Here is a 57,671-nt window from a genome sequence, read left to right as displayed (position 1 = left end):
CGTCTGTAAGATATGCACCTTTTGCAGATTTCATAAATACCGGCGTTCCACCTACCGATTTAAACGCACGAACCGGCGAATTGACTCCACCGGGAATATATTGCTGCGCTTCCGTAAAGAGCGCAGAACTTCTTTGATAAATCATAAAAATTAGTTTCTGGGTTTCTTCCCTTGCAGATAAATGAGGGTTCCCGGTTGTGGTTCAGAGCCTTCTGACATTCTGTTTTTCACATAAAGTTTGTCCAGTCTGACGCCAAATTTCTGGGCGATTTCTCTCATGCTTTCCCCGTTTTCAGCCTGATAGGTAGCGATGTTTCCTTCAGCATTTTTGGGTTCAAGAAAGATAATATCGTTTTGTTTTAGTTTTCCATTTTGAAGTTCGTTCCATTTCAAAAGACGGCTTTCGCTGATTCCGTATTTCTGGGCGATAAGCTGAAGTTCCATGTCTTCCGGAACTACGAGATATTTCATTCCTCCATTCGGATGATTTTTCACCAGAATTGACCTCAGCACTTCATATTTGGATTTCGTGCGTTGATCCTGAATTTCTTTTTGCTGTTGAGCGTAAGAGGTTTGTTTGTACGCTACATTCAGCGTGTTCGATTTTTCTTTTTCAGCGGTTCTACCTTTATTATTCTGCCGGGCCATGAATTCTTTATCATCAGCTAATCCCGGATATATTTTTAAAAGTGTAAACAGGACTTCTTTAGAATTGGTATTATCAAATTCATACAATCTGTGTTTTTCAATAAGATTGATGAGAATTCCGGCATACCTTGGATTGGTTGCGTAACCGGCTTTTTTTAATCCGTGAGCCCAACCTTTGTAATCTTTGATATCCAGCGAAAATAATTTTGTGTAATATCTTCTTTGTGTCAGAAAAAGAGAATGATCTTCATAGGATTTTTTGGGATCATCATACACGCGGAAACATTCATTGGGTGCATCATCATTGTGACGCATGGTTTTTCCGGTCCATTCTTCCTTGCATTTTATTCCGAAATGATTGTTGCCTTCTTTGGCTAACCGGCTTTGTCCGCCACCAGTTTCCAATAATCCCTGAGCCAGTTTGATGGAAGCGGGAATGTTGTGTTTTTCCATTTCTTCTACAGCAAACGCCGCAAAATTCTGGATATATTGTTCATCTGTTTTCCAGGTCTGAGCCTGGGTAAAGTTTAAAATTAAAAAACTTGCAACTACCAGTAGTTTTCTCATTATTTTTAATTTCTGAAGTTAATCTCTGTTTTGTTTTGCTGTTTCAGCCGTTCATTAGCTCCTGCAATTCCCTGCAATCCACCGGTATGAAAGACTAAAACGGAACTGTGTTCAGGAAAATATCCTTCCTCTATTTGTTCCATAATCTTTTTCATCATCTTTCCTGTGTACACCGGATCCAGCGGAATTCCAAATTTCTGAAAAAAACTGTTTATAAAACGGATATTTTCTTCAGTTATTTTACCGTAGCCTCTATCGTGTGCTTCCAGAAAAGTAACGTTTCTTTTTCCTGAAAGCTGAAACACTTTTTCCTCTACGGATGCATCCTGAACTACCTGATACCCAATCACCTGTTGATGAGTTTCACAGAATTTTGACAACCCTGCAGCGGTGCCTCCTGTACCCACAGCGGTGCAAAGATAATCAAATTCCTGAGTTTCATTATTCAGCATATGGCAAACGCCTTCCACGGCCTGGTCATTGGTGCCACCTTCAGGAATGATAAGGGCTTCGGGAAATTTTTCTCTTAGTTCTAATGAAATATTTTCCTTATTTCTGTATTCTTCCCTGGTAACAAACAGGTACTCCATTCCGTTTTCGGATGCCTGTTTTAGTGTAGGATTTTCTTGATATTTTAAACTGAGTTCTTCACCGCGGATAATCCCTAAAGTTGAAATGTGCATCATTTTTCCCACGGCAGCTACGGCGGCTATATGATTGGAATAAGCGCCACCAAAAGTGATAAATTTCGGATGATTCGGTTGTTTATTCAGATAATTATTGACGTTATAAAACAGTTTCCAATACTTGTTTCCGGAGATTTCCGGATGAATCAGATCTTCTCTTTTGATGTAAAGCCGAATATTTTTCTCCAAAGGAATCCGTGTAATGGGCAAAGGAACGGTTGGGAATTCAAGCCTACTCATCACTGCTGTTTCTGTATTTTAAAAAATTCCAAAATGCTCTGTTTTTAAGATAACTTAAATCAGTTTCTTTGGCAAAAGCTTCTCTTTCAAAAGAAATGGAACGGTAGGCTTTCATCTTGTTATTGTATTTCAGAAACCAATAATAGTATTCCACGATATACCAAAGATAAAAAAAAATCACCAGCATTTCCAACTGTTGCCGCAGGTGAATTTTCTCATGATTGATGAGAACAGAATTCTCCATGTCCGATTTATTTCTGAGCAAAATAAAAGGGAATAAAGTTATCCCGTGAATTTTTGTATTTTTGAGCAATGAGCTGAACACAATAATCATTCAGCAAAAATAGTTTTTTCATCATCAACATTTTAACTAATGATTCAGAAAAACATCCAAGAAAAAGAAGATTTTTATTATAATGAACAAGGATATAAAGTTTTTACAGAACAATATCACTTGAAGCGAGGCTATTGCTGCAAAAGCGGATGCAAACATTGTCCGTATGGTTACGATAAGAAAACAGATACATTTAGAAAACCACTAAAAATCAATAAAAAATGAAAAAATATCTTTATGCACTGATGGCTTCTGCAGTACTGGGAGTCACTGCATGTTCCCCGTTTCAAGTACGTTCAGATTATGCTGAAACTGCCACGTTCAGTAATTATAAAACCTATAAACTTCGGATCGACGATCTGAAACTGAATGATCTGGATAAAGACAGAGTACTGAATGAAGTATCAAAACAATTGCAAACCAAAGGGCTTTCTGTTGCTGAAAATCCTGATCTGATTGTTAATGTAAAGGCGAATCATAAGAAAATCACTGACGTTCAGAATCGAACTCCGTATGGAATGTATGGTTGGGGCGGCCCTTTCGGATGGGGAGTCGGGATGAGCAGAACTTGGACTTCGCAACATAATGAAGGTGCTTTAATTATTGACCTTATCGATTCCAGAACGCAGAAACTGGTTTGGCAAGGTATCGGAAGCGGAATTTCCGTAGATGCGCCTAAAGCCAAACAAAAACAGATTCCCCAAATTGTGGAAGAAATAATGGCCAATTATCCTCCTAAAAAATAAGGAAGAAAATTAAAAAACAAATCAGGCTGCCCTAAGTGAGCAGCCTGATTTTGTTATAAGTAAGGTCTGTTTATTGTCCGCCAAGTTCTCTGATTCTTTCCTGCATCAGCTCAGGATCTGTGAGTGATTCAATTCCAAACATTGCGAGGAAAATGATCATCATCAGAATATAAAGAATACTCATGATGAGACTGATGAGTGATAGGATTTTTCCTGCTTTTAGGTTTCCGTAGTCGGAATACATTTCCGGGTTCTGCCGGTACAGTTTTTCATCTTTTCCGGCGAGATAAAGACCCACAATGGCCAATATCAAACCTACAACACCATAGGTGCAAAGACAGCCCACAAATGCTGTAATTCCCAAGATGAGTACGGCAGTTGCATTAGGTAGTTTTTGTTGATTCATAATAGTTTATTTTAAAATAGTTTGAAAAAGTTATTTCTAAAAAAATACGACCCTACCATCAGAATAGCGTTGATGAGTCCCAGAACAATCAGGAAAGAAGAATAATTTCTTTTTCTGTCCATCAAGCTCAGCACCACGAATCCTAAAAGAAGAATCAGTGTGTACACCGCAGGAAAAAGCCGAAATGCTTCTCCGAATTTTCCATCCAACACCAGCAGAAAAGCCCGTTGTGTTCCGCATCCGAAACACTCCAGCCCAAACAGCTTTTTGTTCATGCACTGCAGCATATAGTCTTCAGCAGCCATCGGTTTCCTTTTTTTTCAATTCAATAATACGATAATTTCGGGAATCTGAAAACTATTTCTTTGCCCGTTCATACTGTTTTGGGAAGAAGCATTCCTCATGGGTTTCCAAGGCTCCTTTAATAGCGAGATACGGGTTTCTGAGAATTTCCCGCGCCACAAAAATAAGATCGGCATCACCTTTTTGTAAAATTTCTTCAGCCTGTTTTACTTCGGTAATCAAACCAACGGCACCAGTCGCAATACCTGCTTCCTTACGGATTTTCGCAGCAAAGGGAACCTGATATCCGTCAAAAACCGAAATTCGGGCTCCATGAATATTTCCGCCACTGGACACATCCACAAGATCGACTTTTTTTTCTTTCAGCAATTGGGCCAGCTTCACACTATCGTCCAGATCCCAGCCATTTTCGGCATATTCCGTTGCAGAAATTCGGACAAACAAAGGATGATTATCATCCAAAACTTCATTCACAGCCTCTACAACTTCCAGCAAAAAACGGCATCTGTTTTCAAAACTTCCGCCATATTCATCGGTTCGGTTATTGGACAAAGGCGATAAAAACTGATGCAACAAATATCCGTGAGCTGCGTGAATTTCAATCACATCAAATCCTGCGTTTACTGCTCTTTGCGCAGCTTCTTTAAATTTTTGAACCAGACCATTAATTTCTTCGACAGAAAGTTCATGTGGAATCCGTTCGCCTTCCATATATGGTATGGGCGAAGGTGCGACGGTTTGCCAGCCTTCTTCCAGAGAAATCTGTTTTCCATTCCAGGTAGAAGCTTTCCGGCCAGCGTGAGCCAACTGAATTCCGATTTTACTTTTTGAATGCTGGTGTACAAAATCTACAATTCTCCTGAAACTTTCGGCTTGTTCATCATTCCAGATTCCGGTGCATCCGTTGGTAATCCGGCCTTCCGGAACTACGCCCGTTGCTTCTGCAATTAAGAGTCCGGTACCACCCTGAGCGCGGCTTCCATAGTGTACCAAATGAAAATCGTTAGGCATTCCTTCGATGGCAGAATACATGCACATCGGCGACATCACCCATCGGTTTTGGAGTTCGATATTTCTAAATTTTATCGGTGAATACAACATTTTTAATACGTTTAAAGAGAAACAAAGGTACGAAACATGTGTGCATAAAAAAGAGGCTCCTATTCAGAAACCTCTTTCTTCCCACGTTACCGATATTCATTTTTATTCTTAAAAATCGCTTTTTATGAGTTCAATTTTAAAATAAAAGTTATCTTTACTCTCCTACTTTTAAAAATGGAAAAAAACCTCAACATCAGATATCAGGAATTTGAAAATGATACCCAGCTGAATGCGTTGGAAAAAAAACTTTTTGCTGCCGCTTCAGCAGCCAGACTCCAGGCTTATGCACCATACTCTCATTTTTTGGTGGGCTGTGCCATTTTACTGGATAACGGTGAAATCATTTCAGGAAACAACCAGGAAAATGCAGCGTATCCGTCCGGATTATGTGCAGAACGCACCACTATTTTCTGGACTTCTGCCAATTATCCTGATGCGAAAATCAAGACGATCTTTGTTGTAGGCGCTCCTGAAAATGGTGAAACCAAATTTCCAACTCCTCCTTGCGGTGCATGCAGACAATCCATTTTGGAATATGAAAGCCAACAGCAGGAATCCATTGAAATTTATTTCTCTTCCACCTCAGGAATCATCTGCAAAACTTTTTCTGTGAAAGATTTACTGCCATTTTCTTTTGACCGTTCATTTCTTTAGTGTAAAATCCGTATCTTCGCATCAACTTTTTCAGAAAAGGGAATCACGTGCAATTCGTGAACTGTCCCCGCAACTGTAAATCACGGGATGAAAATAAGTTTATCACTTATCATCCGATTTTTCTGCTTATCAAGCCATTGTAACGATACGAGAAGGCGCAGAAAAGTGAAAGTCAGGAAACCTTACTGAAAAGCAATATATCAATACCGCTTTCGGAGGAAAAGCCTGAACTATGAAACATATCTGTTTTTTCGCCTTGCTGTTTTCAGCATTTACAACTGTCCTGCATGCGCAGGAAACTCTTATTGACACGGTGTACATCAGCGATATCCGACTGAAAGATGCCGAAAAATCACAAAAAATAATTCGCATCAGCAAAGATGAACTGCTGAATAACCCGGTCAATCTTTCGGAAGTTCTGCGTTTCCAAACGCCCTTTTACATTCGGGAAAACGGTCGCGGAATGGCAGCCTCGCCCTCGTTCCGGGGAACTACGGCACAACAAACGGCATTCTTATGGAACGGCATTCCCGTGAATTCTCTGTTTTTAGGACAAGCGGATGTCAACAATATTGGTTTGCTGAATTATGATCATATCGCTGTAAAACCCGGCGGCGGCAGCATTTCTTACGGAAGCGGTGCTGTGGGCGGAAGCGTTCATTTGAATAACAGCCTTTCTTTTAAAAAAGGTTTTAACGGAGATCTGTTTGCAGAATATGGATCTTTTGAAACCTTAAATTCCTCTGTAAAATTAAATTACAACACTGATAAAGTATCTTTCCAACTTAATACGGCTTACACGGAAAGTGAAAATGACTATGATGTTCCCGCTTTGCAATACGTAAACCGCAACGGAAAATACCGCCAACAAAGTTTTGGATTGAGCAGCGGCTATCGTTTTAATACGGGAGATGTTCTGTATTTTCATTCACAAATGAGCGATGGACTGCAGTATTTTCCTGTTTTTTTTGAAGAAGATACCAAGACAAAATACATTACGCAGGGATTCCGTTCGCTGTTGCATTGGGATCACCAAAACCAACATTTTTCCAATCATTTAAAATTAGCATTTCTTGAGGAACAGTTTCGTCATTTTGCTGATATTGAAAAAACGGAAAGCACCGGTTCCGGAGGCCAACTTTTCATGGTGAAAAATGATGCATCATGGACTCGCATTAAAAACTTGGTGTTGATTCTTCAGACTGAATTTCAACATCAGAAAGCAGAAGGCTTTCAGTCCGGAAAGAGCAATCCCAAAAGAAATTTAGGAGCTGCAGCACTTGTCGTGAAAAAACAATGGGGAAAGTCGATATACACTGAAGGAGCCATTCGCAAGGATTTTATTGAAAACATAAACAGTCCGCTGTTGTTTTCTTTCGGATCGCAAATCAAAGCGGCACCGTTTTATACGATAAAATTGAATATTTCCAAAAACTTCAGAATTCCCACGTTTAACGATCTGTATTGGGAACCCGGAGGAAATCCCGATCTGAAACCGGAACATTCTGTGCAAATTGAATTGGGGAATGAATTTCAGTATAAAAATTTCACTCTGGAAATCGTTCCGTATTATCTGCGCGTTTCGGATATGATACAATGGATGCCGGGAAATACGATCTGGACGCCTTTCAACACCAATGAAGCAGAAAGCTACGGCGCGGAAATTTATGGTAATTTTTTTGCAAAAATCGGCGATCATCAGCTGAAGCTCAAATCGGCTTACACCTACACCCAATCCAAAGATCTGGAAACCCAAAAATCATTGATGTACGTTCCGCAACATAAATTTTCAGGTACCGCCTCTTTCATGACGAAGTTCGGAAGTATTTTCTTACAGGGAATGTTTACCGGACTAACCTTCACCTCTACCGATGAAAACAGGAGAACTGCGCTGAACCCTTCTACGGTAATCAATGCAGGAGTTCAGATCACGCTGAGTCCGCATTTGCAACTCGGCATCAGAGCCAATAATATTTTCAACGAAGTGTACCAAACCAGCCAACATTACCCGATGCCGTTACGGAATTTCGGGATAAGTCTCAGAAGCCAATTTTAAAACCTTATACAATGAAATTTTCAAAATTAATTACTGTAGGCCTTGCCTTAACTGCCATTTTCATGACTTCCTGCGAACGACATGATCCCGAAGATGAAACACCGATTTCCGGCTATGAAAACGGAATTCTTATTACCAATGAAGGCGGGTTCAGCACACCAACTGCCAGCGTTTCTTTCCTTTCCAATGATTTTTCTGTAAATGAAAGTGATATTTTCGCGAAAAACAATAACAGCGAAAAACTCGGAAATGTACTGCAAAGTATCAGTTTCAAGGGAGATTTGGCTTATTTAGTGGTGAACAAGCCTTCCAAAATTGAAATCGTGAACCGGAATAATTTTCAGAAAACAGGAACCATCACCACGAATTTGGATCAGCCTCGATATATCGCTTTTCACGGAAATCACACGTATGTTACCAACAACAATTTTTATGATGTGAAAAAAGTAAGTGTTTTCGATGCCGGAAATCAGTTTGTAAAAGACATTCACTTTCCGCGTTATGCTGATAAAATTACTTCTTCGGGCGGATATATTTATGTTCAGACGGACGGTGTAGATTACACTCCGAATGAAGTTCCGACCGGACATACCATCAGCAGAATTAACCCGGCCAACAATGAAGTGGATAAGGAGATTATCCTCACTGATAATGCGCCGATCCGGGATATGGTTTCTGATCAGAATTTCGTGTATGTGCTGACTTCTGACGATCAGAATACGTATCTGTACACCATCACAGCAGATTCTGGATTTTTCAATAAAACCCAGTTTTCCGGGATTACTCAGGCCAGAAATCTTGCTTTGGATCAGGGAAAAATCTATTTCTTTACGGGCGACAATACCGTTCATGCGGTTACCGGAAACAGTAGTGCGCCGTTATTTCATACCAACAGTTCTGCGTATGTTTACGGATTTAATGTGATTGGCCAGAATGTTTTTATCTCAGAACCCTCTTTTACTTCCGACAGTACGGTGAAGATTTTTAATCTTTCAGGAGCATTGGTGAAAACCCTGAGCACGGGAATTGGAACGAATGGATTTTATAAGAATTAGAGAGAAAGAAAAAAGAAGATAGAGAATTAGAGAAAAGACTGTAAACAGATTTACGTTTTGAAGCTGTGTTAATTTTCAGGAATTGACGGACATTGCCAAAGTTTTGAACTTTGGCAATGTTGTTAAAATTCAAGAATTACTTCTCACCCGATGCAAAAACGCTGTTCAGCAACCAAGTGATGAAAGACAGGGCAATGCTGAAGATAAAAGCCCACCAAAACCCGTCGATTTGCATGCCGTCAACAAAATACTCGGCCATCAGAATGACGATCGTATTGATGACCAAAGCGAAAAACCCAAGTGTAAGAATAGTAAAAGGAAGTCCGAACAATTGGAGTATCGGTTTCACCACAACGTTCAGAATGCCCAAAACGATGGCAAAAATAATTGCTGTAGAAAAACTATCAAAATGAACGCCTGTTAGAAACTTCGTCAGCCCGAAAGCTACAACAGCCGTGATTAATAATCTCACTATAATTCCCATAAAACAAATTTTTTAGAAATTAAAGATAAGAAGAATCGGAATATCCACAAAATGAAATGAAGCCCTTAAAAAAAACACTTCGGAAAGCATTTTTCAATCAGGGCTTCAGTTAAGTTTTCATGGTTGTGTTTTATGCAAAATTATATTTAATCAGTTCCCCGCACAATAGCTAGATGTAGTCATTTTTCTTATTTTTTTATGAAACCAAGGTACTCAATGATGAGTTCGGTAAGTCTCTCTTTCGTTTTGAAATCCCAACTTTGGTAGCATCGTGAAGTAAAATTCCGTACCTTTGTATGATGGAAGAAATGGTAGTTTTAGTCTCGGAAAACGATGAAGTTTTAGGGCAAATGGAAAAGATGGCGGCTCACGAAAACGGTATTCTTCACCGTGCATTTTCCGTTTTTTTATTTAATGATAATGGCGAAATGCTACTTCAAAAGCGTGCCGCCCGTAAATACCATTCGCCTGGACAATGGACTAATGCCGTCTGTTCACATCCCAGAATTCAGGAAACCTTTCTGGAAGGCGCGAAACGACGCATGATGGAAGAAATGGGAATAGAAGCTGAAATAGAAGAAAAATTTCATTTTATTTACAAGGCTGAAGTAGGAAACGGACTTCTGGAACATGAACTGGACCGCGTGTTTGTAGGCACTTACAACGGCTCTTTCCGGCTGAATCCTGATGAAGTGGAAGCAGTACGCTATATTTCTATGGACGACCTGGAAATGGAAATGAAAGAACATCCGGAACATTTCACCGAGTGGTTCAAAATTATTCTGAAAGAATACCAACATCATTTGTAACCTCTGATAACGAACAAATTTTATAAAAAATGAAAAGAACACCCTTATTCAACAAACATGTCTCTCTGGGAGCGAAAATGGTTCCTTTTGCAGGATTCGAAATGCCGGTACAATATTCCGGACTTACTGAAGAACATTTCGCAGTTCGGGAAAAAGCCGGACTTTTTGATGTTTCGCACATGGGACAGTTTTTTATTGAAGGTCCGGGTGCCAAAGACCTGCTGCAATATGTAGCCACCAATAATGCTGATGCCCTGAAAGACGGCAAAGCGCAATATACTTGTCTTACCAATGAAAATGGTGGAATTGTAGACGACTTAATCGTGTACAAAATAGCCGATGAAAAATATTTTGTCGTGGTGAACGCCTCCAATATTGATAAAGACTGGAATCATATCAACAACCACAATACTTTCGGAGCTATTATGACCAATGCTTCGGACGAGATGTCGCTGCTCGCGATTCAAGGCCCGAAAGCGACGGAAATTCTTCAGAAACTCACCCCGGTTCAGCTTCAGGATCTTCCGTATTATCATTTTACCATCGGTGAAGTTGCTGGTATACAGGATATTATTATCTCCAACACAGGATATACAGGTTCCGGAGGTTTTGAAATTTATTTTAAAAATGAAGACGCGGAAAAACTCTGGGACGAACTGATGTCAGCGGGCGAAGAATTCGGAATGCTACCTTGTGGACTGGGTGCCAGAGATACGCTGAGACTGGAAAAAGGATTTTGCCTGTACGGAAATGACCTGGACGACAACACTACTCCACTGGAAGCCGGTCTGGGCTGGATCACGAAGTTTGACAAGGATTTTGTGGCAAAAGATATTTTAGAAAAACAAAAATCCGAAGGTGTGACGAAAAAATTGACCGGTTTTGAAATGCAGGAAAAAGCCATTCCAAGAAACGGCTATCCTGTAGTAGATGCCGAAGGAAAAACCATCGGGAAAGTAACCTCGGGAACGATGTCGCCGATGAAGAAAACGGGAATCGGACTGGCATATCTGGACACTGATTTCACGAAAGTTGGAACTGAAATTTTCATCCAAATCCGCAACAAGAATATCCCGGCGCAAGTGGTGAAGCCGCCGTTTGTATAGTGTTTTTGCAACCAATATAAAAAGTCAGGCTGAAATGTGGATTCAGCCTGACTTTTTTTTAAGAATATTAAAAATTATTTCACTTCTATTCTTTTAATATCTTGCATTGCAATTTCTTTCTTTGGCACTGAAACGTTCAGAATTCCATTTTCGTAAGATGCTTCTATGTTGTCAATGTCTACAGATTCTGGAAGCGTAAATGAACGGCTGAAAGAACTGAAATTAAATTCGCGCTTGGTAAAAAATCCCTGCTCGTCTTTCTCTTCTGTTTCCGATTTGTTCTCGCTGGAAATCGTAAGTATATTCCGGTCAATACCAATATTAAAATCTTCCTTTTTCATTCCCGGCGCTGCAACCATAATCTGATAGGCACTGTCTTCTTCTTTAACATTCACTGAAGGCATCGTGAATCCAGATTCTAAAAATCGTTTGCCGAAATCAAATACATCTTTTGTGAAAAAATCATCAAAAAAACTGTTTCTTCTGATTAATTGGTTCATAGCAATTGTATTTTAAGGTTAAACATTATTGAATTTTATTCTTACTTCAACAAAGCTAATGCCTTCTGAGTTTTTGTGACAAAATTTCATACGATCCCTGTCAATCAGCACATTATGTCATAATACGAGAAAAACTGATACCCAAATTGAGTGAAATTTTGACTTGCTTTACCCCAATTAGAGTTCAGTTTTTGTTATTAAAGATGATAAATCGAATGTTTAATCCTTTTCTTTTAGTTCAAAAATTTCATTGACAGTTGTGTTAAAGACCATTGCTATTTTAATGGCCAAAACTGTGGACGGAACATACTTTCCGGATTCTATTGAGTTGATCGTTTGCCGGGATACACCGGTTCTGTCAGCCAATTCCTGCTGTGTCATGTTCCATTTCGCACGTACTTCACGAATGATATTACTCAACAACATCCAATTCCCTGTATCTGATGAAAATTACAATATTCGTCGATAAATAAGTGATAAGCAAGGCTGTAGCCGAATTATAAAATTGCAGATCTTCGTCAAGAAAAAAATTAAAAATTCTTCCTGCTACCACTGTAAATGCAACAATATAAAAAGAGTACGCCCATGCCGTCAGCCTAATTCTTATCAGCCGTTCGTCCTCTATTTTTTCTTTCGAAAAGTTAAAAAGAAACAAACCTCCCAAAAGCAAGATCTTTACAATTTCATATTCATCATCAAAATTCAAAATTTGAGTCTGAGTTTGAATTATAAACAAAAGTATAGCGGATATGAAAATACCAGCCCCGATAATTTTACAATAATTTGGAAAAAGATAAATTTTGGTTTTCATTCTAAATTAAGTTTTCGATATGTCAAATATACTTTACATTTTTTAAAGTGAGAAAAATTTTCTTAGTCAAAAATTCTCACTGAAATACAATAAAGATTTTTAAAATTTGTATAATATTATAAGCAGATTTTCCTGCTATTTTTGACCTTAAAATATTTCTTATGAAAATTAGAAAAGGATTAATACCGATGATAGCCGCAAGCTTACTATTGGCTTCTTGTGAAAAAAAAGTTGTAGTACAGGATCAAACCGGAAATGAAACTTCTGTTTCCGATGCACCGAACACGACCATTTCAAACAATGAAACTGTGCAGCGGGAAGATTTGCCTGAGCCTGTAAAATCGTTTGTCGATAAGCATTATGCAGGAACCGGAGTTGCTCATTATGAGTTGAAAACAATTCCTGCGATGGGCGACCGTTATGAAGTAAAAATGAACAACGGAGCCGAAATTGATTTTGACAAAGACGGTAACTGGGAAGAAATAAAAGACGGTCAGGGTGTTCCCGATGCTTTGGTTCCGCAGAATATTCTCTCTTATGTTCAGCAGAATTATCCGGGAATAAAAATTAAATCCATTGACAAGGACAAGAATAAAATAAAAGTGGATCTTCTAAACGATATAGATCTCGAGTTTGATTCCAATGGAACTTTTATCCGAATCGACAAATAGGATCAACTTCAGTTGAAAGCCTTAACTTCCAATAAAAATGCCTCTGCACTGCACTGCTGAGGCATTTTATTTTTAGTTTCAATATCTTCCTTTTAAAGATTAATTACTGAAAATATTCTACTCCGTTTTTGAAAATATTATGGTAATTCGCATCTGGAATATTTTTGATCAATCCATTTGAGAAACGTTCAGGATGAGCCATTCTGCCATATATTTTCCCATTGAGAGAAGTAATTCCTTCAATTCCAAACAGAGAATTATTAGGATTAAACGGCATTCCGTGAGCGATATTTCCGTCAAAATCTACATATTGTGTTGCGATTTGCCCGGCTTTATATAAGTTTGTCAAAACTTCTTCCGACGCTACAAATCTCCCTTCTCCGTGTGAAATCGGAACCGTAAAAATTTGGTCTTTCATTCCTTTTAGCCAAGGTGAATCATCATTAACAACTTTCACATTCACCATCTGGGAAATATGCCTCCCAATAGCATTATGAGCCAGAGTAGGTGCATTGGCATCCAAATCGCGGATTTCACCGAAAGGCAATAAACCGGATTTTACCAAAGCCTGAAAACCGTTACAGATGCCGAGAATCATTCCGTCTCTTTCGAGAAGCTGATGAACGGCTTCTTTCATTTTTTCATTTTTCAAAACATTGACGATGAATTTAGCCGAACCATCCGGCTCGTCACCCGCTGAAAAACCACCGGAAAAAACGAGAATCTGTGATTGATTAATTTCCTTCACCCAAAGATTGATACTTTCTGACAATAAGTGATGGTTCAGATTGATCAAAGGAACACTATGAACGTCGGCACCTTCTTTTCTGAAAGCGTTCTGGGTTTCATATTCACAATTGGTTCCCGGGAAAATCGGTGCAAAAACCCGTGGTTTCGCAATGCCGTGTTTTTTGATGAAAATATTTCGTGGTTGCGTAAAATTGAGTTTCTCATCAATATTCAGAACGATTTTTTCTTTTTCTTTGGTGGAAAACAGTTCTTCAAAAGTGGATTTATTCACCTTAAGCAAATCATTGATTTTAAAAGCAGAAGCATTAATTTTCAGAAGAGAAGAATCATTAACATTTCCAATTTCCTGAAGGAAACGCTGTTCCAAAACCGTTTCGGATTCAATAATCAAACTGCCAATATTTTTATTTAAAAGAAGATTTTCTTCCAGCGAAATTTCAGCGCCCAAGCCATTTCCGAAAGCCATCTTTGCAATAGCCACCGCAACACCTCCGTCTTTTACCGTTTTCACGGAAACAATTTTCTTCGCTGTAATATTTTCATAAATGAAAGAGAAGATTTCTTTCATACTTTCATAATCCGGAAGGCCGTTTTCCTGCGGTTGATGATGGAATAAATAAATTTTGTTTCCTGTTTTTTTAAATTCCGGGGAAATGATATTTTCTTTTTCGCCTTGCGCACAGGCGAATGAAATCAAAGTTGGTGGTACGTTCAGCTCCTGATACGTTCCGCTCATCGAATCTTTTCCGCCGATAGCCGCCAATTCAAGATTCATTTGGGCATCATAAGCTCCCAGAAGAGAGGCCAATGGTTTACCCCATTTCTGTGGATTGGTTCCCAGTTTTTCAAAATATTCCTGAAAACTCAAACGAATGTTTTTATAATCGCCACCCATCGCCACAATTTTCGAAACACTTTCTACGACGGCATTTGCAGCACCAATCATTGAGTTTTCTGATGACAAATCCGCATCAAATCCCCAACTTGCCAGAGAAACAGTTTCTACATTTTCCGCATTCAGTACAGGCAGGGTTTGCACACTTCCTTCCATCAATGTTTCCTGAAATTTCCCACCGAAAGGCATCGCCACAGTAGTTCCGCCCACCGAAGCGTCGAACATTTCATGTAAACCTTTCTGTGAAGCCACATTTTTATCTGCTAATAACGCAAGGAAATTATTTTCGTTAAAAGAAATTTCATTTGACTTAATGCTTTGTAAATGAGATACTTCAGCAGATTGAGACTTAGCACATCCGTTGGTATCAAGAAATTCGCGTCTTAAATCCACAATTTTATTTCCACGCCAGAAGATTTGCATTCTGCCGCTATCGGTCACTTTTGCAATCTCAAAAGCGTAGATATTTTCTTTCTCGCAAAACTCGATAAACTGTTCTTTATCAGCAGCGGAAATGACCACTGCCATTCTTTCCTGAGATTCGGAAATGGCCAATTCCGTTCCGTTCAGTCCTTCATATTTTAAAGGAACCACATCAAGGTTGATTTCCAAACTGTCGGCAATTTCGCCGATGGCTACAGAAATGCCGCCTGCTCCAAAATCGTTGGATTTTTTAATTAATCTGGTTACTTCAGGGTTTCTAAAAAGCCTTTGAATTTTTCTTTCTTCTACAGGATTTCCTTTCTGAACTTCTGTAGAAAGCGTATGAATAGAGGTCTCGTCCTGTTCTTTCGAACTTCCTGTTGCTCCGCCAACACCGTCTCTTCCTGTCGCTCCGCCGAGAACAATGACCACATCGCCCGGTTCAGGTTTCTCCCGTTTAACCCAATCTTTCGGCACGGCTCCGACGACGAAACCCACTTCCATTCTTTTGGCTTTATAACCTTCGTGATAAATTTCGCTTACCAAAGTCGTCGCCAATCCAATCTGATTTCCGTACGAAGAATATCCGTTCGCCGCCTGTTTCGTAATTGTTCTTTGAGGAAGTTTGCCAGGTAAAGTTTCAGAAATGGGTTCCAAAACATTGCCCGCACCGGTCAACCGCATCGCCTGATAAACATACGCTCTTCCCGACAAAGGATCCCGAATAGCACCACCCAAACACGTGGATGCACCACCAAAAGGCTCAATTTCAGTTGGGTGATTATGCGTTTCATTTTTGAAAAGCAGGTACCAAGGTTCTTTTTTTCCGTCGTATTCAGCCTCTATTTCTACTGTACAAGCATTTATTTCATCGGAAATTACCAGATTTTCCAGTTTTCCGGTTTTATATAAATATTTTGCAGCTATAGTTCCTAAATCCATCAGAGAAACCGCTTTGTGTTCTCTCCCCAAAAACGTCCTTTTCTCCTGATAATCAGCGAAAATTTTCTCTAAAGTTTCTTTATAAGGCCCTTCAAATTTAATGTCCGTTAACGCCGTTTCGAAAGTCGTGTGCCTGCAGTGATCGCTCCAATAAGTATCCAGAACTTTCAGTTCAGTTTCAGTTGGATTTCTTTTTTCAGATTTAAAATAATTCTGAATATGTTCCAAATCATCCAAACCAAAAGCAAAACCGTGTCTATGAAAAAAATCGCGGAGCTGGTCTTCAGTAAAATCAATAAAACCATCGTGAGTGATGACCGGATCGGGGGTTCCTTCTGCAGGAATTTCTAAAACTGATAAATCTTTTTCCTGACTTTCCACTTTGTTAATCAGCAGATCTTTAATTTTTACCAAATCATTTTCTGAAATTCCAAAAAGTTCGATGAGTTTTCCGCTTCGAACCTGCGACTGACTGTTTTCTGTGAGGAGAACGATACACTGCTCGGCCGAATCGGCACGTTGATCGTACTGTCCCGGTAGGTATTCTGTTGCAAAATGCGGCTCTTTCGCCGGATTTTCTTCGTGCAGAATATCAGTAACCGGATCCACAAAAGTACTGTTGACCACCTTGGCAAACTCAGCTTCATTCAGCCCAAAAATGTCATAAACATTATAGACTTTGGCGTTCTGAATGGCAGGAACGATATTCTTTATTTCATTAAGAACTTGTGGACTTTCAACATCGAAAATTCCTTTTTTTTCTACGAAAATTCTTTTGTTCATTATATTATTTTAAACGCCAGGTGCGCAAATATTTTCATTAATTATTGATCTGTTAAGATCGCAAAGTCTGCCTTAGAGCAGAACATCAGTGTCCTTTATTTCAAAAATGTTTCCGCTCAAAACTTATACTTTTAAACTTAGAAAAAATGCAGACAAAACCGCCTGCATCATTTTTATACTTTTAATTCTGCTTCCAAGCCGATTTCGCTGGAATACTTTTCCAGAATTGGCTGGGCTTCATTTTTAATAAATTCCTCAGTTTGAATGGGCGCGAAACCAATGAAATTTTTGGGATCGAGCACCTCCATGATTTTAGATTTTTCCATTTTCAGGGAATTGTCGTTCATGATTCGTTCAATCAAATCATTTTCCTTGCCTTCTATTTTCACTTTTTTGCTGGCTTCCATGCTGTGAATCCGGATAATTTCGTGAATTTCCTGTCGGTCGCCGCCGGCTTTCACTTCTTCCATAATGATGTATTCGGTAGCCATAAATGGAAGTTCATCCATAATATGTTTGTTGATGCGGTTTTCGTACACTACAATTCCGTCCATTATATTATTCCAGATCAGGAGAATGGCATCGATGGCCAAAAACGCCTGCGGAATGGTAAGTCTTTTATTGGCTGAATCGTCTAACGTTCTTTCAAACCATTGCGTAGAAGCGACCATTGCGGAACTTGACGACAAAGACATCACGAATTTTGCCAACGCTCCGATTCTTTCAGAACGCATCGGATTGCGCTTGTATGCCATTGCAGAGGAACCGATCTGGTTTTTTTCGAAAGGTTCTTCAATTTCTTTTAAATTCTGCAAAAGCCGAAGGTCATTGGAAAATTTATGTGCTGACTGTGCTATATTGGAAAGCAATGCCACCACTTTTGCATCAATTTTTCTATCATACGTTTGTCCCGAAACGCCAAAAACTTTTGGAAAACCAAATCTCGCTGAAAGTTCCTTATCCAAATGTTTTATCTTAGAATAATCCCCATTGAACAGCTCAAGAAAACTCGCTGCAGTTCCGGTGGTTCCTTTCACGCCGCGGAATCTTAACGTTTCAAGAAAAAATTCAAGTTCTTCAAAATCCAAAATGAGAGACTGAAGCCAAAGTGTGGCTCTTTTTCCAACGGTAGTAAGCTGTGCCGGCTGAAAATGCGTGAATCCCAACGTGGGCATATCTTTATATTGAATGGCAAAATCTGAAAGTTTTTTGATCACGTTAACCAATTGTTTTCTCACAATCAGCAATCCGTCGCGCATCTGAATCAGATCGGTATTATCACCTACGAAAGCGGAAGTTGCCCCCAAATGGATGATACCTTTCGCAGAAGGTGCTACATCTCCGTAAGCGTGAACGTGTGCCATCACATCATGGCGGAATTTCTTTTCATATTCTGCAGCTTTACCATAATCAATGTTTTCTGCTTGGTCTTTCAGTTCCTGAATCTGTTCCGAAGAGATATTCAGTCCGAGATCTTTCTCGATTTCGGCAAGCGCAATCCAGAGTTTTCTCCAGTTGCGGAATTTATTTTCGGGCGAGAAATTATAGAGCATTTCCTCACTTGAATAGCGTTCTTCAAGGGGGTTTTTGTAGGAATTCATTTTCATTTTGCTTTTACAGCACAAATTTAAGATTTTTTTAATGATCCTGAAAGCCGCTGAAACATATCCGCCTCTCATTTTGGCGCAAAATTTGACTCGCATATTCCTGAGTTAAATCTTATATTATGAAAAAGATCATTATTTCCGCAGCGCTTTTATTAGGTTCTACAACATTCATCACCACTTCCACGCAATCCTGTATGACACTGGCCACTTCCAGCGTTGGTTTATCCATCATTAAACAAGTATTGCTTGGAGGAATTAATTCCGCAGCAGGAATTTTCAGTAACAAACAAGCTTTTCTACAAAATGATCTGATTATAAAAGCATTACCTTCAAACCTAAGGAGTATTTACAATATGTTGGATTCTGTGGCTCCCGGTCTCGCGGCTCAGGGAAAAAATTATATCGCTGAAGCTGCAGTTTATACTGTAAATACCTCCACTCCCATCCTCAGAAACGCTGTTAACAGCCTGAATGCTAACGATGTCACCCGAATAATGCAGGGCCAGGACGGCATTGCCACGCAAATTCTCCGTGAAAAAACTGAACAACAACTCGTACAGGCGATTATGCCACAGGTAGATGCTAAACTGAACGAATTCGGAATTGTAAGAAGCATTAATATGGCACTTCAGGGAACTAATTTATTGGGAACTTTATTAGGAAATCAAAGCAGTTCAAATCTCGGAAGCAACGGTCTCAGCAGGCTGGCTTCTGAACAAATGGTGAATGGAATGTTCAACATTATTGAGCAGCATGAAAAGCAAAATCGGGCTTCCATGTTACGCGCATTCAGCGGAGCAGCAAATAAATAATTTTCTTCTATTCTACATAAAATGAAGCCACCGAGAGGTGGTTTTTTATTAAAAAAAAGCCAGACTGAAAGTACATCAGCCTGGCTCCAGAGAATAAAAAAAAGAAAATTAAGGTATTGATGTCGGCAGCTGAACCTCAAAAGATTCTGAAGCCGTAAAGGTTTTTCCGTAACGGTCGGTAGCGCGTACTTCTACAGTATGTCTCCCCACGGCAAGATCTCTCGGAAATGCGGCATTCCAAACATGAGAAGAAAGTTCCGGATTCGACGGCCTGCGACCAGCAGGAAATTTCTCCATAGCATCCCACTCAAAAACGGAAAGCATATAGGCAGGATCGAAGGTATTCACAAAATTCATTTTTTTCCAATCGCCACCATTAATGCGGAACTCTACAATATCTTTTTCACTTCCGGTGAAAAAATTGGCATACAAGCGCGCGGAAGTTCGTGACTGAGGAATGACTTTGGGAACATGAAATTGAATCATGAAATCCTCAGGTTTTCCGGCAACTTTATACTGTACTTCGTATTGATTATTTTTAAAACTGACATAGGAATATCCACGGTAAGTACCATCGCGCATAACGGATAACGGAACTCCCGTTTCATCCACAGTTCCGGAATACCAGTCGCCGGAAGTGGTTCCCATATTCAGTTCGTGCAACTCGCCATCTCCGTTCCAGCCTTCCTGTTTTCCGTAGAAAATCTGGCGTTGCTTGTGCGTATGTGCGGACATCATGAGGACATTTTTGAAAGGTTTCAATAATTCAAAAAGCTGATTACGGTCTTCCAGCCGGAAATGATCATCACCGGCACGTTCTGCCATCAGTTGAATATGAAAGGAAACAACAACAAGTTTATTTTTATCAACATGTTTAAGATTATTTTCAATAAATCTCAATTGGTCTTCCCGGAAACCGCCCCAATATCCTTTATGATCGCGCGGATCCGGATACAGAATGTTATCAAGTATCATGAAATGGACATTTCCATAATTAAAAGCATAATTTGCCGGGCCGAAGTTAGCCTCGAAAGTTTCATCAGAATGGCGGTCTTCTTTCGCTTCATAATTCATATCATGATTTCCCATTACGTTATACCAAGGTAAGCCGAGTTCTTTCACAGCGTGAATGTACGGCTGATGAAGATCAAGATTATCCCCTACCAAATCTCCAAGACTGATCCCAAATACTGCATTTTTTCTGTTGTTTTTCACTTCATTGATAATACCACGTCTGAAATAATCAATTTCTTTCAGGTTGTACGGTTGCGGATCTCCAAAAACGATAATTCTGAAGTCTTTATTTTCTGTGTTACGGTACAACGGAAAATTGACCTCAGCAGGTAATTTTCCTGTAGGCGCAGTTCCTTTGTACTGAAAATGAGTCGGCGAACCATGAGGTTTATGATGATAATAGAATTTCGGCAACTTATTTTCGTTTACCGGAGTTGCATAGTTTTCAGGTTTAATAACAAAAACGGTGGCATCATCCGAAACCGGCAGAAGGTATTTCCCGTTTTGGTCTGTCAATATTACATCAACACCGTTGGAAACTGCTACATTGGCGATTCCTTTTTCGCGGCGGTCTTTGATGGAATTTTTGTTGCTGTCCTCAAAAACGTATCCCGTAACAGTTTGTTGTGCCGAAAAAAACCCAGACAGCACCAGGGAAGTGAGGATTATAAATTTACTTTTCATTTTTTAAATTTTTAAGTTCATCAGGAATATCTGTTGTAATGAACTGTATTCCCAGACTTTTCAATTGTTGATATGTTTTTTGGTCATTCACAGTCCATGCATTGGTTACCAAACCCAACTTTTGAGCTTCGGCCAACCAGTGAGGATTTCTTTCAGTAAGAATTCGGTGATGGTAATCTAAACCGTCTAATCCGGCTGCTTTCAGTTCTGCGGGCGAAAGTTCACCATTCAGGTACAACACGACAGCATCCGGCATTTCTTTCTTCAGAACTTTACAAATATTGAGGCTGAATGAAATAAATTCGCACTGCGCTTCCATGTTTAGTTCCCGTATGATTTTAACGGCTTGTTTTGCCATTTGAATTTCTCTTTCAGCAGATTTTTCCGGCTTCAGTTCCACGATCATTTTCATATCCGGAACTTTTTTTCCCTGTTCCAGATATTGCCGAAATGTGGGAATATATTCGCCATTTTTTAAAGTAAGATGTTCTAGATCCTGATAATGATTTTCAGCAATCAAAATTCCGTTAATATCTTCATCATGATTGATCATTAATACACCGTCTTTGGTCATCCGAACATCAAATTCAGATCCGTAAACGCCCAGCTGTTGCGCATTTTTAAGAGAAGAAATGGAGTTTTGAGCCGAGTTTTCTGTTTTCCAGAATCCACGGTGCGCAATCAGCTGAGTGTTTTGAGCATGCATAACCGAAATAATGAACATCAAAATTACGGATAGTATTTTCATGGATATTTTCAGGGTTTGTTCCACCACATTTTTGAATTAATATCATCGCCGCCCAATTTTTGTACAGCAGCGTTGTAATTTTCAGTATTCATCACTCTAGGTTGTGTAGGATACAGCATTCTTTGCGGCATATTTCCGCCGTTCAGCAGTCCGCCGTTGTTCGGTAAAACAGGATATCCCGTTCTACGCTGCTCGTACCATTGCTGATGATCAACAAAGAAAAGGGCAACATATTTCTGAAGCATGATTTGCTCTAAAGTTCCGTTATAGGCGACAACAGGATTCGCAAAATAATTCGCGGGCATCGTATTCCCCCATTCTTCCAGCGTAGCTTTCACGCCGTTTTCATAATAATTTTTAGCATTTCCGGAAATGATACCTTTCAAAGCAAGTTCAGCCAAAGTAAACTGGAGTTCTGCATAAGGATAGACCAGAATTTTGAGGGGAGCTTTGGCCAGATTTTGATTCATATTGGAAGGTTGATAATTGAAAACAGTTCCCAAAGCATATCCTGCAGGCGCACCTTCATAACCGATATTTGGATACGGCGCAACATTACTTTTGGCTTGTGTAAAAAATTTGGAAAGCCTTGGATCCTGATTATTTTTTAAAGTATTGACAAAAAATTCTCCGGCAGCACGATAAGATGTAAAATCCTGAGGACGGGCAATAGGCGGAAGATAAGGCGCAACTCCGGATACTGAAATTACGACACCGTCTGCGATATTTTCAAAGATTGGATATTTCACCGGATCGTTCACAATTTGCTGGATTCTCGCATGCACATCCACTTCTCCGTTTCGGTTCAGAATTCTGGTAAGAAGCCTGAGGGAAAGAGAATTGGCAAATTTTTTCCACTTGATCATATTGGCTGCCGAAGCGTGTCCCTGGAAGAAAAGATCAGGTTCAGAAAGTGCTTTAGTTGTATCAAAAAGATCATTCGCTTCCCTTAAATCGTTCAGGAGAGTAACGTAAATATCTTTCTGGTTGTCGAATTTTGGTTTCATAATATCTTCTTCCAGCTTTAATGCTTCGCTGAAAGGAACATCGCCGAAAGCGTCCGTTAGATTTGAATAAATCCAGGCATTCATTACCTTAGCAATTGCCTGATAATTAGGATTATTTTCTTTAACTGCGAAATCGTTCATTTCCTTGGCTTGTTTCAGCCATTTATAACTGGTATTCCAGAAACCGGCACCGGTACCTTCCGTGAAATAATAACGGCTCACGGTATTTCCCTCGTTGGGGAAAGGAATGGCGACTTGCATGATTTGAAAAGTAAAATCATCGGCACGGTTGTATCCATACGAACCCATTTCGTACTGTAAAGGAGCCAGCATGCTTCCGGCAGTAGGGCTGACAATTTTGCTGGTATCTGTATTGATTTCCTCAAAAGTCCGGGAGCAAGACTGCACAGCAAGAACAGTAGCGGCAACGAGGCTTATGTTGATGAAAAGCTTTTTCATTTTTTATTTCTTTTTTTAGAATTTTACATTAATTTGAAAACCGATGGTTCTGGCAGAAGGCAACTGGCCAATTTCTACACCAGGCGTAATGGTACTGTTATCCAAGGTGGCAACTTCAGGATCAAACATCGGGAACTCTGTCCACATCCACAGATTTTTTCCAAATAAAGCTAAGGTCAGTTCAGTCATTCTTAGTTGCTTCGTGATATTTTTCGGGAATGAATACGCAATTCTGGCATCACGAAGCTTGATGAAAGAAGTGTCGAAAGTATTGGTTTCTATGTTGGCTCTGCGGTAATAATCACCGTAATATGAAGCTACAGTTACGGATTTGGTATTGGGGCTGTAAGAACCGTCTGGATTCTGTACTACACCTTCGCCTACCATCATTCCGGTGTCGCTTCTTCCATTCAACGTGTGAGTCAGCTTGCCTTGTTCGGACATTTTGTGATGGGTTTGGGAATAAGCCATTCCGCCATACTGCCCGTCGAAAGAGAAACTTACCTGTACATTTCCGAATCTAAAATCATTTTGAAATCCTGCGCGCCATTTCGGAAAAGCGTTTCCAACTTTTTCAATATTAGCAGGCCTTGCTGTTAATCCGTTGTCACCAAAAACCACTTGTCCGTCGGGAGTTCTTACGAGTTTAAAGCCATACATATCTCCCAAAGATCCACCTACTTCTGCATTGAAATACACAACGCCGGCTACTGTGCTCATGGTGTACGGTTCATTGTTAAATTCTGCGGGCAGCGACATGATCTGGTTTTCGTTCATCGACCAATTGGCACCAATTTTCCAGCTGAAATTTTTGGTTCTTACGGGAGTGGCATCCAGCGACATTTCGATTCCTCTGTTGCGCACTTCTCCAGCATTAATCCAACGATGGGAATATCCTGTTTCATACAACGTCGGAATTCGAATAATCTGGTTTCGCGTATTATTTTGGTAAACGGTAAAGTTATAATTCAGTCGGTTGCCCAATAATCCAAAATCCATCCCTGCTTCAATATTGGTATTAATTTCCGGTTTCAAATTCGGATTAGGATACGTAGATGGCGCTGTCACAGATCCCTGAATATCAGAAAGATCATAATACTTCTCCAGCTGATAAGGCGATCCATCGATCCCTACTTTTGCCCAAGAAGCGCGGAGTTTCCAGAAATTAAACTGAGAAGATCTTAAACTGAATAAATCTGAAAGAATAAAACTGCTGCTGACGGAAGGATAGAAAAACGAACGGTTGGCGGCAGGAAGCGTGCTGCTCCAATCGTTCCTTCCCGTGATGTCTACAAATATTTTATCGTCGAAGCTCAAGGTAGTTAAGCCATAAACACTGCTCACCTGCTCATCATATGGTTTTGGAACTTTCGTAATGAGAGAAATCGCATTCGTCAGCATATAATCTCCGGGAATTTTAAGCCCTTCTGCCCGATAATCGTTCATCATATACTCATTATACCTCATACTTCCACCAGCAGAAACGGACAAACCGAATTTCCCGAAATTATTTTTATACCCGAAAAGAACATCATTATTATATTCCTGATTGGTAATAAATTGTTCTCTGTAAAAACCTTTCAGATAATTGGCAGAACTGTAAGGCCTTTTTGTGGTACGCACTTCGTTCAGGATTTCAACTCCGGATCTCAGCATCGCACTGAAGTGGTTATTAAACCGATAATCAACCGTAATATTTCCGGTAATATTTCTTTTGTCTACACCGTTCAGCATTTCATAAGCAATCAGATACGGATTATCAATAAATGATGAAAACGGATGAATCTGATCAATTTTATATTGGTCTTTTTTCCAAATTGGTTTGTACCAAGCCAGATCAATACTCGGATTCTGGAAAATCATAAAATAAGAAATCGACTGGTTGTTATACCCGGTTGCAGGCAAATTGTCGCTGTGCGTTCTGTTATAATTTAATTTTCCTGAAATTCTTAACTTATCATTGAATTGATGCGCTACTGAACCGGCAAAATTGAACCGGTCGAAGCCTGTATTGGGCATCATCCATTCATTTTCAAGATACGTAAGAGAAGTCCGGAAACTGGTTTTGTCGTTAGAACTTTCTATTGCAAGACTGTTAGAATACGTGGAACCTACTTCCCAAAATCCTTTTACATTGTCTTTGTATGGCCTCCATAACTGGCGTTCAGAACTTTGTCCTTCTAAGGTAGGATCGTATTGAAAATAATACTGCCCATTAAATTTCGGACCAAAGGCACTACTCGTTCCGCCCGTGCTGTTCCCATCCGGAGAAACGCCATAAGAATAATACTGCGGCATGGTTCCTTGTCCGTATTCATGCTGATAATCCGGCCATTTCAGCACAGAGTCAAACGAAGAATAAGAATTGAAAGTAAAGGCTATTTTTCCATTTCTGCTTTTTCCGGATTTCGTGGTGATCATCAATGCTCCGTTGGCCGCTCTGGAACCATACAAAGCCGCTGCTGATGCTCCTTTCAGCACTGTTACACTTTCTATATCGTCGGGATTAATGCTGTTCAACCCATTTCCAAGATCAATAGGAAGATCTCCTCCTGTTCCTGCACCGTAAGCTGCGGTTCCTGTTCCAGAATTCACTCTCGGGCCATCACTGAGGGGAATTCCATCAACCACAATCAGAGCATAATTATTATCCATAAACATGGATTTCTCACCGCGAAGGGTAATTCTTGCTGAACCCAACGGACCCGCTCCGGCAGTTTGTACTTTCAATCCTGCCACTTTTCCTTCCATCGATTGTGCCCAGTTGTTATTTTGGGTTTCTTCAAAAGTTTCCGAATCCACTTTTTCTGCGACATAGCCCAAAGCTTTATCCTGGCGTTTGATTCCCAATGCGGTAACAACAACCTCCTCAATAGACCGTACAGACAGTGTATCCTGTTTCTGCTGAGCCGCCATTTCTACAGTTACGGTTCCAGTAAGCACTAATGCAATAAGTTTCTGAATGTTTCTTTTCACGTTATGATTATTTTCCTGCAAAATTACCTTCTCGCTTGCAGGAAGGGTTTAAATCACCCTTAACACTTCATGAATAAACAGTAAATGTAAAATGAATAGAGTATTAACATAATACACACAAGCATGAGAATCAGCTTTGGAGAATGTTAAAAAATGTTAATGCTAATAAAATAGAAATATGCTGATTCAAGATAAGTTTTAATGTATGTCAAAACTCAATGAAAATTTTGAGAACTCTTCAAACTCAAAATTTATTCAAATTGCATGTCCATTCTGTTTAGTATTTTTGCTATCAGTATTTACTTATGAAAAACATTATTAGAATTCTTTTTTTACTGATATCCGCAGTTGCGATGGCTCAACCTTTTACACGAATGGATTCATTGAAAGGTTCGGATACTGTTTTCAGAAACTTCTGGGACGTCAGGAAATATGAACTCACAGTAGAAGTAAATTCTGATCGAAAATTCATTTGTGGAAAAAATAAAATCAGTTTTGAAATAACTAAAGATATTCAAAATCCTGTTTTCCAGATTGATTTACAACAACCGATGCAATTCAAGCCTGAGGATTCCGATTATACGAAATTTACTTTCGAAAGAGACGGGGATTTCATTTGGGTAAAAAGTAAAAAACCGTACCGAAAAGGAGATCGCGATTATTTTACCCTTCATTATTCGGGACATCCCGTGATTGCTAAAAACGCTCCTTGGGAAGGCGGCTGGGTGTTTTCTGAAGATAAAAACAGAAATCCTTTCATCAGCGTAGCTCAGGAAAGTATCGGCACTTCGGTGTGGCTTCCGGTAAAAGACATTTGGAATGATGAACCAGATGAAGGCATTATTATGCAGATTACTACACCCAAACATTTAACAGGAATTGGAAACGGGAAACTAATTTCCAAAATGCATGAGAAAGACAAAAACATTTTTGTCTGGGAAGTGAAAAACCCTATCAACACCTACTCTATCGTTCCGAATATTGGGAATTATGTTCACATTAAAGATACATTTTCAGGGGAAAAAGGAATACTTTCGCTTGAATATTGGGTGCTTTCTGAACATGTTGAGCTTGCAAAAAAACAATTCACTCAGGTGAAACCAATGCTGGAAGCTTTCGAATACTGGTTTGGGCCTTATCCTTTTTACGAAGACGGATTTAAAATGGTGGAAACGCCTTTTTTAGGAATGGAACATCAGAGTAATATCGCTTACGGAAACGGATATCAAAATGGTTATTTAGGCTCGGATTTATCGGGCACCGGTATCGGTTTGAAATGGGATTTCATTCTGGTTCATGAAAGCGGACACGAATGGTTCGGGAACAGCATTACCGCGAAAGACAAAGCCGATATGTGGATTCATGAAGCCTTTACCTCCTACTCCGAAACGTTGTTTACGGAACATTATCTGGACAAAATTTCAGCTGAAAAATATCTTCAGGGAACCCGACAGAATATTCTGAATGACAGTCCGATTATTGGGCAATATGGCGTAAGAAATACAGGAAGTACGGATATGTATTTTAAAGGAGCCAGCATGCTGCATACAATCCGGCAAATTATGGATAACGATCATAAATTCAGGCAAATGCTTCGGAAAATGAATGAGGAATTTTATCACAAAACGGTCACATCAATAGAAATTGAGAAGTTTATTTCAGAATTTTCAGGTTTCGATTTCTCGGGCGTTTTCGAGCAATACCTCAGAACTATAAAAATTCCGGTATTCGAATATTCTCAGAAAGGAAATATATTGGAATTCCGATATTCACAAGTTATTAAAAATTTGAATTTACCTCTAAAAATTAATGGAACTCAACTCATTAAACCGTCAGAAACGTGGCAAAGCGTGACTTTGGAAAGCAGCAAGGAAGTAAAATTTGATCCCAATTATTATGTTCATTATTTGAAAGTAAATCGTTAGCTGTCGTTTCGGTCTTTCAGCACAATCCTGAAAACAGAGCCTTTTCCTGTTTCCGTTTGCGCGATCTTAATATCGCCGTCATGATATTCATTCACCACGCGCTTGGCTAAACTAAGGCCCAATCCCCAACCTCTTTTTTTGGTAGAATAACCGGGTTTAAAAACATTTGCTGCTTGCCTTTTTGTCATTCCGCAACCGGTATCTTTGAAATCAATATAAATATTTTTTCCTTTTCTGTAGAGATGGATATTCAGTTCTCCTTCCCCTTTCATCGCATCTACGGCATTTTTCACCACATTCTCTATCACCCAACTGATCAGGATTCTGTTATGGGAAATTAACATTTCTTCTTCGGGAAGTTGCAATGTAAAGGCTACTTTTGTTGAAATTCTTGTCTTTAAATAATCAAAATTCTGTTGAACCGTTTCGGAAAGATTCATATCATTCAGTTCCGGAACGGATCCTATTTTTGAAAACCGCTCAGAAATAGTTTTCAGGCGTTCCACATCTTTTTCAATTTCGGAAATTCCTTCCGAATACGGATTTTCCATTCTCATGATTTCAATCCACCCGATCATGGACGAAAGCGGGGTTCCGATCTGGTGTGCTGTTTCTTTGGCAAGTCCGGCCCAAAGGAAGCCGGCATCCGTCTTTTTGATGGTGCGCAAAAACCAAAATGAAAACAGTAAATAGCTGAAAATGAACAATCCAAGCAAATAAGGCGAATATCGGAGATTGTTCAGAAGGCGGGAATTATCGTAATAAATAAACTGATTATTGCCATCGGGAAATTTTATTTCTAAAGGTTCGTAACTGCTGCTCATCCTTTGTATCAACTGTTTCAGGGCAACAGGATCATTGGCAATTTCTTCAGCAATATTCATGGAATAGCCGTATTCCAAAATAGGTTGGTGATTTTTATCGGTCACCACAATCGGAATGGTAGAATTACTTGAATAAATTTCAGGAAGAAGTTCGAGAATGGCAGGATCTGGCGATTCTACTTCTTGCTGAATTTTGATCGCTTTGAAAATCAAATTAATCCGTTTTATTTCTTCTTTTCGCAGATAATTGATGAAAAAAACCGTCGAAATAATTACGGCAACCGTTACCACAGTGAGCATCACAAATACAAACCACCGGTTGATCCTGGAAAGAAGTGCTATTTTCAAAACTTTATTTTAAATGGTTTAAAAGCTGATACAATGCTTCGCTCACTTTCGCGCCCTGATAATTGTGAATGATGACCGCAAAAACGTAAGGTTTTCCTAATGACGACGTATGATAACCTGCAAAGGACTTGGTATTTTTAATGGTTCCGCTTTTCATTTTCATTCCGTTATATTCTGGAAATCCGGTAAAAAAGCTGTTGAACCAGGGTTGCTTTTTCGACCATAATAACGCCTGAACTTCTGCCTTTGCCGAAACATAATTCTGTGGCGAGAGACCACTTCCGTCCGCAAAATTAATCATGGAAGGATGAATTCCTTTTCCTTTCCAAAATTCCTTGAGATAGGCCACACCTACATCAAAACTTCCAGTTCCTTTCTTTTCTTTGGCCATAGTTTTAATGAAAGTTTCACCGTACAGGTTGACACTTTTCTTCAAAAACCAATACACTATTTTATCCAATGTCGGCGACTGATAGGTGAAAAATACATTGTTTTCCGGCATCTGCAAAGTTTTCTGCCCTTCTATTTTCAATTGGGAAGTGGTAATTGCTTTTCCATGAATTTTAATTCCGGCTTCTTTCAGCCAGTCCATCAGTTCGGTTCCCAGTTGATACGGCGGATTGGGCATCGCTCCGGAAACCGTGATATTGCGGGAAGGCAACGTACCGTTGATGTACGCGACTTGAGAATACGGTGCCGTGAAGATTAAGCTTTGGTCAGAATTTCCACCTGTTTTGACTTCATTTATCCATTTTACCTCATCCATATTTATATTAAAACCCTGAATAGAATTTCCTTTCATTTTCATGTCAAACTGATTTTCGCGCCAGTTAATACTCCACACTCCTGCTCCGTAATAATTTCCCATATCGTCCCAGGGCCAACCTCCGGGAACGGTTTGAAAATCAAAATAGCTGTCGTCCAGAATCAGATTTCCTGAAATTTCTTTAATTCCGGAAGTTTTCATTGCAGCGATGAATTTATTCTTAAAATCTTCAGGTTTCCAGCCGTCGTAACGCCAGCTTCCCAACGTAGGATCGCCATTGGAAGTGATGAACAGATTCCCTGAAAGTTGCCCTTTGGAAATTTCACCGGAATAAGAAGCTTTTGTGATGTATCTGTATTCTTTCCCCAATGTTTGCAATGCTGCGGCTGCGGTAAAAATTTTCTGGGTGGAAGCGGAGGAAAACCCTTTATTTCCTTGATAATCAAAAATCATATTGCCCTGTTCATCGGAAACATAAAAGGAAATACTGGCAGCGAACGCGGCATCAGAACGGAGAAGTTCCTTAACAGCCTGATCCAGTTTCCGGGAAATATCCTGAGAAAAAAATAAAGAAGGAATGAAGAAAATAACGAGCAGCAATCTGTACATGAACATTGAATTTTATTCAAATATAAAGAAAAAAATACGCTGCTGAGAACTAAAAATATAAAGAGGCTGTATCAAAAAGAAAAAATATTTTCCTGCAAAACGCTATCCTAAGCAAGGTAGGGATGCTTTGCTCCTGCTGAAATAATTCAGAAGGCCTTTCCTGATACAGCCTCTTTTAAAAGAGTGATGACAAAATTATTCTGCGTTCAGAACCTGAGTAATTTCTGGAGCGTACTGTCGGATGGTATTTTCCACACCCAGTTTCATGGTAGAAAAACTCATGGGACAACCGTTGCAATTGCCCTGTAGCTTTACCCAAACTGTAGAATTTTCCACTTTTACCAGTTCTATATCGCCACCGTCACTGTTCAGGAACGGTCGGATACTTTCCAAAGCCGCCATAACTCTTGAAGTAGTATCGATGGTATTTTGATGATTTTCTAACATTTACTTATTTTATTTTGCAACCTTCTGGTTACGATTTTGGAGAACAACCGGCCATGGTTGTTATTTTTACCGCTTCTGTTGGCGGCAGGTTCTTATTCCTTTCTACAAGACTTTCCACCATTTTTTGCGCTGTAGAAATATAAATTTCTTCAATTGCAGAACCTTCCTGCAAAGCAGCCGGCCTTCCTACATCTCCGGCTTCACGAATGCTCTGGATGAGCGGAATTTCTCCCAACACTGGAATTCCCAAATCTTCGGCCATGTTTTTAGCACCTTGGTTTCCAAAGATATAATATTTATTTTCCGGAAGTTCAGCCGGCGTAAAATAAGACATATTTTCAATAAGTCCTAATACAGGAATGTTGATGCTTTCCATAGTGAACATCGCAATTCCCTTTCTTACATCGGCTAATGCTACATGTTGAGGCGTACTGACGATTACCGCACCGGTTACCGGAACTTCCTGAATGATAGACAGATGAATATCTCCAGTTCCCGGAGGAAGATCGATAAGAAGGAAATCCAAAGTTCCCCAATGCGCATCGCGGATCATTTGGTTCAGTGCTTTGGAAGCCATCGGCCCTCTCCAAACTACGGCCTGATTGGCTCCGGAGAAATATCCGATCGACAGCATTTTAACCCCATAATTTTCTATGGGTTTCATCAGGTTTTTACCGTCCACTTCTACAGAAACCGGTTTGCTGCCCTCCGTATCCAGCATAGTGGGAATAGACGGACCGTAAATATCGGCGTCCAATAAACCCACTTTGAAACCCATTTTAGCCAACGTAACTGCCAGATTAGCAGCTACTGTAGATTTTCCAACACCTCCTTTTCCGGATGCGATGGCGATAATATTCTGAATTCCAGGAATTTGTTTTCCTTTGATTTGATTCTGCTGAACTTCTGTAGGTTCCGGGGAAACGATTTTCAGTTTCAAAATTACCTGTTCGCCAAATGCTGATGCAAAAGCATTTTTCATGGCGACTTCCAGCTTCTTTTTTTCGTGCATCGCTGGCGAATGAGACGTCATGTCGATATAGACATCATTTCCCACAACTTGCAGGTTAGTTACGAGATCATCTACTTCTATTTCTTTCAGAAACTCCTGAATTTTATCTTTTGTCAACATCATTTTTCTTTAAAATTGTCAGACAAATTTACGGACTTTTTTATAATTTAGAATCAATAAGAATAAGAGATTTATCAGGTATCTGCTTATATTATATACGTTCGGCGACGAAACTTTTTGCTGTAAATGAATTTATTCTGGAGTAAAAGTCAATGCTTTTTCCTGATCAAATTCACCTTCCCATTTTGCGATCACCACAGAAGCGAGACAGTTCCCGATGACATTAACGGAAGTTCTCGCCATATCCATTAATTCATCAATCCCTAAGATGGCGGCGATAATAAAAGTAGGAAGCCCAAACTGATCGGCTGTTGCAATTAAAATTATCAACGAAGCTCTGGGAATCGCTGCTACACCTTTGCTGGTAATCATTAAGGTTAAACAAATAAGCAATTGCTGTCCAAAAGAAAGATTCATTCCCGCAGCTTGGGCTACGAAAATAGAGGCCAGAGAAAGGTAAAGTGTGGTGCCGTCCAGATTGAAAGAATATCCTGTAGGAACAACAAAAGAAACTATTCTTCTGGGCACACCGAACCGTTCCATATTTTGCATAACGATGGGAAGTGCAGCATCAGAACTGGTGGTAGCAAATGCAATAGAAACCGGCTCTTTGATTGCAGAAATAAAGCGTTTTATAGGAACTTTCATGTACAACGCTATTGGAAGCAGTACCAAAAGCAGAAATGCGGTCAGCGCGCCATACAATGTGAGCAGCAACATGAAAAGATATTTCAGGATATCAATTCCCATGTGTCCTACGGTATAAGCCATAGCCGCGCCTACTCCTATCGGTGCAAAATACATGATAATATGGGTATATTTAAACATGGTTTCTGCGAGGCTTTCCATGAAATCCACCATCGGCTTCTTCTTTCTTTCTGGCAACTGTGCAAGTCCGATTCCGAAAATAACTGCGAAAACAACGATTTGCAAGACCTGATTTTCATGAATGGATTTGATAATATTTTCTGGGAAAACATCTCGAAAAAATGCGGTGGTTTTAAAAATCCAATGTGCAGATTCGGGGATTTGTTCCAAAGCCTGAAGGTCGCTGTCCTTGGTTGAAGATGTTTTTGGGAGTTCATGTTGCGGAATTTCAGACATATCAATGCCGACTCCTGCCTGGGTAATATTAATCGCGGCAAGGCCGATAAAAAGAGCCAATGTAGTAGCAGTATAAAAATAAAGCAAAGATTTCCACGCCATTCTGCCCACCTGTTTCAGATCTGAATGTCCGGCAATTCCGTACACCAAAGTGGCAAAAATAATAGGCCCGACAATGGTTTTTACCAGCCGGATAAAGCCCTGGCTTAGCGGCTGAAGCGACATCGCAACTCCAGGAAAATCACGTCCTATAATCACTCCCATTACGATGCTGATGAGAATCCAGGTGGTGAGATCTTTTCTTCTGATTGCAAACACCACCAAACCTAAAATCAGGAAAAGATGGCCATACACCAAATATTCGGCGGGCAAAGGATTGATAAAATTGATACCATGGAGAATCACTGCAACAGTGAGGGTAAGGATAGGGAAAATCTTCAGAATGGACCGCATAGATGTTTTTTGTAAGCGTACAAATATAGTTTTTTTTGTTAAAAAAGGTTAAGGAAACCTAAGACACTTTAGATCAGAAAATTGACATCAGAAGTTACTTTTTATCTTTGATGTTCTGTGATTTGATTAGAGCAAATTTCTCCATCGCAGATTCTCTTAGTCATTATGGTAAGGTTTGCCCTGCAAGATTTGATCTGCACGATACAGCTGTTCCACAAAGAAAAGCCGGATCATCTGATGGGTAAAAGTCATTCTGGAAAGAGACATTTTCTCGTTACATTTTTGGTAAACCGTTTCATCAAAACCATACGCACCACCGATAATAAAATTGATTTTTTTCACGGAAGAATTCATCCAGCCTTCTATTTTAGCAGCAAATTCGCGGCTGGTTATTTGTTTGCCTTTTTCATCTAGCAAAACTGTGATATCCGTGCTGTCTATCGCATTCAACAACAGTCTGGCTTCTTCTTTTTTCAACAGTTCCGGTGTAAGGTTTTTTGCGTTTTTAACATCAGGGATTTCTGTCATTTCAAAGTTCCAGTGTTTGGGAAGGCGGCTCCTGTAATAGTCGATCATTTCAGAAATCTCACGGCGGTCCGTTTTGCCGATGCAGAGCAAATTCATTCTCATTGCTTATCTTTGTTTCTGCAAATATAGTTTGAATGCAGATAAGAACGCCGAGATTCATCCGCAAAATACACGACTATCTGGACGGGATTCACATCCCTTTTCTGGGGGTTTCACTGTGGAAAATGTTCGATATTTACATTCAGGGAATTTTTAAAAATCAGATCGGAAGAAAAGCCGCTGCCATTTCGTGGAATTTCGTGTTTTCACTTTTTCCTTTCATCCTTTTTTTAATTTCTATTCTGCCCTATCTTCCGCATTACGACAAGCTTCAGTTCTATATTTTTGAAGTCCTGATGCACAGGATTTTTCCCGGCCGTATCGAGGGCGATGTCATCAGTTACATTCAGAGTACCATTATTCCCAATTCCACTTCCATCAGCAATATCACTATTATTCTGGCGCTTTTTTTTGCTACCAACGGAACTTTTGCACTCATCGACGGTTTTAATGAAGAAAGCGATGTGAAACACCATGATGTGAAGGAATTTATCGTGGCCTTTTTCATCACAGTCGGATTCATCAGTGTGGTGTTACTCGCCATTTTCGGGGTGTATTATTCCGAGGTTGTGCTGAAACTTTTCACTCCCGACTATGACATTTCCTGGTTTGTAGACAATCTTTCCCGAATTATTGGATTTATCTCTTTTCCGTTATTTTATTTTATTCTTCTAACCTTTTTTTATTGGGTAGGAACGGTGAAAATTACCAAATTCAAACAAGCCATTCCCGGAGCGGTTTTGACGACCGTGCTTTTCGTGCTCACCACGTATTTATTCGCCATTTACGCCAGAAATTTTGCAAGGTACAATGTGCTTTACGGATCTATCGGTACCATGATTTTGCTGATGGTTTGGGTGAATGTGAATGTTTATCTTTTACTTTTTGGAAATGAACTTAATCTTGCCATACGAAGGGTGAGGTTGGATAAAATTATCTCTGACGAACTGCGCAAGGAAACCCAAAATTTCAGCCCGGAACCTGCGGAACAAGAGGTATCCGAAAACCATCAGATTGTCCTTGACAACGCTGAAACCACACAAAGCAAGACTTAATTTTCCTGTATTAACTCAGGTTTTTTCGCAAAATATTTCAACCACAGTGCTCCTGTAAATCCTGAAAGCACGGAAGCAATAAGTACCGCAAACTTGGCTTCATCCTGCAAATCGTGATGTCCTTTAAAGGAAAGCAAAGCGATAAATATCGACATGGTAAATCCGATTCCTGCCAGAAATCCAGCTCCGATAATATGAGACCAATTGCTTTTTGCCGGCAACGAGCTTATTTTGATTTTAATGGCAATAAAAGAAAACAACACAATTCCGATGACTTTTCCGGCTAGTAATCCGCCTACAATTCCGTAACCTAACGAAGAAAAAAGACCTTCTACCATTCCCGGTTTAAAAAGAATATTGGTATTGGCCAACGCAAAAAGAGGCATAATGAAAAAATTCACCGGAGTGTGAAGCCGCTGTTCCAGTTTTTCCAAAGGAGAAATTTGCGTAGTGGAAACGTTTGTTGGAATCGTAAAGGCCAACAGAACTCCGGCTATAGTAGCATGAATTCCCGAATGATGCATACAATACCAAAGAAAAATTCCGGGAACTAGATAGAAAATATGTTTAGAAACTTTAAAGAAATTCAATAAAACCAACAACAATAAAATACAGCCGCTGAACAGAAGATAATTCCAGTGCAACTCTTCTGTATAAAAAAGCGCGATAACGAGAATGGCTCCCAAATCGTCAATGATGGCTAAAGCTGCCAGAAATATTTTCACGGCAACAGGAACACTTTTTCCTAACATGGAAATAATGGCCAGTGCAAAGGCAATATCCGTCGCCATCGGAATGGCCCAGCCTTTTGCATAAGGCGTTCCGTTGTTGAAAAAAAAGTAGATCAGTGCCGGAACCAACATTCCGCCGATCGCAGCAAATATGGGCAAGGAAGCATTTTTGAAACTGGAAAGTTCGCCTTCTACAATTTCTCTTTTTATTTCAAGACCAACCAGAAGGAAAAAAACCGCCATCAATCCGTCATTAATCCAGATCGAAACGGAATACGCACCCAACTGAGCATCCAGAAAATACTGAAATGAAGTTCCTGCTGATGAATTAGCAATTAATAAAGAAACAAAAACACAAAAAAGCAAAATCAGCCCGGACGATTGGCTGCTGTGGAAAAATTTCTGGAAATACTGTGTTATTTTCATAGGATACTTTTATAATCTCTTCACTTTTGAAACACCGTTGATGTTTTTAAGGTGTTTAAAAGTTTCTTCCAGCTGGCTTTTATTCCGCACTTCCAGATTGATAGTTCCTGTAAAAATTCCATCGTTAGAAGCAATAGTCATGCTTTTCATATCCATACTCATGGAGTTGCTGATGACCTGTGTGATGTCGTTAATCATTCCCATTCTGTCCAGCCCTTCTATTTCAATTTTTACACGGTTTTTGAAACTTTCAGCATTCACCCATTTTGCGGGCATTACTCTGTAATCGTACTGTGCACGAAGGTTAATGGCATTCGGACAGTTCTCATTGTGCACTTTTATTCCTTCTGAAATGGTAATAAATCCGAAAATTTTATCACCGGGAATTACATCGCAACATTTGGCATAGGTATAATTCAGTTTTTCTTCATCTTTCCCGAACACCACCATGTCAAGGTTGCTTTGCGGAGCCTCTTCAAACTGCTCGTTTTTCCCGGGAGATTTGCGGAATCGGTTCAAAAGGTTGTTAAAGACATTTTTGCTTTCTAAATATTTCCTGAGATCTCCTGTATCAAAAGTTCCGTCCTGAAAACCAAGGAAAAGTTCCTGAGAGGTGTTCAGGTTAAAATATTTTTGCATCCTGTTCACTTCCTGATCGTTGAAAGCAATTTTGGCGTGTCTTAGTTTACGCTGAAGAATCTCTTTTCCATCCTGCACGAGGTGATTTTTCTGAGAATTCAGGAAATGTCGGATTTTAGATTTGGCTTTGGAAGTGACTACAAAGTCCAGCCAATCTAATTTCGGTTTCTGATTGTGAGAAGAAAGAATATCCACCTGGTCGCCATTTTTCAAAACATAAGAAATCGGCACCAGTTTTCCGTTTACTTTAGCACCCAAACATTTAGTTCCCAAGTCGGTATGTACAGCAAATGCAAAATCCAATGCGGTAGATCCAACTGGCAGGGTTTTGATTTCTCCTTTCGGGGTGAACACAAAAACTTCTTTGGAATAAAGATTTAATTTAATATTGTCCAGCAATTCTGTGGTGGAAAGATTCTGTTGGTTTTCCAAAACTTCCCGAATTTCTGTTACCCACTGTTCGAAATTTCTTTCATCGGGATTAGCACGAAAACCTTCTTTATATTTGTAATGCGCTGCCACTCCTTTTTCTGCGATATCATCCATTCTTTCTGAACGAATCTGCACTTCAATCCATTTTTTGTCTGGTCCGAGAACGGTGAGATGTAAACTTTCATATCCTGTGGAACGTGGCCTTGTAATCCAGTCGCGCATTCGGAGCGGATTGCTGTGATAAAGGTCTGTAACGATGGAATAAATTTTCCAGGCGAGAAATTTCTCATTCTTGGCATCAGACTTATAGATGATTCTGATAGCGTAATTATCAAAAACTTCCTCAAAAGAAACACCCTGTTTCAGCATTTTCCTGAAAATTGAGGAAATAGCTTTTGCTCTTCCTTTGATGGTGAAATTTAAGCCTTCTTCTTTCAGTCTTTCGGAAACTTCCTTGGTAAATTCATCAATATATTTATGGCGCTGTTCATTTGCGAGCTCCAGTTTTCCGGCGATTTCATTATATACATCAGGATTATTGTACTTCAATGAAAGGTCTTCCAGTTCAGATTTAATATTGTACAAACCCAATCGGTGGGCTAAAGGCGCATAAATGTATACCGTTTCCGATGCTATTTTCTTCTGTTTATCGGGCCGCATGCTTTCCAGTGTCCGCATATTGTGAAGCCGGTCTGCAATTTTAATCAGAATCACCCTGAAATCTTCAGAAAGAGTCAGCAAAAGTTTTCTGTAATTTTCGGATTGAATGGAGATGTTCTGATGGTTCATAATGGAGATCTTCGTGAGTCCATTGACAATATCAGCGATTTTTTCTCCAAATATTTTTTTTAGGTCTTCATAAGTATATTCCGAATCTTCTATCACATCATGAAGCAACGCACAGGCGATGGAAGTAGCACCAAGCCCGATTTCGTTGGCTACAATTTTGGCCACTTCAATGGGATGGTAAATATAAGGCTCCCCCGTTTTCCGACGCTGGTCTTTATGGGCATCCAGAGCAATATCGAACGCTTTACGAATGAGCTTGTTATGTTCCTCGTCCAGCGTTCGGTAGGTATTGGAAATCAGGTCACGGTAGCGTGCGAGAATTTCCTTATTTTCCTGTTCTAAATCGTAAACCATTTGTGAATAAACTTTGAACAGGCTAAAATACTAAAAAATGAGAGCATTTATCTCTCAATCAAAAAGAAATATTCTTAGAATTTATCGGTTGTAATTTTACTTATTTACAAGGGAGTTATAGTTTCCCTTTCCTGATTTCTTCCACTACTTCCGGATCCTGAAGTGTGGACATATCGCCGAAGTTACTGAAATCGCCTTCTGCAATTTTTCTTAAAATCCTACGCATGATTTTTCCTGAACGGGTTTTCGGAAGTGTTTTCACAAACTGAATTTTGTCCAACTTGGCGATGGGTCCAATAGAATCAGAAATTAAAAGATTGATTTCATTTCTCAGATTATCCCTGTCCCGAACTTCACCACTTTCTTTCAGAGAAACAAAACCGTACAAAGCACTGCCTTTGATGTCGTGCGGATACCCTACAATTGCGGATTCTGCAACGGCCGGATGCTGATTGATACTGTCTTCTATCGGAGCCGTTCCCAAATTGTGTCCGGAAACAATGATGATATCATCCACACGCCCTGTAATCCTGTAATATCCTGTTTCATCGCGAAGTGCGCCATCTCCCGTAAAGTATTTCCCCGGAAATGCGGTAAAATAAGTTTCTTTATACCGCCGATGATCGCCCCAGATGGTTCTTGCAATTCCGGGCCAAGGGAAACGGATACACAGATTTCCATCGACCTGATTTCCGGTAATTTCGTTTCTTTTGTCATCCATTAGTACCGGCTGAATTCCCGGAAGCGGAAGCGTGGCATAGGTTGGTTTTGTAGGCGTAACAAACGGAATCGGCGAGATCATAATACCCCCTGTTTCGGTTTGCCACCAAGTATCAACAATCGGGCATTTTCTTTTTCCAACATGATCATTATACCAATGCCAGGCTTCATCATTGATAGGTTCACCCACGGAACCAATCACACGAAGGCTGGACAAATCATGCTTTTCCACCCATTCTGAAGATTCTTTGGCTAATGCCCGAATCGCAGTGGGTGCCGTATAAAACTGAGTCACTTTATGTCGGTCGATCACTTTCCAGAAACGGTCGGGTTCAGGATAAGACGGAACGCCTTCAAACATCACGGTGGTGGCACCATTGGCCAATGGACCATAGAGAATATAAGAATGTCCCGTAATCCAGCCAATATCTGCGGTACACCAGTACACATCATTTTCCAGATAATTGAAAACATTTTTAAAAGTATAAGCAGTAAAAACCATATATCCCGCAGTTGTATGCAGCATGCCTTTTGGTTTTCCTGTGGAACCGGAAGTGTACAGAATAAACAAAGGATCTTCAGCATCCATTATTTTGGAAACAAAATCCGGAGAAGCTTTTTCATACAACGGTTCCAGCCAGAGGTCTCGGCCTTCCGTCATATTTACTTCGCTTCCGGTTCTTTTTACCACCAGAACTTTTTCTACCGTAGGGCATTTTTCCACGGCTTTATCTACAATTCCTTTCAGGTCGATGGTTTTATTTCCCCGATAACTTCCGTCGGAACAGATGATCAGTTTTGCCTCACAATCATTAACTCTGGACGCAATAGCAGAATCTGAAAATCCCGCAAAAATAACGGAATGTACAGCGCCCATTCTTGCGCAGGCCAGCATGGATACGGCAAGTTCCGGAATCATGGGAAGATAGATACAGACACGGTCGCCTTTCTGAACTCCTAAGTCTGCAAGAACATTCGCCATTTTACAGACTCTTTCATGAAGTTCACGATAGGAAATATGCTGCGGTGATTCATTGAGGTCATTAGGTTCCCAGATAATGGCGGTTTTGTCGCCGCGGGAGGCCAGATGACGGTCGATGCAATTTTTGGTAATGTTTAGTTTTGCGTTTTTAAACCATTTGATTCTGGCTTCTTCCATGTCAAATTCCACCACTTTAGTCCATCGCTGATACCAGACGAAACCTTCTTCGGCGATCTTGTCCCAGAATTTTTTTGGGTTTTTAATGGATTTCCGGTACTGTTTAAAATAATCCGGCAGGCTGTCGATATACAGATTTTTCATTTTAAATTGATGTGAAGATTGATCTGATAAAAGTAATTAATTTTTCTCTCTTTTGGTTTTGAATCTTCAACTTTTAATACCTGCGAAACTTCACCCGAACTTCAACCTGACTTTTATTGTCTAAATTTGCACCTTTATTGTTAGAAAATGAAAAAAACAGCCAAACGGATTATGGTGTTCTTTCTTCTGTTTATTTTAGCGTTAGCGTTGACTGGATATTTCGTTCTCAACCAACCTCATTTTGGAAAAGCTCCTTCAGGAAAGCGTATGGAACGTATTCTGAAATCTCCACATTATAAAAACGGGCGGTTCGACAATTTAAATGCCACGCCTCAACTTGCTGAAGACACCTCGATGCCGGAAGTGATGTTCCGTTTTCTCTTCGGGAAAACTCCCGATAAAACGCCGTCAAAAGCTTTTCATTTTCAAAAAACTGATCTTCAGCAACTTAGACATGATCAAGATGCATTTGTGTGGATGGGACACTCTTCCTATTTCATGCAAATTGAGGGAAAAAAAATCCTTGTCGACCCTGTACTGAGCGGTTATGCGTCGCCATTTTCATTCACCGGAAAAGCTTTTGCGGGAAGCGATGTGTATCAGACTGGGGACATTCCGGTGCTGGATTATCTCATCATTACGCACGATCATTGGGACCATCTGGATTACAACACCGTACTGAAGTTATTTACAAGGACAAAGAAAATCATTACCGGACTTGGCACAGGTGAACATCTGGAATATTGGGGATATGATCCTGAAAATATTATAGAATTAGACTGGTTCGAAAGTGCGGATTTAGGCAACCGCTTCAAAGTGACAGCCGAACCAGCAAGACATTTTTCCGGTCGCGGCTTGAAGCGCGACCAGGCCATTTGGGCAAGTTTCGTTTTTGAAACGCCTACACAGCGAATTTATATTGGTGGGGATAGCGGTTATGATGATCATTTTAAAAAGATTGGCGAAAAATACGAAAGCTTCGATCTGGCGATTCTCGAAAACGGACAATATAACGACGATTGGAGGTATATTCATTTTATGCCGGGCGAAAATCTGAAAGCGATGAAAGAACTGAATGCCAAAAGAATGATTCCTGTACACCATTCCAAATTCGCACTGGCTGCCCACTCATGGTATGAACCTTTGACAAAAATAGCAAAACTCAACACAGAAAATCTGCGGCTCATCTATCCGAAAATCGGAGAAAAGATCGACTGGAAAGATGATGCAAAAGTGTATGAAAAATGGTGGGAAAAGTACGATTAACCAAGATTATTCCCTCTTTTATCTGTTTTAAAATAGGGATTAAAACAGAAAAGCCGCGTCAGTTTTTTCTGATGCGGCTTTGTATTTATTTTATCAACAGTAGTTTATGCTAAAATCGAAGCGATAGTTTTGCCGATATCTGCAGGAGAATCTACCACGTGAATTCCGTTTTCTCTCATGATTTCCATTTTGGCCTGTGCAGTATCTTCATCACCGCCCACAATCGCACCGGCGTGTCCCATCGTTCTGCCTTTCGGCGCCGTTTGTCCGGCGATAAATCCGACAACCGGTTTTTTAGAACCGTTTTCTTTGTACCATCTTGCTGCTTCTGCTTCCAAAGAACCACCGATTTCTCCGATCATTACCACCGCTTCAGTTTCAGGATCGTTGATGAACAATTCCAATGCTTCTTTGGTCGTAGTTCCGATAATCGGGTCGCCACCGATACCGATTGCAGTGGAAATCCCATGACCTGCTTTAACTACCTGATCAGCAGCCTCATACGTGAGTGTCCCGGATTTTGAAACAATGCCTACTTTTCCTTTTTTGAAAACAAAGCCCGGCATAATTCCGATTTTCGCTTCTTCTGAAGTGATAATTCCTGGACAGTTGGGTCCGATAAGCCTACAATCTCTGTCAGCAATGTAAGATTTTACCTTGATCATATCAGCTACCGGAATTCCTTCGGTAATACAAACGATTACTTTGATACCGGACTCTGCAGCTTCCATAATGGCATCTGCGGCGAACGCCGGCGGCACAAAAATAATGGAAACATTGGCTCCGGCTTTTTCCACAGCATCAGCCACGGTATTGAAAACCGGCTTACCAAGATGCTCAGAACCTCCTTTTCCGGGGGTAACACCTCCTACCACATTGGTTCCGTATTCTATCATTTGCTGCGCGTGGAACGTTCCCTCGTTTCCGGTGAATCCCTGTACAATTACTTTAGAATCTTTGTTTACTAATACTGACATGTTATATTTTTTATTATTTTTTGAATTTTAAAAAGATGCACAAATTTACTCAATAAAATTGAATTAGTGCTTACCTGGAGGACAATTTACAAATTTTTGAGTTTCACTTCCTTCCTCAAATAATCTCTGAATTCTTCGGCAATCGTGCCAAAATACGTTCCTTTTTTCAAATCCCGATTCACGCCACATTTTGCCAACAGCACCGTTCCGGATTCCACTCTCACTCCGGAAGCCATGCCCACCTGTCCCCAAATGGTCACTTCATCTTCAATAATGCAGCAACCTGCAATACCCGTTTGTGAAGCAATCAGACATTTTTTTCCGATAATGGTATCGTGCCCAATTTGAATCTGATTATCCAGCACCGAACCTTCTCTGATAATGGTAGCATCCGTCACTCCACGGTCAATCGTGCAGCCGTTGCCAATTTCCACCTGATTTTCGATCACAACATTTCCGACGGAAACCAAGCGGTCGAAATTTCCATTGAGTTTTCTGTAATAAAAAGCATCACCACCAATCACCGTATTGGCCTGAATGATCACATGATCGCCGATAACAGTGCGATCGCCGATCACGACGTTCGGGAAGATATGACAGTTTTTTCCGATTTTCACATCATTTCCCAGCACCGCCGTGGGATGGATGAAGCTGCCTTCGCCAATTTCCACATTATGAAGTTCGTCGCGGAAATTATTCAGTTTGGTAAAATGTAGATTGATGAGATTAAAATCCCGGAAAGGATCATCAGAAATCAATAACGCTTTTCCTTCCGGACATTCCACTTCTTTATCGATAAGAATAACTGTCGCTGCCGAATCCAGGGCTTTGTCGTAATATTTCGGATGGTTCACAAATACGATATCTCCGGGCGTTACCCTGTGAATTTCGTTCGTTCCGAAAACCGGAAAATCGCTGTTTCCTATATATCGTACTCCAATGATTTCAGCAATGGAATGGAGGGTTTGTGGCTGATGAAATTTCATAAAAATAAATAAAAAGGTTTCAAATTACGCATTCAGAATATTCTAAACCCGCAACGTAAAACCTTGCACTTGTTATTGAAAATATTATTTTACTCTTTCCAGATAAGAACCATCTTCGGTATTTACTTTAATTTTGTCTCCAGGTTCTATGAACAGAGGAACCATCACGCGGGCACCGGTTTCCACTATGGCATTTTTCAATGCATTGGTAGCGGTATTTCCTTTCACACCCGGATCTGCTTCTATCACATCCAGATATACCGTTGGCGGAATTTCTGCGGAAAGCGGAGATTCATCGGCTTCTTTTAAAATAATGGTCACTTCTTCGCCAGGCTTCATAAACTGGGCATTTTCGATCATTTCTTTATTGAGATAAATCTGCGAAAAATCATCATTGTTCATGAAATGAAATCCGTTTTCATCATCGTACAGATATTGGAATTTCCTGGTAATTACTTTTACCTCGTCAATTTTATGTCCTGCAGAAAAAGTATTGTCAATCACTTTTCCGTTGGTTACAGACTTCAGTTTTGTTCTTACAAAAGCAGGCCCTTTTCCCGGTTTTACGTGTAGAAAATCAATTACTTTGAAAATATCATTGCTGTATTCAATACACAGTCCTTTTCTGATATCGTTGCTTGTTGCCATTTATAACTATTTGTTTATTTAGATTGATACACCGGAATATGAAACAAAGTCTGTAATCCCTGATTCGCGGTGTTTTGATAAGGTTGAGCGTACAGCGGATGGTCTGCTACAGTCAAATCGTTTTTTAATAAATTATTGAAATTTAAAGTATTTCTGATGAGTTCATGCGTATTTCGCGTAATTTCTGATTGTTGCTGTAGCGCAAAATTGCTGGACACCAATTGTTTTTTAGCATGAAAAAGGATGTCTTCTGCATTTCTGACAGCCAGTGAATCCAGGTTTCTTTTCAGATCGGGATTTGTATTTTGGGCAAACGTGATGGTGGAAACCAACAATAATAAATATCCTGTTTTTTTCATATTTTATTCTTTAGCCGTTCCGTAACCTTTTACAATTCCGCGCGGAGAATTTTTGATAAACTCCAAAATCTCGTCGCGTTCCGCAGTGGGCAGCATTTCTTTTTCGATAAGGCTCATGGCTTGTGAAACATTCATTTTCATTTGAAAAAGGTAGCGATAAATCTTCTGAATTTCGAATATTTTTTCATTGGCAAATCCCCGCCGTCTTAATCCAACAGAATTAATTCCGGCATAAGACATTGGTTCCCGCGCTACTTTTATGTAAGAAGGAATATCTTTTCTCACCAGTGTTCCGCCGGAAATCATGGTGTGTTTGCCAATTTTACAAAATTGCTGAACGGCAGAAAGTCCGCCCATCACCGTATAATCTCCTATCTCTACATGACCGGCGATGCCGCATCCGTTCACAATAATCACATGGTCGCCCAAAATGCAGTCGTGGGCAATGTGAGAAGTGGCCATAATGAGGGCGTCGTCGCCTATTTTGGTATATCCTAAAGCTTTGGTTCCCCGATTGACGGTAACGCATTCCCTGATGGTAGTGCCGTCTCCGATAATCACCTGAGTATCTTCGCCATCGAATTTTAAATCCTGAGGAATAGCTGAAATAACGGTTCCCGGGAAAATACGGCAATTTTTGCCAATCCGCGCTCCGTCCATTATTGTAACGTTAGGACCGATCCAGGTGCCGTCACCAATTTCCACATCAGCTGCAATGGTGGTAAAAGGTTCTACCACTACATTTTTGCCAATTTTTGCACGCTTATCTACGGCCGCTAACTGATGAATCATTTATTCAATATTATTTTTTGCCACCTGTGCCATAAGCTCAGCTTCTACTACGATATTTTCTCCCACATATCCGTATCCCTGCATGTGGACAATTCCCCTTCTGATAGGCGATATCAGTTCTATTTTAAAGACAAGCGTATCTCCCGGAACTACTTTTCGCTTGAATTTTACTTTATCCATTTTAATGAAATACGTAGAGTAATTTTCCGGATCGGGAACACTTGCCAAAACGAGAATTCCGCCGGTTTGCGCCAAAGCTTCTACCTGAAGAACACCCGGCATTACCGGTTCTTTTGGAAAATGGCCTACAAAGAATGGCTCATTAAATGTTACATTTTTCAATCCTACCACATGTTTATCGGAAAGTTCCAGAACTTTATCGATGAGAAGGAACGGATACCGGTGCGGCATCAATTTCATTATTCCGTTAATATCGAAAACCGGTTCTTTATGAATATCGATATCCGGAACATTTCTTTTCTTCTGAAGTTTCCACTGGCGGTTCAGTTTTTTCGCAAACTGAGTATTCACAAAGTGGCCCGGTTTGTTGGCAATCACTTTTCCTTTGATTTTAACCCCTACCAATGCAAGATCGCCAATAACGTCCAGAAGTTTGTGACGGGCTGCTTCGTTAGGATAATTTAAAGTCAGGTTGTCCAGAATTCCGTTCGGGCGAATGGATATTTTTTCTTTGCCAAAAGCTTTTCTTAGTTTTTGTGCTGTTTCCGGAGTTAATTCTTTGTCCACATACACAATCGCATTGGAGATATCACCACCTTTGATGAGACCTGCATCCAGAAGCATTTCCAATTCATGAAGAAAACTGAAGGTTCGTGCCGAAGCAATTTCTTTTTTAAATTCTGAAATATCTTTCAGTGTGGCATTCTGTGTACCCAGCACTTTGGTTCCGAAATCCACCATCGTAGTCACCTCATAATTTTCGGAAGGAATAATCGTGAGTTCTGATCCCGTATTCGGATCTACATAATTCACAACTTCCTTCACGATAAGGTATTCTCTGGCAACTTTTTGCTCCTCAATACCCGCTTTTTCGATGGCTTCCACAAAATACTTTGCAGATCCGTCCATAATGGGAGGTTCCGCACTGTTCATTTCGAGGTAAGCATTGTCTACATCGCACCCAACAAGTGCTGCTAAAAGATGCTCGCAGGTATGGATTCTGACACCGAGTTTCTCCAGAGTAGTTCCCCTGTCGGTGGTCGTGACATAATTGACATCAGCTTCAACCTGAGGATTTCCTTCCAGGTCTGTTCTTATAAAAACAAAGCCTGTATTTTCTTTAGCTGGCTTTATCGTCAGTGTTACTTCTTTGCCGGTATGCAGACCGATTCCCGAAAGAGAGACTTCTTCTTTCAGGGTTTTTTGCATATCACTCATTGGATTTTTCTTTTGCGTTTCTTTCCAGAATATTAATTCTATTTATAATTTCTGTAAAATTTTTAAAATGTACATAATTTCTGCGGAAATCTCCTGCATTCATCGCAGGCGAACCGTAGAGGACTTCTCCGTCGGCTGCACTGGTATTCACTCCGCTTTGCCCTTGGATACGGACTTTATTTCCGATCTGAATATGCCCGACGATTCCGGTCTGTCCGCCGATCATGTTCCAGTCTCCTACCGTAGTGGAACCTGCAATACCTGCCTGAGCAGCAATCACGTTGTGCTCGCCTATTTTAACATTGTGTGCGATTTGAATAAGATTGTCGAGTTTGGTTCCCTTTCCGATAATGGTGGATCCTATGGTACCCCGGTCGATAGAACAATTGGAACCTATTTCGACATCATCTTCGATCACTACATTTCCCAACTGCGGAATTTTGGTATATCCTTTTTCGGAAGGCTGAAATCCAAAACCGTCGGAACCGATAACAGCGTTAGCATGAATCGTACAGTGATCGCCGATTACCGTATAATCATAAATTTTCACACCACAGTCTATTCTGCAGTTCCTACCAATTTTCACATTCTTACCAATATAAACCTGAGGATGTATCTGAGTTTCTTTTCCAATTTTAACTTCTTCGGAAATATAAGTGAACGCACCGATATAGACCTTCTCCCCGATTTCGGCAGATTCATGAATATAAGAACCTTCTTCTACACCGGTTTTTCTTTCACGCATCTGCTCATAGAGATTCATCAGGACCTGGAAAGAAAGATAAGCATCTTCTACGGCAATAATGGTAGGCGTATAGGAATCTTTGGTTAATAAATTTTCTGAAACCACCAGCACAGAACACGCTGTAGTGTTGATATAATGAGCGAAACGGTCTTGGGCAATAAAGGAAAGATGGCCCGTTTCTCCCCTTTCAATAGGAGAAACTCCGGTAATAACGGCCTCCGGGTCGCCTATGATTTTTCCGTTGATAAAACCTGCAATCTGCGCTGCTGTAAATTCCATATCCTGCAAAGATAATAATTTCCCTAAAAAACGATAAAAGTATGCAAAAAAGATTACGTTCCACTTTCTCCGGGAAAGGACAATATATAACGTGTACTGCTTTCTGTAATGGAAGACGACAACAACTGCCCCTGATACTCATGAAGGAGCGTTTTTGCGCCGTTTTTTCCTAACAGATAAATCGGCTGATGTTCCGCACTGTATGGCAATAAACTTCTGGAAATTTGATCTACCAGAAGATGGCCATCTGTGGTATTGAGCCTCAGGTTGGCTTGTTCCGTTTTCTCTCTCATCATTTCCTGAGAAAAAGGTTCGGCGGAAATGATGGTTTTTGGGAGTTTTCTTCTGATAACACTGCGGCAGAGATAAGCCAAAATCGGATCTTCTGAATACTGCCATTCTTTCATCGCACTGATGATGTCATTATCGTCCAGTTCAGTAAACCGCTCCAAATCTTCATCGCTGGCCTTTTGAAATTCGTTTTTATATAGAAAATAACTAAGATGTTCCGAAGCTGGCAAAACCTTGCCCTGAGAAACAAGCCATTTGGCTCTGTCCAGAATTTTTACCAACAGAAATTCTGCCAGCGCCGCCGTTTTATGATAATACACTTGCCAATACATGAACATTCTTGCTGTAAGATAGTTTTCAATAGAATAAATTCCTTTAGCATCAATAACGAGCTCATCGTCAGACACATTCATCATGGAAATAATTCGCTGCGTATTGACATTTCCTTCTGTAACGCCGGTATAAAAACTGTCTCTTTTCAAGTAATCCAGACGGTCTACATCCAATTGAGAAGAAATAAGCTGATTGAAAAATTTGCGGTGATATTTTCCTTGAAACATTTGCATCGCGGTTTCCAGTTCTCCATTAAATTCAATATTAATTTTCTCCATGAGCAGCAACGACAGTTTTTCGTGATGCCATTGGTTCATCAACATATTTTCCAGTGCGTGAGAGAAGGGGCCGTGTCCGATATCGTGCAGTAAAATGGCGAGCATTGCCGCTTTTTCTTCTTTTTTTGAAATTTCTACGCCTTTCAGCTTCAAAGTTTCCAAAGCAGTGAACATCAAATGCATCGCGCCCAAAGCATGATGAAACCTCGTATGTGTAGCGCCGGGAAAAATTAAATTGAGCAGGCCGGTTTGAGAAATTCTCCGAAGTCTTTGAAAATAAGGATGTTCGATAACATCAAAAAGAATTTCATGTGGAATTTTGATAAAACCGTAAACCGGATCGTTAATAATTTTCAGTTTATTCTGCATCTGTAAAAACAAAAAATAGCGATTCAAAGGTAGCTAAAAAACACGTGAAACCTCGTACTTTTCAATGGTTTATTTGCTTTAAAATACTTTTTAAAATTAACTGAACTTTAACTTTATTTTTAAGAAATTGGAATTTATTTAAGAACATTTGTTCGTATTTTTGATGATCTTATTTACAACCGTTCCAATCAATGGAACAATAACCCTTACAAAAAATTTATGTCAGGAAAGATTTTATGGATAGATGATGAAGTAGATTTACTGAAACCTCATATTGTTTTTTTAGAAAACAAAGGATACCGCGTTACTCCAGTGAACAATGTCAATGAAGCTTTAGAACTGATGGACACTGAGAAATTCGCACTCACACTTTTAGACGAAAATATGCCCGGAATATCCGGGTTGGAAGCCATTCCCATGATTAAAGAGAAAGACAGCTCGCTCAAGATTGTGATGGTAACGAAGAGCGAAGAAGAACACATCATGGAAGAAGCGATTGGTTCTCAAATTTCAGATTACATCCTGAAGCCCGTGAATCCCAATCAGATTCTGCTTTCGCTTAAAAAAAACCTTCAGGAGGATGACCTCGTGGAGCAGAAAACCATACAAAGTTATCAGCAGGAATTCCGGAACCTTTCCATGGAGCTCTCCTATCTCCGGACTTATGATGAATGGGCAGAACATTACAAGAAAATCCTGAATTGGGAAATAAAATTCGATAAAGTTTCGGACAGTGAATTCGGGGAACTGCTTCAGGCTCAGAAAGAAGAGGCTAACATACAGTTTTCTAAATTCATCGAAAAAAATTATGAAGAGTGGCTACATGGAAACGATAAACCAATGATGAGCCATACTCTGTTTAAGGATAAGGTAAAATCTGAAGTAAAAAGTGATAAAGTACTTTTGCTTATGATCGACAACCTGCGCTATGACCAATGGAAAGTAATAGAACCGTTGTTCACCAAATTTTACAATAAAGTTTCTGAGGATTACTATTACAGCATTCTCCCTACGGCTACACAATACGCCAGAAACTCCTTTTTTGCCGGGCTTTTGCCTTCAGAAATTGAAAAACGTTTCCCCGAAAAATGGTTTAATGATAATGAAGAAGGAAATAAAAACGAATACGAACGTGATTTCCTAGAAGACCAAATGAAAAGGCTTGGATTATCAGATAAATCCATGAAGTACCTGAAGGTACTGAATGCCGATTTTGAAAGAAAAGTTTTGGATGATTTCAATCAGCATAAAAACAACGATCTCCTGGTGATTGTTTATAATTTTATTGATATTCTGAGCCATGCTAAAACCGACAACCACATCATAGATCAGCTGATTCGGGATGATAAAACCTTCCGATCCCTGACTTACAACTGGTTTGAAAATTCGTCTCTATTGAAGATCATCAAAGCTGCCGCTGAAAATAAATTCAGGCTTGTGATTACCACCGATCACGGCACTATCTACGTAAAAAAACCAAGCCGGGTGGTGGGCGACCGTGAAACTTCTACCAACATCAGGTACAAAACCGGAAGAAGCCTTACCTATGAAGAAAGCGATGTATGGGCGGTGAGCAATCCTGAAAAACTTTTCCTGCCGAAAGGAAACCTGAGCAGCAAATACATTTTTGCCAAAAACAATATGTTTCTGGCGTATCCTAAGAACTACAATCATTACGTGAACTATTATAAGGACACCTACCAACATGGCGGCATTTCTCTGGAGGAGTGCATTGTGCCGATCAGCATACTGGAACCCAAATAATTTTTTTTCATAGTTTATTTGATTTTTTGGGTTTCATAGGCGGAAAAAACGAATGTTTTTTCCGCCTTTTTATATGAAAAAACCTTCCGTTTCGGGAAGGCATTTGGTCTAAATTTCATTTTGCGCTACATATCATAGTGAGTGTAGGAAAGATCAAATAAGGCAAGCTTTTGGGAGCCTGATAGAAAATTATTTCTTAAGCGTAAGAATATATTCTACCATTTTCTTGGCGTTCTCTTTACTGAGTCCCGCATGAGGCGTCATTGGAATCTGCCCCCAGGTACCCACACTTCCGTCAATAATTTTCTGAGCCAGCATATCCATATCTGCTTCGGTATATTTATCCGCAATTTCCTGATAAGATGGGCCTACCAGTCTTGCATCAACTTTATGGCAAGTAAGACAATCCATTCCCTGAATCATTTTCAATCCTTCAGCACCAGGCTCAGTGGATATTTCCTCGGTGCTTTGGGCTACAGGTTCTTCCATCATGACGTTGGTTTCTACATTAGGATCTGTTTCTTTTTTGGAGCAGGAGGTGATCAATAATGCAGCAAAAAATACTATAACAATGTGTCTCATAAATTTTTTTTGTATATTTGAATAGTACAAATATAAGAAAAATATACTTTTATACTACCTAATAAAAGTCATATTAAGCTTATGACTGTAGTCATAAAGCCCATGAGCAGAACGGTGTTATTTTTGTTATCAATTAAATTAATATATAAATTCTATCATTATGAAAGTATTAAAGACACTAGCATTCTGTGCTTTTTCACTAGCTCTGACTTCTTGCGGAGGAGAAAAAAAGGAAAGTTCCATTCCAACAGCAGACAGTTCTGCACCTGCAACTGAGACAACAGCACCTGCAGGCGACAATGAATATGACCCTAGAAGAGGTTTAGGTAAATATGATGAAACAAATGTTGATGTATCAAGCTTTGACCCTGCCATGGCTGCAGAAGGTAAAAAAGTAGCTGATGTAAAATGCATGTCATGTCATAAAACTACCGATGAACGATTGGTTGGGCCAGGTTGGAAAGGAGTTACCGAAAGACAAACTCCTCACTGGATCATGAATTTCATTTCTAATCCGGATCCTATGATTGATGTAGATCCTGAATTACAGAAGCAGTTGGAACTTTGTTTGGTAAGAATGCCAAACCAAGGACTATCTGATGCCGAAGCCAGAAATGTCTTGGAATACATGAGAGAAATCGACGGAGCTAAGTAATTTTTTTTTGAATGGCATGTGTTCTTCACTTGCCATTCATTTACCTCATTTCAATTCTGAAAAGATAATCTTTTATATATGAAAACTTATAAGCAATTAGGTCTTGCTGCATTGGCAGCAGTAACCATCGTCGCATGTAAACCGAAAGGAACCGAGACGGCGGTAAGTGGCGATGCAGCCCAGAAAGTGTACGTAGCTCCAGGAAAACTGGATGAAGTTTATAACTTTGTAAGTGGCGGTTTCAGCGGACAGGTGAGCGTAGTGGGCTTACCAAGCGGCAGAACCATCAAAGTACTTCCCGTATTCTCCCAACATCCGGAAAACGGATACGGATACAGCGAGGAAACGAAGCCTATGCTCGAAACCTCTCACGGATTTATTCCTTGGGATGATCAACACCACCTTTCATTATCCCAAACCAACGGAGAGATAGACGGAAGATGGCTGTTTGCAAATGCCAACAACACCCCGCGGGTGGCCAGACTGGATCTGAAAACATTCAAAACAGTTGAAATTATTGAAATTCCTAATTCTGCAGGAAATCACTCATCTCCTTTCCTTACAGAAAATACGGAGTATGTAGTAGCAGGAACCCGTTTTGCAGTTCCGGCAGACGGACAGGATGATGTTCCGATTGAATCTTTCAAACAAAATTTCAAAGGATATTTGTCCTTTATTGGGATTAACAAAGACAGCGGAGAAATGGATATTACTTTCCAGATTGAAGCTCCCGGATTCAACTTCGACCTTTCGCACGCAGGAAAAGGAAAATCCCACGGCTGGTTCTTCTTCTCATGCTACAATTCTGAACAGGCCAACACGCTTCTTGAAGTTAACGCTTCTCAGAATGAAAAGGATTTCATCATGGCGGTAAACTGGAAAAAAGCCGAAGAATACCTGAAAGCCGGAAAAGGTAAAAAAATGGCAGTGGAATATGCTCATAATAAATGGGATGAAGAAAAACACATGGCGACTTCTACTATCAAAAAAGAAGTTATGGTACTGAGTGCGGAAGAGTTGAAAGACATCTGCTACCTTATTCCTTGTCCTAAATCGCCACACGGCTGCGATGTGGATCCTACCGGTGAGTACATCGTAGGTTCCGGCAAATTGGCCGCTTTAATTCCTGTATTCAGTTTTGATAAAATTCAAAAAGCGATTGCCAATAAAGATTTCGCAGGAGAATTTGACGGGATTCCGATTATTAAGTATGAATCTGCTCTTCACGGAGAAGTTCAGAAGCCCGGTCTCGGCCCACTCCATACCGAATTTGACGGAAAAGGGAATGCCTATACTTCCCATTTCGTATCATCTGAAGTAGTGAAATGGAATATTGAAACTCTGGAAGTTTTAGACAGACAGCCTACTTTCTACTCTGTAGGACACCTGATGGTAGTAGGTGGCGACAGCAGCAAGCCTTACGGTAAATATTTGGTAGCATATAATAAAATCACCAAAGACAGATATATTCCTGTTGGACCGGAACTTCCACATTCTGCGCAGCTATTTGACATCAGCGGCGACAAAATGAAACTTCTTCTGGATTTCCCGACGCATGGCGAACCGCACTATGCACAGGCCGGCCCGGCAGAACTCTTCATGAAAGACCAGGTGAAATTCTATAAGATAGACGAGAATAAACACCCGTATGTCACCAAAGGTGAAAACGAATCTAAAGTGGTTCGGGATGGAAATAAAGTTCACGTATATATGACCTCTATACGTTCTCACTTTGCACCGGACAATATTGAAGGAATACGCGTAGGTGACGAAGTTTATTTTCATGTAACCAATTTGGAACAGGATTGGGATGTGCCTCACGGATTTGCCATAAAAGGAGCGCAGAATGCCGAATTGCTGATAATGCCGGGTGAAACTGCAACCTTACGGTGGGATCCGAAGAAACCGGGAATGTATCCCATGTACTGTACCGACTTCTGTTCTGCACTGCACCAGGAAATGCAGGGATATGTACGCGTATCTCCAGCAGGAAGCAACGTGCCGCTGACGTATCATCTCAATAATAAAAAAGATAATGCGCAAGGGCCTGTAAAACAAGGTGAAGTAAAATAAGTAATCTATAAAAGGGCAGTTTCTCTGCCCTTTCTTTTTTCTGATTTCGCGTGCCAAGATAAGACACCAAAGATCAATATCAAAAAAAATCAAAAAATGAAAAATAATTCATTAACCACGCTGACCCGAGTATTGCTGCTGTTATGTGGTATCGGTTTAATTATTAGCATTTTCACTCCCATTTGGTCCATATATCTCAGTGCACCACAATATCCTGAGGGGCTTGCGATGTTTCTGCACGCCAATAAAGTCTCAGGAGAGTATGAAATTATAAACGGACTGAATCACTATATCGGGATGAAAGAAATTCATGCTGATGAGTTCTGGGAATTCACGTTTTTACCTTATGCACTGGGCTTTTTTGCTCTACTGTGCCTATTGGCTGCTCTTTTGAAAAACAAAACCATTCTGTACAGCGTTACCATTCTGTTCCTCATTTTTGGAATTGCCTTTATGGGAGATTTTTATTACTGGCTTTATGATTACGGACACAACCTTGACCCCAACGCAGCCATCATTGTTCCGGGAATGTCCTATCAACCTCCTTTAATTGGATACAAACAACTACTTAATTTTGAAGTTTGGTCGTATCCTAACATCGGCGGCGGAATCATGATAGGAGTTGCCGTTATTTTGCTTATCTTAGCCATTGTAGAATATAGGCGGGCAAAAAAAACAGTGTAAGAATAAACAAATTAATCCCAATCCTGACACAGGAAATTTTCATAAGAGATTTTTCTTAACAGTATTGGGATTTTCATATCATACAATCCCTTAATAATAAAAATATGAAACTAATCAAAAACTTATTCGTAGCCGGCGCAGCCACAATCCTTTTGGCAGCGTGTTCCGAAAGCGGACCCAAAGAAATTGCAACCGGGAAAGACCAGTGTGAAAATTGCAAAATGACCATCACCGAAGCCAAGTATGCTACACAACTGGTCACCGAAAAAGGAAGAAATTATAAATTTGACGACATCAGCTGTATGGATGATTATACGACTTCCAATACAGAAGTCGCTCAAAATTCAGACGAATATGTTGCTGACTTCCCTACCGGAATTTTCTTCGATCGCAGCACAGCAACCCTCGTCCAAGGAGGAAGCATTAAAAGTCCAATGGGAGGGAATACTCAGGCGTACAAAGATAAAGCAGCAGCAGAAAAAGCAGCAGCAGAACTTGGAGCCACCGTCATTCAATAACCACTATTCCATTTGATACGGAAAGAAAAGAAATAAAATGTATAAACTTCTGCTTTTATTTTTACCAATTTTAGCATTTTCAAATACCTTAAAAGTTGGTAAAAACGAACAATACAGAACTATAAAACAAGCTGTCGCGGCTGCCAAAAGCGGCGACAGCATTCTAGTAGAAAAAGGAATTTACAGGGAAGGCCCCATCCATCTGGAAAAATCTCTCACACTCATCGGCATCGGAAGGCCTGTGATAGACGGCGAACTGAAGAGTGAAATCATCACTTTTAAAGCCGACCGCATTACCCTGAAAGGATTCAAACTCATCAATTCGGGAAGAGACGAAATTAAAAGTATTTCCGCGGTACACATTTACACCAGCAGCAATTCAGTCATTGAAGATAATATTTTTGAAAACAATTACTTCGGAATCTACGTTCAGAGAGGCTACAGATGCCTGATTCAAAATAATAAAATAACCACCAACAGAGGAACTTCGCAAGAAAATATCGGTGACGGCATTCATCTTTTGGGAAGTTCTGAAATCTGGGTCAAAAACAATTATATCAGCGGGCATAAAGACGGAATTTATCTGGAAAAAAATAAGAGATGTTTTATTTTCAAGAATCTTTCCCGCAACAACCTTCGGTACGGACTTCATTTTATGTTTTCTGATGACAGTGTGTACACCGGCAATGTATTCGATAAGAACGGAGCGGGAGTAGCCGTGATGTATGCCATGAATGTGAGCATGTACAACAACCGGTTCATCAATAACTGGGGAGACAGCGTATTCGGCCTGCTGCTGAAAGAAATTTCCTACAGTAGAATAAAAGGCAACACTTTTGAGAATAATACGACGGCAATCTTTGCGGACGGCGCTACTAAAATCGACTTCTACAACAATCATTTTGAAGACAATGGATGGGCTTTAAAATTAAATTCCAACTGTATGGAAAACCGATTGTTTAGCAATAACTTTATCAACAATACTTTTGATGTAAGCACCAACGGAAGTACGGTGATGAACGATTTCAAGCAGAATTACTGGGACAAATATGCAGGATATGACCTGGATAAAGACAAAATTGGAGATGTGCCTTTTCACCCGTTAAGTCTGTACTCTGTTCTGGTGGAGCGTAATCCTGCTGTGATGCTGCTTTTCAGAACTTTTTTTGTGGATTTACTGGATAAGTCTGAAAAAATTCTTCCCAGTCTTACTCCGGAAAGTTTTGTAGACCGCGAACCCTTAATGAAACCCGTAGAGAGGTAATGGAGCTTACGCTTCATCTTTCAAACAAATTATCATGATAGAAATAAAAAATCTCACTAAAAAATTCAACAAATTTACTGCGCTGAACGATGTAAACCTCAGTTTCCAAAAAGGACATTCCATTGCGCTGATTGGTCCGAATGGCTGTGGAAAAACGACTCTCATCAAGTGTATTCTAGGACTGAACGTGTTGGAAACCGGGGATATTACCGTTAATAACGAAAGCGTAAAAGACCATTATAAATATCGGGAAACCATCGGATATATGCCACAGATAGGCCGTTATCCCGAAAACATGACCATTGAAGAAACCATCAAAATGATCCGCAATATCCGGAAAAATCACAATACCGAGGTGGATACAGAGTTGCTGGAAGCTTTCGAACTGGAAAAGATTTATGATAAAAAAATGAGCACACTCTCCGGAGGAACTACTCAGAAGGTGAGCG

54 protein-coding genes and 1 riboswitch (2 of these 55 only partly in view) are annotated in these 57,671 nt (G+C 40.0%); of the genes, 19 read left to right on the top strand and 35 right to left on the bottom strand.

The features are described 5' to 3' along the window. The 4 genes in view from hemL to DQ356_RS06790 are tightly spaced (at most 5 nt apart) and all read right to left on the bottom strand, a layout consistent with a single transcriptional unit that may run on beyond the window. Nucleotides 1-145: the beginning of a glutamate-1-semialdehyde 2,1-aminomutase gene (gene hemL / locus DQ356_RS06805; protein ID WP_114303721.1), read on the bottom strand. 1,139 nt of this gene lie to the left of the window's left edge; 145 of the gene's 1,284 nt are visible here — the first part of the coding sequence; it begins with the start codon at nt 143-145; its stop codon lies off the left edge, out of view. A gap of 5 nt (nt 146-150) precedes the next feature. Next, entirely contained in the window at nt 151-1,215 is a 1,065-nt protein-coding gene (locus tag DQ356_RS06800; protein ID WP_114303720.1) for a glucosaminidase domain-containing protein, read from the bottom strand. Nucleotides 1,216-1,220: 5 nt separating this feature from the next. After that, nucleotides 1,221-2,141 carry a 1-aminocyclopropane-1-carboxylate deaminase/D-cysteine desulfhydrase gene (locus DQ356_RS06795; protein WP_114303719.1) on the bottom strand — a complete coding sequence of 307 codons (921 nt, stop codon included), beginning with the start codon at nt 2,139-2,141 and terminating at the stop codon, nt 1,221-1,223. After that, the gene (locus DQ356_RS06790) at nt 2,134-2,475 is read right to left on the bottom strand and encodes a hypothetical protein (protein ID WP_114303718.1); all 342 of its coding nucleotides are present in this window, start codon (nt 2,473-2,475) and stop codon (nt 2,134-2,136) included. Before DQ356_RS06790 ends, DQ356_RS06795 begins: the two co-directional genes overlap by 8 nt. Nucleotides 2,476-2,514: 39 nt before the next feature. On the opposite strand from DQ356_RS06790, the gene DQ356_RS06785 reads away from it, so the two are divergent. Both DQ356_RS06785 and DQ356_RS06780 read left to right on the top strand, forming a co-directional pair. Further along, the gene (locus tag DQ356_RS06785; protein ID WP_114303717.1) at nt 2,515-2,700 is read left to right on the top strand and encodes a DUF5522 domain-containing protein; all 186 of its coding nucleotides are present in this window, start codon (nt 2,515-2,517) and stop codon (nt 2,698-2,700) included. Continuing rightward, entirely contained in the window at nt 2,697-3,221 is a 525-nt protein-coding gene (locus tag DQ356_RS06780) for a DUF4136 domain-containing protein (protein ID WP_114303716.1), read from the top strand. The genes DQ356_RS06785 and DQ356_RS06780 overlap by 4 nt, the downstream gene beginning before the upstream one ends. A 70-nt stretch (nt 3,222-3,291) precedes the next feature. On the opposite strand, the gene DQ356_RS06775 is transcribed toward DQ356_RS06780, so the two are convergent. Genes DQ356_RS06775 through namA form a run of 3 tightly spaced genes read right to left on the bottom strand, consistent with a single transcriptional unit; the run spans nt 3,292 to nt 5,031 of the window. Beyond that, on the bottom strand, nt 3,292-3,627 hold the full coding sequence (locus tag DQ356_RS06775; RefSeq protein ID WP_114303715.1) for a CCC motif membrane protein: 336 nt from the start codon (nt 3,625-3,627) through the stop codon (nt 3,292-3,294). A gap of 11 nt (nt 3,628-3,638) precedes the next feature. After that, nucleotides 3,639-3,932, bottom strand: coding sequence for a DUF2752 domain-containing protein (locus DQ356_RS06770; RefSeq protein ID WP_114303714.1), 294 nt, complete (start codon nt 3,930-3,932; stop codon nt 3,639-3,641). Between the two features lie 52 nt (nt 3,933-3,984). Beyond that, nucleotides 3,985-5,031, bottom strand: a complete 1,047-nt coding sequence (gene namA, locus DQ356_RS06765) for an NADPH dehydrogenase NamA (protein ID WP_114303713.1) — start codon at nt 5,029-5,031, stop codon at nt 3,985-3,987. Nucleotides 5,032-5,172: 141 nt separating this feature from the next. Between namA and DQ356_RS06760 the strand changes: the two genes are divergently transcribed. The 3 genes from DQ356_RS06760 to DQ356_RS06750 all read left to right on the top strand — a co-directional run bounded on the left by DQ356_RS06760 (nt 5,173) and on the right by DQ356_RS06750 (nt 8,796). Continuing rightward, on the top strand, nt 5,173-5,685 hold the full coding sequence (locus tag DQ356_RS06760) for a cytidine deaminase (RefSeq protein WP_394337251.1): 513 nt from the start codon (nt 5,173-5,175) through the stop codon (nt 5,683-5,685). Then, a riboswitch (cobalamin riboswitch) is annotated at nt 5,667-5,888 on the top strand. Its footprint overlaps the gene before it by 19 nt. A gap of 29 nt (nt 5,889-5,917) precedes the next feature. Continuing rightward, the gene (locus tag DQ356_RS06755; protein ID WP_114303711.1) at nt 5,918-7,741 is read left to right on the top strand and encodes a TonB-dependent receptor plug domain-containing protein; all 1,824 of its coding nucleotides are present in this window, start codon (nt 5,918-5,920) and stop codon (nt 7,739-7,741) included. Between the two features lie 11 nt (nt 7,742-7,752). Continuing rightward, nucleotides 7,753-8,796 carry a hypothetical protein gene (locus DQ356_RS06750; protein ID WP_114303710.1) on the top strand — a complete coding sequence of 348 codons (1,044 nt, stop codon included), beginning with the start codon at nt 7,753-7,755 and terminating at the stop codon, nt 8,794-8,796. A 136-nt stretch (nt 8,797-8,932) separates the two neighbouring features. On the opposite strand, the gene DQ356_RS06745 is transcribed toward DQ356_RS06750, so the two are convergent. Beyond that, nucleotides 8,933-9,280, bottom strand: a complete 348-nt coding sequence (locus tag DQ356_RS06745; protein WP_114303709.1) for a phage holin family protein — start codon at nt 9,278-9,280, stop codon at nt 8,933-8,935. A gap of 299 nt (nt 9,281-9,579) precedes the next feature. Between DQ356_RS06745 and idi the strand changes: the two genes are divergently transcribed. Together idi and gcvT are read left to right on the top strand one after the other, a co-directional pair. Then, the gene (gene idi, locus DQ356_RS06740) at nt 9,580-10,089 is read left to right on the top strand and encodes an isopentenyl-diphosphate Delta-isomerase (protein WP_114303708.1); all 510 of its coding nucleotides are present in this window, start codon (nt 9,580-9,582) and stop codon (nt 10,087-10,089) included. A 29-nt stretch (nt 10,090-10,118) separates the two neighbouring features. Continuing rightward, nucleotides 10,119-11,195 (top strand): glycine cleavage system aminomethyltransferase GcvT, encoded by a 1,077-nt coding sequence (gene gcvT, locus DQ356_RS06735; protein ID WP_114303707.1) that lies wholly within the window; start codon nt 10,119-10,121, stop codon nt 11,193-11,195. Between the two features lie 74 nt (nt 11,196-11,269). On the opposite strand, the gene DQ356_RS06730 is transcribed toward gcvT, so the two are convergent. From DQ356_RS06730 to DQ356_RS06720, 3 genes are all read right to left on the bottom strand, one after another. Then, nucleotides 11,270-11,695, bottom strand: coding sequence for an Hsp20/alpha crystallin family protein (locus tag DQ356_RS06730; protein ID WP_114303706.1), 426 nt, complete (start codon nt 11,693-11,695; stop codon nt 11,270-11,272). Between the two features lie 219 nt (nt 11,696-11,914). Beyond that, nucleotides 11,915-12,121, bottom strand: a complete 207-nt coding sequence (locus DQ356_RS06725) for a helix-turn-helix transcriptional regulator (protein ID WP_114303705.1) — start codon at nt 12,119-12,121, stop codon at nt 11,915-11,917. Further along, entirely contained in the window at nt 12,108-12,506 is a 399-nt protein-coding gene (locus tag DQ356_RS06720) for a hypothetical protein (RefSeq protein WP_114303704.1), read from the bottom strand. Before DQ356_RS06720 ends, DQ356_RS06725 begins: the two co-directional genes overlap by 14 nt. A gap of 161 nt (nt 12,507-12,667) precedes the next feature. Here DQ356_RS06720 and DQ356_RS06715 point away from each other — a divergent pair, with 161 nt between their 5' ends. Continuing rightward, nucleotides 12,668-13,177, top strand: coding sequence for a PepSY-like domain-containing protein (locus DQ356_RS06715; protein WP_114303703.1), 510 nt, complete (start codon nt 12,668-12,670; stop codon nt 13,175-13,177). 103 nt (nt 13,178-13,280) lie between these two features. On the opposite strand, the gene DQ356_RS06710 is transcribed toward DQ356_RS06715, so the two are convergent. Then, nucleotides 13,281-16,970: a phosphoribosylformylglycinamidine synthase gene (locus DQ356_RS06710; protein ID WP_114303702.1), complete on the bottom strand. Its 3,690-nt coding sequence runs from the start codon at nt 16,968-16,970 to the stop codon at nt 13,281-13,283. 173 nt (nt 16,971-17,143) lie between these two features. Further along, the gene (purB, locus tag DQ356_RS06705; protein ID WP_114303793.1) at nt 17,144-18,571 is read right to left on the bottom strand and encodes an adenylosuccinate lyase; all 1,428 of its coding nucleotides are present in this window, start codon (nt 18,569-18,571) and stop codon (nt 17,144-17,146) included. Between the two features lie 125 nt (nt 18,572-18,696). On the opposite strand from purB, the gene DQ356_RS06700 reads away from it, so the two are divergent. Next, nucleotides 18,697-19,389: a DUF4197 family protein gene (locus tag DQ356_RS06700; protein WP_114303701.1), complete on the top strand. Its 693-nt coding sequence runs from the start codon at nt 18,697-18,699 to the stop codon at nt 19,387-19,389. Between the two features lie 108 nt (nt 19,390-19,497). Here the strand turns inward: DQ356_RS06700 and DQ356_RS06695 are convergent, their stop codons facing one another. The 4 genes from DQ356_RS06695 to DQ356_RS06680 are packed head-to-tail and all read right to left on the bottom strand — an operon-like array spanning nt 19,498 to nt 26,277. After that, a complete protein-coding gene (locus DQ356_RS06695) occupies nt 19,498-21,087 on the bottom strand; it encodes a calcineurin-like phosphoesterase C-terminal domain-containing protein (RefSeq protein WP_114303700.1) in 1,590 nt (529 codons plus the stop codon). Beyond that, the gene (locus tag DQ356_RS06690; RefSeq protein ID WP_114303792.1) at nt 21,077-21,835 is read right to left on the bottom strand and encodes a glycerophosphodiester phosphodiesterase; all 759 of its coding nucleotides are present in this window, start codon (nt 21,833-21,835) and stop codon (nt 21,077-21,079) included. The genes DQ356_RS06695 and DQ356_RS06690 overlap by 11 nt, the downstream gene beginning before the upstream one ends. Nucleotides 21,836-21,843: 8 nt before the next feature. Then, complete coding sequence (locus tag DQ356_RS06685; protein WP_114303699.1) at nt 21,844-23,301, bottom strand: SusD/RagB family nutrient-binding outer membrane lipoprotein; 1,458 nt, start codon at nt 23,299-23,301, stop codon at nt 21,844-21,846. 15 nt (nt 23,302-23,316) lie between these two features. Further along, nucleotides 23,317-26,277, bottom strand: a complete 2,961-nt coding sequence (locus DQ356_RS06680) for a SusC/RagA family TonB-linked outer membrane protein (protein ID WP_114303698.1) — start codon at nt 26,275-26,277, stop codon at nt 23,317-23,319. Between the two features lie 305 nt (nt 26,278-26,582). Here DQ356_RS06680 and DQ356_RS06675 point away from each other — a divergent pair, with 305 nt between their 5' ends. Then, nucleotides 26,583-28,202 (top strand): M1 family metallopeptidase, encoded by a 1,620-nt coding sequence (locus DQ356_RS06675; protein WP_114303697.1) that lies wholly within the window; start codon nt 26,583-26,585, stop codon nt 28,200-28,202. Here the strand turns inward: DQ356_RS06675 and DQ356_RS06670 are convergent. The 6 genes from DQ356_RS06670 to DQ356_RS06645 all read right to left on the bottom strand — a co-directional run bounded on the left by DQ356_RS06670 (nt 28,199) and on the right by DQ356_RS06645 (nt 34,515). Then, nucleotides 28,199-29,374, bottom strand: a complete 1,176-nt coding sequence (locus DQ356_RS06670; RefSeq protein ID WP_114303696.1) for a sensor histidine kinase — start codon at nt 29,372-29,374, stop codon at nt 28,199-28,201. The genes DQ356_RS06675 and DQ356_RS06670 overlap by 4 nt on opposite strands. A 4-nt stretch (nt 29,375-29,378) precedes the next feature. After that, nucleotides 29,379-30,749: a D-alanyl-D-alanine carboxypeptidase/D-alanyl-D-alanine endopeptidase gene (gene dacB / locus DQ356_RS06665; RefSeq protein ID WP_394337247.1), complete on the bottom strand. Its 1,371-nt coding sequence runs from the start codon at nt 30,747-30,749 to the stop codon at nt 29,379-29,381. Nucleotides 30,750-30,944: 195 nt separating this feature from the next. After that, nucleotides 30,945-31,196, bottom strand: a complete 252-nt coding sequence (locus tag DQ356_RS06660; protein ID WP_114303694.1) for a NifU family protein — start codon at nt 31,194-31,196, stop codon at nt 30,945-30,947. A 28-nt stretch (nt 31,197-31,224) separates the two neighbouring features. Further along, entirely contained in the window at nt 31,225-32,328 is a 1,104-nt protein-coding gene (locus tag DQ356_RS06655; protein WP_114303791.1) for an Mrp/NBP35 family ATP-binding protein, read from the bottom strand. A gap of 132 nt (nt 32,329-32,460) precedes the next feature. Continuing rightward, nucleotides 32,461-33,885, bottom strand: coding sequence for a dicarboxylate/amino acid:cation symporter (locus DQ356_RS06650; protein ID WP_114303693.1), 1,425 nt, complete (start codon nt 33,883-33,885; stop codon nt 32,461-32,463). 156 nt (nt 33,886-34,041) lie between these two features. After that, the gene (locus tag DQ356_RS06645; protein WP_114303692.1) at nt 34,042-34,515 is read right to left on the bottom strand and encodes a 23S rRNA (pseudouridine(1915)-N(3))-methyltransferase RlmH; all 474 of its coding nucleotides are present in this window, start codon (nt 34,513-34,515) and stop codon (nt 34,042-34,044) included. 32 nt (nt 34,516-34,547) lie between these two features. Here DQ356_RS06645 and DQ356_RS06640 point away from each other — a divergent pair, with 32 nt between their 5' ends. After that, nucleotides 34,548-35,567: a YihY/virulence factor BrkB family protein gene (locus tag DQ356_RS06640; protein ID WP_114303691.1), complete on the top strand. Its 1,020-nt coding sequence runs from the start codon at nt 34,548-34,550 to the stop codon at nt 35,565-35,567. Here the strand turns inward: DQ356_RS06640 and nhaA are convergent. The 3 genes from nhaA to acs form a co-directional block, all read right to left on the bottom strand. Continuing rightward, complete coding sequence (gene nhaA / locus DQ356_RS06635) at nt 35,564-36,724, bottom strand: Na+/H+ antiporter NhaA (protein WP_114303690.1); 1,161 nt, start codon at nt 36,722-36,724, stop codon at nt 35,564-35,566. The genes DQ356_RS06640 and nhaA overlap by 4 nt on opposite strands. 9 nt (nt 36,725-36,733) lie before the next feature. Next, the gene (locus tag DQ356_RS06630) at nt 36,734-38,938 is read right to left on the bottom strand and encodes a RelA/SpoT family protein (protein ID WP_114303689.1); all 2,205 of its coding nucleotides are present in this window, start codon (nt 38,936-38,938) and stop codon (nt 36,734-36,736) included. A 115-nt stretch (nt 38,939-39,053) separates the two neighbouring features. Continuing rightward, nucleotides 39,054-40,961 (bottom strand): acetate--CoA ligase, encoded by a 1,908-nt coding sequence (acs, locus tag DQ356_RS06625; protein WP_114303688.1) that lies wholly within the window; start codon nt 40,959-40,961, stop codon nt 39,054-39,056. Nucleotides 40,962-41,108: 147 nt separating this feature from the next. On the opposite strand from acs, the gene DQ356_RS06620 reads away from it, so the two are divergent. After that, nucleotides 41,109-42,227 (top strand): MBL fold metallo-hydrolase, encoded by a 1,119-nt coding sequence (locus DQ356_RS06620; protein ID WP_228420668.1) that lies wholly within the window; start codon nt 41,109-41,111, stop codon nt 42,225-42,227. A gap of 104 nt (nt 42,228-42,331) precedes the next feature. On the opposite strand, the gene sucD is transcribed toward DQ356_RS06620, so the two are convergent. The 8 genes from sucD to DQ356_RS06580 form a co-directional block, all read right to left on the bottom strand. Then, nucleotides 42,332-43,204, bottom strand: coding sequence for a succinate--CoA ligase subunit alpha (sucD, locus tag DQ356_RS06615; protein WP_114303687.1), 873 nt, complete (start codon nt 43,202-43,204; stop codon nt 42,332-42,334). 86 nt (nt 43,205-43,290) lie between these two features. After that, nucleotides 43,291-44,190 carry an LpxD N-terminal domain-containing protein gene (locus DQ356_RS06610; protein WP_114303686.1) on the bottom strand — a complete coding sequence of 300 codons (900 nt, stop codon included), beginning with the start codon at nt 44,188-44,190 and terminating at the stop codon, nt 43,291-43,293. An 84-nt stretch (nt 44,191-44,274) separates the two neighbouring features. Further along, a complete protein-coding gene (gene efp, locus DQ356_RS06605; protein WP_114303685.1) occupies nt 44,275-44,838 on the bottom strand; it encodes an elongation factor P in 564 nt (187 codons plus the stop codon). A 14-nt stretch (nt 44,839-44,852) separates the two neighbouring features. Then, a complete protein-coding gene (locus DQ356_RS06600) occupies nt 44,853-45,197 on the bottom strand; it encodes a hypothetical protein (RefSeq protein ID WP_114303684.1) in 345 nt (114 codons plus the stop codon). 3 nt (nt 45,198-45,200) lie between these two features. After that, on the bottom strand, nt 45,201-45,989 hold the full coding sequence (gene lpxA / locus DQ356_RS06595) for an acyl-ACP--UDP-N-acetylglucosamine O-acyltransferase (RefSeq protein WP_114303683.1): 789 nt from the start codon (nt 45,987-45,989) through the stop codon (nt 45,201-45,203). Then, a complete protein-coding gene (locus DQ356_RS06590; RefSeq protein ID WP_114303682.1) occupies nt 45,990-47,387 on the bottom strand; it encodes a bifunctional UDP-3-O-[3-hydroxymyristoyl] N-acetylglucosamine deacetylase/3-hydroxyacyl-ACP dehydratase in 1,398 nt (465 codons plus the stop codon). Beyond that, on the bottom strand, nt 47,380-48,411 hold the full coding sequence (gene lpxD, locus DQ356_RS06585) for a UDP-3-O-(3-hydroxymyristoyl)glucosamine N-acyltransferase (RefSeq protein ID WP_114303681.1): 1,032 nt from the start codon (nt 48,409-48,411) through the stop codon (nt 47,380-47,382). Before lpxD ends, DQ356_RS06590 begins: the two co-directional genes overlap by 8 nt. Nucleotides 48,412-48,464: 53 nt before the next feature. After that, nucleotides 48,465-49,682, bottom strand: coding sequence for an HD domain-containing protein (locus tag DQ356_RS06580; protein WP_114303680.1), 1,218 nt, complete (start codon nt 49,680-49,682; stop codon nt 48,465-48,467). Between the two features lie 219 nt (nt 49,683-49,901). Between DQ356_RS06580 and porX the strand changes: the two genes are divergently transcribed. Then, a complete protein-coding gene (porX, locus tag DQ356_RS06575; protein WP_114303679.1) occupies nt 49,902-51,446 on the top strand; it encodes a T9SS response regulator signal transducer PorX in 1,545 nt (514 codons plus the stop codon). Between the two features lie 189 nt (nt 51,447-51,635). On the opposite strand, the gene DQ356_RS06570 is transcribed toward porX, so the two are convergent. Further along, nucleotides 51,636-52,028 (bottom strand): c-type cytochrome, encoded by a 393-nt coding sequence (locus DQ356_RS06570; protein ID WP_114303678.1) that lies wholly within the window; start codon nt 52,026-52,028, stop codon nt 51,636-51,638. 160 nt (nt 52,029-52,188) lie between these two features. Between DQ356_RS06570 and DQ356_RS06565 the strand changes: the two genes are divergently transcribed. The 6 genes from DQ356_RS06565 to DQ356_RS06540 all read left to right on the top strand — a co-directional run. Next, entirely contained in the window at nt 52,189-52,683 is a 495-nt protein-coding gene (locus DQ356_RS06565) for a c-type cytochrome (RefSeq protein ID WP_114303677.1), read from the top strand. 78 nt (nt 52,684-52,761) lie between these two features. Then, nucleotides 52,762-54,756, top strand: a complete 1,995-nt coding sequence (gene nosZ, locus DQ356_RS06560) for a Sec-dependent nitrous-oxide reductase (protein WP_114303676.1) — start codon at nt 52,762-52,764, stop codon at nt 54,754-54,756. Between the two features lie 96 nt (nt 54,757-54,852). Further along, nucleotides 54,853-55,440: a hypothetical protein gene (locus tag DQ356_RS06555; RefSeq protein WP_114303675.1), complete on the top strand. Its 588-nt coding sequence runs from the start codon at nt 54,853-54,855 to the stop codon at nt 55,438-55,440. Nucleotides 55,441-55,544: 104 nt separating this feature from the next. Continuing rightward, on the top strand, nt 55,545-55,958 hold the full coding sequence (locus DQ356_RS06550) for a nitrous oxide reductase accessory protein NosL (protein ID WP_114303674.1): 414 nt from the start codon (nt 55,545-55,547) through the stop codon (nt 55,956-55,958). A gap of 37 nt (nt 55,959-55,995) precedes the next feature. Then, entirely contained in the window at nt 55,996-57,222 is a 1,227-nt protein-coding gene (locus tag DQ356_RS06545; protein WP_114303673.1) for a nitrous oxide reductase family maturation protein NosD, read from the top strand. 34 nt (nt 57,223-57,256) lie between these two features. Continuing rightward, a protein-coding gene (locus DQ356_RS06540; protein ID WP_114303672.1) for an ABC transporter ATP-binding protein crosses the window boundary here: on the top strand, nt 57,257-57,671 show its 5' portion. It continues 299 nt past the right edge of the window; 415 of the gene's 714 nt are visible here — the first part of the coding sequence; the start codon lies at nt 57,257-57,259; its stop codon lies beyond the right edge, outside the window.

Source organism: Chryseobacterium lacus (genome assembly GCF_003336205.1).
GTDB classification, from domain to species: Bacteria; Bacteroidota; Bacteroidia; order Flavobacteriales; family Weeksellaceae; genus Chryseobacterium_A; species Chryseobacterium_A lacus.
The sequence above is the reverse complement of the archived record's forward strand: the minus strand, read 5'-3'. Positions and strand labels throughout refer to the sequence as shown.

Excerpts from the sequence above, each read along its gene's own strand:
- DQ356_RS06800 (WP_114303720.1), bottom strand. The coding sequence starts at position 1,215 with ATGAGAAAACTACTGGTAGTTGCAAGTTTTTTAATTTTAAACTTTACC.
- DQ356_RS06795 (WP_114303719.1), bottom strand. The coding sequence starts at position 2,141 with ATGAGTAGGCTTGAATTCCCAACCGTTCCTTTGCCCATTACACGGATT.
- DQ356_RS06790 (WP_114303718.1), bottom strand. The coding sequence starts at position 2,475 with ATGATTATTGTGTTCAGCTCATTGCTCAAAAATACAAAAATTCACGGG.
- DQ356_RS06785 (WP_114303717.1), top strand. The coding sequence starts at position 2,515 with ATGATTCAGAAAAACATCCAAGAAAAAGAAGATTTTTATTATAATGAA.
- DQ356_RS06780 (WP_114303716.1), top strand. The coding sequence starts at position 2,697 with ATGAAAAAATATCTTTATGCACTGATGGCTTCTGCAGTACTGGGAGTC.
- DQ356_RS06775 (WP_114303715.1), bottom strand. The coding sequence starts at position 3,627 with ATGAATCAACAAAAACTACCTAATGCAACTGCCGTACTCATCTTGGGA.
- DQ356_RS06770 (WP_114303714.1), bottom strand. The coding sequence starts at position 3,932 with ATGGCTGCTGAAGACTATATGCTGCAGTGCATGAACAAAAAGCTGTTT.
- namA (WP_114303713.1), bottom strand. The coding sequence starts at position 5,031 with ATGTTGTATTCACCGATAAAATTTAGAAATATCGAACTCCAAAACCGA.
- DQ356_RS06755 (WP_114303711.1), top strand. The coding sequence starts at position 5,918 with ATGAAACATATCTGTTTTTTCGCCTTGCTGTTTTCAGCATTTACAACT.
- DQ356_RS06750 (WP_114303710.1), top strand. The coding sequence starts at position 7,753 with ATGAAATTTTCAAAATTAATTACTGTAGGCCTTGCCTTAACTGCCATT.
- DQ356_RS06745 (WP_114303709.1), bottom strand. The coding sequence starts at position 9,280 with ATGGGAATTATAGTGAGATTATTAATCACGGCTGTTGTAGCTTTCGGG.
- idi (WP_114303708.1), top strand. The coding sequence starts at position 9,580 with ATGGAAGAAATGGTAGTTTTAGTCTCGGAAAACGATGAAGTTTTAGGG.
- gcvT (WP_114303707.1), top strand. The coding sequence starts at position 10,119 with ATGAAAAGAACACCCTTATTCAACAAACATGTCTCTCTGGGAGCGAAA.
- DQ356_RS06730 (WP_114303706.1), bottom strand. The coding sequence starts at position 11,695 with ATGAACCAATTAATCAGAAGAAACAGTTTTTTTGATGATTTTTTCACA.
- DQ356_RS06725 (WP_114303705.1), bottom strand. The coding sequence starts at position 12,121 with ATGTTGTTGAGTAATATCATTCGTGAAGTACGTGCGAAATGGAACATG.
- DQ356_RS06720 (WP_114303704.1), bottom strand. The coding sequence starts at position 12,506 with ATGAAAACCAAAATTTATCTTTTTCCAAATTATTGTAAAATTATCGGG.
- DQ356_RS06715 (WP_114303703.1), top strand. The coding sequence starts at position 12,668 with ATGAAAATTAGAAAAGGATTAATACCGATGATAGCCGCAAGCTTACTA.
- DQ356_RS06710 (WP_114303702.1), bottom strand. The coding sequence starts at position 16,970 with ATGAACAAAAGAATTTTCGTAGAAAAAAAAGGAATTTTCGATGTTGAA.
- purB (WP_114303793.1), bottom strand. The coding sequence starts at position 18,571 with ATGAATTCCTACAAAAACCCCCTTGAAGAACGCTATTCAAGTGAGGAA.
- DQ356_RS06700 (WP_114303701.1), top strand. The coding sequence starts at position 18,697 with ATGAAAAAGATCATTATTTCCGCAGCGCTTTTATTAGGTTCTACAACA.
- DQ356_RS06695 (WP_114303700.1), bottom strand. The coding sequence starts at position 21,087 with ATGAAAAGTAAATTTATAATCCTCACTTCCCTGGTGCTGTCTGGGTTT.
- DQ356_RS06690 (WP_114303792.1), bottom strand. The coding sequence starts at position 21,835 with ATGAAAATACTATCCGTAATTTTGATGTTCATTATTTCGGTTATGCAT.
- DQ356_RS06685 (WP_114303699.1), bottom strand. The coding sequence starts at position 23,301 with ATGAAAAAGCTTTTCATCAACATAAGCCTCGTTGCCGCTACTGTTCTT.
- DQ356_RS06675 (WP_114303697.1), top strand. The coding sequence starts at position 26,583 with ATGAAAAACATTATTAGAATTCTTTTTTTACTGATATCCGCAGTTGCG.
- dacB (WP_394337247.1), bottom strand. The coding sequence starts at position 30,749 with ATGTACAGATTGCTGCTCGTTATTTTCTTCATTCCTTCTTTATTTTTT.
- DQ356_RS06660 (WP_114303694.1), bottom strand. The coding sequence starts at position 31,196 with ATGTTAGAAAATCATCAAAATACCATCGATACTACTTCAAGAGTTATG.
- DQ356_RS06655 (WP_114303791.1), bottom strand. The coding sequence starts at position 32,328 with ATGTTGACAAAAGATAAAATTCAGGAGTTTCTGAAAGAAATAGAAGTA.
- DQ356_RS06650 (WP_114303693.1), bottom strand. The coding sequence starts at position 33,885 with ATGCGGTCCATTCTGAAGATTTTCCCTATCCTTACCCTCACTGTTGCA.
- DQ356_RS06645 (WP_114303692.1), bottom strand. The coding sequence starts at position 34,515 with ATGAGAATGAATTTGCTCTGCATCGGCAAAACGGACCGCCGTGAGATT.
- DQ356_RS06640 (WP_114303691.1), top strand. The coding sequence starts at position 34,548 with ATGCAGATAAGAACGCCGAGATTCATCCGCAAAATACACGACTATCTG.
- nhaA (WP_114303690.1), bottom strand. The coding sequence starts at position 36,724 with ATGAAAATAACACAGTATTTCCAGAAATTTTTCCACAGCAGCCAATCG.
- DQ356_RS06630 (WP_114303689.1), bottom strand. The coding sequence starts at position 38,938 with ATGGTTTACGATTTAGAACAGGAAAATAAGGAAATTCTCGCACGCTAC.
- acs (WP_114303688.1), bottom strand. The coding sequence starts at position 40,961 with ATGAAAAATCTGTATATCGACAGCCTGCCGGATTATTTTAAACAGTAC.
- DQ356_RS06620 (WP_228420668.1), top strand. The coding sequence starts at position 41,109 with ATGAAAAAAACAGCCAAACGGATTATGGTGTTCTTTCTTCTGTTTATT.
- sucD (WP_114303687.1), bottom strand. The coding sequence starts at position 43,204 with ATGTCAGTATTAGTAAACAAAGATTCTAAAGTAATTGTACAGGGATTC.
- DQ356_RS06610 (WP_114303686.1), bottom strand. The coding sequence starts at position 44,190 with ATGAAATTTCATCAGCCACAAACCCTCCATTCCATTGCTGAAATCATT.
- efp (WP_114303685.1), bottom strand. The coding sequence starts at position 44,838 with ATGGCAACAAGCAACGATATCAGAAAAGGACTGTGTATTGAATACAGC.
- DQ356_RS06600 (WP_114303684.1), bottom strand. The coding sequence starts at position 45,197 with ATGAAAAAAACAGGATATTTATTATTGTTGGTTTCCACCATCACGTTT.
- lpxA (WP_114303683.1), bottom strand. The coding sequence starts at position 45,989 with ATGATTCATCAGTTAGCGGCCGTAGATAAGCGTGCAAAAATTGGCAAA.
- DQ356_RS06590 (WP_114303682.1), bottom strand. The coding sequence starts at position 47,387 with ATGAGTGATATGCAAAAAACCCTGAAAGAAGAAGTCTCTCTTTCGGGA.
- lpxD (WP_114303681.1), bottom strand. The coding sequence starts at position 48,411 with ATGGAATTTACAGCAGCGCAGATTGCAGGTTTTATCAACGGAAAAATC.
- DQ356_RS06580 (WP_114303680.1), bottom strand. The coding sequence starts at position 49,682 with ATGCAGAATAAACTGAAAATTATTAACGATCCGGTTTACGGTTTTATC.
- porX (WP_114303679.1), top strand. The coding sequence starts at position 49,902 with ATGTCAGGAAAGATTTTATGGATAGATGATGAAGTAGATTTACTGAAA.
- DQ356_RS06570 (WP_114303678.1), bottom strand. The coding sequence starts at position 52,028 with ATGAGACACATTGTTATAGTATTTTTTGCTGCATTATTGATCACCTCC.
- DQ356_RS06565 (WP_114303677.1), top strand. The coding sequence starts at position 52,189 with ATGAAAGTATTAAAGACACTAGCATTCTGTGCTTTTTCACTAGCTCTG.
- nosZ (WP_114303676.1), top strand. The coding sequence starts at position 52,762 with ATGAAAACTTATAAGCAATTAGGTCTTGCTGCATTGGCAGCAGTAACC.
- DQ356_RS06555 (WP_114303675.1), top strand. The coding sequence starts at position 54,853 with ATGAAAAATAATTCATTAACCACGCTGACCCGAGTATTGCTGCTGTTA.
- DQ356_RS06550 (WP_114303674.1), top strand. The coding sequence starts at position 55,545 with ATGAAACTAATCAAAAACTTATTCGTAGCCGGCGCAGCCACAATCCTT.
- DQ356_RS06545 (WP_114303673.1), top strand. The coding sequence starts at position 55,996 with ATGTATAAACTTCTGCTTTTATTTTTACCAATTTTAGCATTTTCAAAT.